We start from the raw sequence: 57,671 nt of genomic DNA on the forward strand, positions 1-57,671 counted from the left end.
TAGAAGGTTGTTACTGAATAGGACAAAGGTACATGTAATCCAGGACTTTTAGTCTCTATGACGTATTTTAGTGGAAAAAGTATCACTAATCCGGCCTAACTGGCCCCTGGGGCACTTTTAGTGGGAAAAAGTATCACTAATCCGGTCATAAACGTCCGGATGGGATGAAACAGCTTGAATTAAGTGTACAAAATCCCACTAAAACCCGTTTCCGTCAGATTTCCGGCGAATTAGTTTTACTTTTTCCACTTAACACTCTGCCACCAGCTCCGTCCACCAGCCGCCAGCCCCACCAGCCCGTCCACCCGCCAGCCCCACCAGCCCCGGCCGTTTGCCGGCTCCCAGGGCGGAAGTTTACTTCTCCCCATGCCTTGCCGTAGCAATACGGTAAGCGGTGGGGGATTGCGCGCAGAAGCGTTTGAACTGCCGGGAGAAGTACAGGGCATCCGTCAGCCCGACGGATGCCGCTACCTGCTCGACGGACAGCTCCGGGCGCTCCCGCAGCAGCAGCCGGGATTTCTCGATACGCAGCTTCAGCAGGTAAGTCACGGGCGACAGGCCCGTTTCCTGCTTGAAGATGCGTGACAGATAAGCGCGGTTGTAGCCAAGGCTGGCGCACATCTGCTCAATGGAGACGGGATGGGCGTACTGTGCCGACATGTAGTGGATCATTTGCTTCACGGTGCGCTTAACCTGGGATTCCGCGCCGGGCAGCCGGGAAGAGGCGAGAAGCAGCTCGGCTGCTTCGCCGACGAGCAGATAGAGATAGCCCAGCGAGGTGAGATGGGCGCTCTCCTTGCCCGTATAGAAGGCACGCATCATCCCGGCCAGGGCGCCGGGGAAGACGCTGCCTTCGGCGGTGGACAGAACCGGCTTCTGCGGAGTGAAGCCGGTCTGCAGCACGAGCGCGTCCGCGTCCGTGCCGGTGAAGGCCGCCCAGCGGTAGCGCCAGGGCTGCCCCTGGTCCGAGACATAGCTGACCAGCTGTCCGGGATGAATCAGGAAGCAGTCACCCGGCCCAAGCTCGTACTTCCGCTCTTCGGTGCGGAAGGTTCCGGAGCCGGATTCAATGAAGTGCATGAGGTAGTAATCGTAGATCTTGGGACCGGCCTGATGCAGCGGCAGAGTCTGGCTCTCGCCGGCAAAAAGCACATGCAAATGCTGCCGGTCATAAACCACGGGATTTGATCCTACGGAATAAGTATGTTCCATGCTGATGCCGCCTTTCCCCAGTTAGTGCTGCTATAACCGTGCAGACAGGTGAATGTGCTGAAGGAACCTGCTCCTGATTATATCCCTTCTTTTCCGGAAAGTCACATTTGTCCATACATTACGCACATGATTGCATTATCAGGGCAAGTCTGATTTTATTATAATGTAAGCATAAACGAACAATATGATTTCCAAAGTTCAAGCGAGAAGCAGCGAAAGGATGGAGTGGCATTAATGAGCGTACAGGATCTGAAGGGCAAATTTATCGGGAAATACGGAGAAAGCACAGAAGAGGCACGTGTATTCTATGCTCCGGGGCGGGTGAATCTCATCGGAGAGCATTTGGATTACAACGGAGGATACGTGTTTCCGGCAGCGCTGGATTTCGGAACTACACTGATCGTGCGGCCGCGCAGCGACGGCAAGGTTCAGTTCGCATCGACGAATTTTCCATATGAAGCTTCTATTGACTACAGTGAAATCGGCAAAGCCAAAACCGGGGAATGGGTGGACTATCCGGTAGGGGTGATGGTGGAACTGGCCAAAAAAGATCTTCCGGTCTCTGCAGGCTTTGATCTTCTGTTCCATGGCGAGATTCCGAACGGCTCGGGCTTGTCCTCTTCGGCTTCCATCGAAGTGGTCACCGGCTTCGCCTTCCTGACGCTGCTCGGCGGAGATACGGATACTGTGGAAATCGCTTTGCTGTCGCAGCGTGCAGAGAACCAGTACGTGGGCGTAAACTCCGGGATAATGGACCAGTTCGCCGTGGCCAACGGCAAGCGCGACCAGGCCATCCTGCTGATGTGCGACACGCTGGAGTACAGCCTGATTCCTTTTGTGACAGGCTCTTACAAGCTGGTAATCAGCAACACGAATAAGAAGAGAGGTCTGGTGGACTCCAAATACAATGAGCGCCGCAGCCAATGCGAGGAGGCCCTGGCGGTTTTGAAGCAGGAGGTTCCGGGCTTGTCTTACCTGGCAGAGCTTACGCCTGAGCAATTTGAAGCCCACAAGGACAAAATCACTGACGAAGCTGTACAGCGCCGCGCCCGCCATGTAGTGGAAGAGAACCAGCGTGTGCTCGACTCTGTGGAAGTGCTGAAGCAGAACGACCTGAAGCAGTTCGGCCTGTATATGAATGATTCCCATATCTCGCTGCGCGACCTCTATGAAGTCAGCTGTGAAGAACTGGATGTCATGGTGGAAGAAGCACAGAAAATTCCCGGCACGCTCGGCTCCCGTATGACCGGCGCAGGGTTCGGCGGCTGTACTGTATCGCTGGTGCATGAGAATGACGTGGAACGCTTTATTCGTGAAGTAGGGGAAGCCTACAGAACCAGAACCGGTTTAATCGGCGAGTTCTATGTATGCGGGATTGGCAATGGAGTAGAAGAACTGAAGGGAGTGGAGTAAGATGGCGATTCTAGTAACAGGTGGAGCAGGGTATATCGGTTCCCATACCGTAGCGGAGCTGCTGGAGCGGGGCGAAGAGGTGGTGGTGATCGACAATCTGCTGACAGGACACCGCGAGGCGCTGCTGGGCGGCAGGCTGTATGAGGGGGATCTGCGTGACAAGGTAACGCTCAATAAGCTTTTTTCAGAAAATAAAATCGACGCTGTCATCCACTTTGCCGCAAGCTCACTGGTTGGCGAGAGCATGAAGGACCCGGTCAAATACTACGACAACAACGTCTATGGCACTCAATGCCTATTGGAAGCCATGCAGCAGGCCGGTGTGGACAAAATTGTCTTCTCCTCCACAGCCGCAACCTACGGCGAACCGGAGAAGGTGCCGATTGAGGAAACCGACCGCACAGAGCCGGCCAATGTGTACGGTGAAACCAAGCTGACCATGGAACGGATGATGGCCTGGTTCGACAAGGTGCTGGGCATCAAATATGTGGCGCTGCGCTACTTCAACGCCGCAGGTGCTCATAGAAGCGGCAAAATCGGAGAAGACCACCGACCGGAGAGCCATCTGATTCCGCTGGTGCTGCAGACCGCGCTGAAGCAGCGCGAGAGCATTGCGGTTTTCGGTGACGATTACCCGACAGAAGACGGCACCTGTGTGCGCGACTATATCCATGTCAGCGATTTGGCGGATGCCCATGTGCGGGCAGTAAACTACCTGCGCAGCGGCAGTGCCAGCAACATTTTCAACCTGGGCAACGGGCTGGGCTTCTCCGTCAAGCAGGTCATAGAAACGGCGAAGAAGGTAACCGGTCTGGATATTCCGGTAGTGATTCAGGAACGCCGTGCGGGAGATCCGGCTGTTCTGGTCGCTTCCTCGGATAAAGCCCGGTCTGTCCTTGGCTGGAATCCGCAGCACGCCGATGTCGAAGGCATTATCCAAAGCGCCTGGAATTGGCATTCGGCCAATCCGCAGGGCTATGGGGAATAGATATCCGGGACGGAGCGAATATCTACACCATTAGGGTAAGCACAGCAGATGAAGGAGTAATGAAATGGACAACGAAAAGAATGCCGCTCCCGCCGCACAGAAGGCGCTGCATGCGATCGAACAGCTGGTGCTGTTTGCCAGCCACTGGGAGCTGATTCAGCCTGCAGATATCGATTACAGCCGCAATGAGCTGCTGGACCAGTTCGGCTTCAGCGAGCCGTATGCTGCAGAATTCACAGAGACTCCGCTTGAGAGCCCGCAGGCTCCGCTGGATGTTCTGATTGACTACGGCTTTGCAACCGGTCTGATTCCCGAGAATACAGATACGTACCGCGACCTGCTGGATGCCAGAATCATGGGCCTTCTCATGGCCCGGCCTTCCGAGGTCAATGCCGAGTTCTACAGGCTTTCCGCGGAGAAGGGCATTGAGGCGGCAACCGACCGCTTTTATAAGCTGAGCATTGATTCCAATTATATCCGTATGGATCGTATCTCCAAAAATGTGTTCTGGCTGCAGGATTCTCCGTACGGCGATATTGAGATGACGATCAATCTGTCCAAGCCGGAGAAAAATCCGAAGGAAATCGCCATGGCCCGGCTGCTTCCGCCGCCCGTGTATCCGAAATGCCTGCTCTGCCGCGAGAATGTAGGTTATGCCGGAAGGCTCAATCACCCGCCGCGGCAGAATCTGCGTGTCATTCCGTTGAAGCTGAACAATGAGAATTGGTTTCTCCAGTATTCTCCTTACGTCTACTACAATGAGCACTGCATTGTGTTCCACCACGATCATGTGCCGATGAAGCTGACGAAGGATTCGCTGAAGCGCCTGTTGAGCTTTGTGGAGACTTTTCCGCATTACTTCATTGGCTCCAATGCCGATCTGCCAATCGTTGGCGGCTCGATTCTGACCCATGACCATTTCCAGGGCGGGCGCCACACCTTCCCGATCCAGAAAGCGCCGAAGGAAGTGACCTTCACCCACGATGCTTACCCGGGCGTCAGCCTCAGCATCGTGAAGTGGCCAATGTCGGTGCTGCGTCTGAGTGGTGCAGACCCGGCAGTGCTGCTGGAATGCGGCAATGAAATCTATGAAGCCTGGAAAGTCTACAGTGATCCTGAAGCCGAAGTCCTGGCCGCAAGTGAGGTGGACGGGGAGCAGACGCGGCATAATACCGTAACTCCTATCGTACGCCGGTCGGAAGACGGAGGATTCGAAATGGATCTGGTGCTGCGTAACAACCGGACCAGCGGGGAGCATCCCGAAGGGATTTTCCACCCGCACCGGGAGATGCACCATATCAAGAAAGAAAATATCGGCCTGATTGAAGTGATGGGCTTGGCCATTCTGCCGGGACGCCTGAAGGATGAGCTGGATGCCATCGCCGGTATTCTCGCCGGAGACACGGCACTGCTGGAAGCCGTACAGTCCCAGGCAGATCACGCGCTGGCCCAGCATGCTTCCTGGATTCAGGAGCTGGCAGGACGCTTTGGCACAGCTATGGAGCGTGAAGAAGCAGTCAGGGCCGTACAGAATGAGGCCGGCATCAAGTTCACCCATATTCTGGAGCATGCCGGTGTCTACAAGCGGACACCGGAAGGCCAGGCGGCTTTCCGCCGTTTTGCCCACAGCCTGGGCTTCCGCTGAGCTGACATCCGGATGGCTTCCGGTGGACTGATTACTGCGCAGTTAACGGTGGAAATCCGCGGCTACCGCTAAAGTCCGTACACCTTTTGCAATCGTATAGTGTTACCTTATGAAATGTCCCCGGCCATTACGGTGCGGGGACATTCTTTTGCGTTTCTTTTTGCTCAGCTGCTGTTTAGATGAGCTGATTTGAATGCTGCGGGCGAGAGGTCTATAATAAATTATTGCATCACATTCCAGAAATAATGGAGGGTTCTTCCTTATGCGCAAGTTTGAATTTTATAATCCTACCAAGTTGATTTTTGGACAAGGTACCCTAAGCGCGCTTCAGACTGAAGTGCCGAAATACGGCACAAATGTACTGCTTATGTACGGCGGCGGCAGCATCAAGCGCAGCGGTCTGTATGATAATGTAATTAAAGAGCTGAAGGCCATCGGTGCTGTGGTTACAGAATTGTCCGGCGTAGAACCGAATCCGCGCCTGTCCACCGTACATAGAGGGGTAGCCCTGTGCCGTGAGAATGGCATTGAACTGATTCTCGCCGTAGGCGGCGGGAGTGTGCTGGACTGCGCCAAGGCGGTTGCGGTTGGTGCGAAATATGACGGAGACATGTGGGACTTCGTAGAGCGCAAGGCAGCTCCGCAGGGAGCTTTGCCGCTGGGGACAGTGCTGACTATGGCGGCTACAGGTTCTGAAATGAACAACGGCTCCGTAATTACCAATGAAGTCACCAAAGAAAAAATGGGCTGGGGCAGTGTTCATGCCTTCCCGGTCTTTTCGATCCTTGATCCGGAGAATACTTTCTCGCTTCCGCGTGACCAGACCGTGTACGGAATGGTAGATATTATGTCCCACGTGCTGGAGCATTATTTCCATACCGACGGCAATACTCCGGTCCAGGACGGGTTCTGTGAGACGCTGCTGCGCACGGTGATTGAAACAGCGCCGAAGCTGATTGAAGACCTGAACAACTACGAGCTGCGTGAAACGATCATGTACTGCGGTACAATGGCGCTCAACGGCATGGTCAGCATGGGCTTTGCCGGTGACTGGGCCACCCACAATATTGAGCATGCCGTATCGGCGGTTTACGATATTCCGCACGGCGGCGGGCTGGCAATTCTCTTCCCGCACTGGATGAAATACAACCTCAGCACGAATCCTGCCCGTTTCCGCCAGCTGGCTGTGAACGTATTCGGCATTGATGCTGCCGGCAGATCCGATGAAGAGGTTGGTCTTGAGGGCATTGAAGCGCTGCGCCGCTTCTGGGATTCCATCGGTGCGCCAAAATCGCTGGGCGACTATGATATCGACAGCAGTGAAATCGGCAGCATGGCTGACAAAGCTGTCCGCTTTGGACCATTCGGCAATTTCCGCAAGCTGCAGCGTGAAGACGTTGTGGAAATTTATACAATGGCATTGTAACAGCACCCGGCAGCCTGCTGCCGCTTCAGTGGATAAGAAGAATAAGCTGCCCCTTTTGGGGCGGCTTTTTTTATGGAGCAGCCTATGTGGGAAAAAGTACCACTATTTCGGCTCAACTGTCACCCGGGGCGTTTTTAGTGGGAAAAAGTACCACGATTCTGTCCATAAACGGCCGAATGGGATGAAACAGCTTGAATTAGGTATACCAAATCCAACTAAAGCCTGTTGCAGCCCGATTTTCAGCTCATTAGGTTTACTTTTTCCCACTTAGCTTTCGTTCCAGATTAACTTCTCCTGCAGCATTGCCCTTTGTCCCACACATTTTTGAGATAAATACCCAGGATTGTGAAACCAAGGACATGGTTTATACGTTTAAGCTATTATGACAGTCCGGAAGTAAAGACGGGAGGAGAACGACATGGAAACGCTGTATTTGGGCTGTTTGGCGCTTGGCGTCATTTTTGCCGTAGTCAGCGTGCTTTTGGGAGATCTGATCGGCAGTGCTTTGGACGGAATTTTTGATGTGGTTTCCTTTCATTTTATCAGCCCTGCAGTTCTGGCCGGAGGCATCACCGTATTCGGGGGAGCAGGCATTCTGCTGACCCGCTACAGCAGTCTGGACAATGGGCCGATTCTGGCATTGTCTCTCTTGACGGCAGCGTTTATGGGCGTTGTCATGTATCTGGGCGTAGTGAAACCTGTGAACAAGAGCGAAATGTCCAGCGGGTTTTCCATGAATGAACTGCCCGGCAAAATCGGGGAGATTACAGTCCCTGTTCCGGCACAAGGCTACGGCGAGATTATGGTGAAGTTCGGTGCAGGCAACAGTCTGCATACGGCGGCTAGCTTTGATCATCATCCTCTTCCTGCCGGAATTAAGGTTGTAGTGGTTGAGGTTGAAGATGGTGTTGCGCTTGTGTCTGAATTCGAACAGCGAAGAGGAGTGGATGCGTAATGTTTGGTTTGCCTGATTTTTTGTTTATTCCAGCTGTGGTAGTTGCTGTGCTCCTTGTGCTTGGGATTGCCTTCTGGGCGCGGTACAAGACGGTAGGCCCTGATGAAGGGATGATCGTTACCGGTTCATTCCTTGGCAGCAATCATATATCCGATGACGGCTCCGGCCGCAAAATCAAGATTGTCCGCGGTGGCGGGGCATTCATCCTGCCGGTCTTCCAGAAGGCGGAATTTATGTCGCTGCTCTCCCACAAGCTCGATGTGACAACACCGGAGGTGTACACAGAGCAAGGGGTGCCTGTGATTGCAGACGGGGTGGCAATTATCAAGGTGGGCAGCTCCACCGAGGATGTGGCTACTGCAGCCGAGCAGTTCATGGGCAAGCCGATTGAAGCGCTGAAGAGCGAAGCCCAGGAGGTACTGGAGGGTCATCTGCGGGCAATTCTCGGCTCGATGACCGTGGAGGAGGTCTACCGCAACCGTGACCGTTTTGCCCAGGAGGTTCAGGGGGTAGCCGCACGTGATCTTAAGAAAATGGGGCTGCAGATCGTCTCCTTCACGATAAAGGATGTGCGCGACAAGCATGGATATCTGGAAGCGCTAGGGAAGCCGCGGATTGCAGCGGTTAAGCGGGATGCTGAGATTGCCGAAGCGGAAGCGCTGCGGGATGCGCGGATTCAAAAGGCCAATGCCGAAGAGCAGGGGCAGAAGGCCGAACTGCTGCGCGACACGAACATTGCCGAAGCCTCCAAGGATAACCAGCTCAAGGTTGCTGCGTTTAAGCGAGATCAGGATACTGCGAAGGCGGAAGCCGACCAGGCATATCACATTCAGGAGGCGCGTGCCAAACAGACAGTAGTTGAAGAGCAGATGAAGGTCGAATTGGTCCGCAAGGAACGTGAAATTGACCTCCAGGCTAAGGAAATCCAGGTCCGCGAGAAACAGTATGATGCTGAAGTGAAGAAAAAAGCCGAAGCCGACCGCTATGCGGTGGAACAAGCAGCGGAAGCCGACAAGGCGAAGAGAATGCGCGAAGCGGATGCCCTGCAGTACAGTATCGAAACTCAGGCCCGGGCAACTTCAGAGCAGAAACGTCTGGAAGGCCAGGCGGTAGCGGATGCCGAGCTGGCCAAAGGTAAGGCGGAATCCGAGGTAATCCGGCTGCGCGGTCTTGCGGAAGCAGAGGCCAAAGAGAAGCTGGCGGAAGCGTTCCAGAAATTCGGCGAGGCTGCTGTACTCGATATTATCGTCAAAATGCTGCCTGAGCTGGCCGGACGCATCGCTGAGCCGCTCGCTTCGATTGATAAGCTTACGGTGGTGGATACCGGCAACGGAGAGGGTGCAGCGCGGGTCAGCAACTATGTGACCCAGCTGATGTCCACGGCTCCTGAAATGCTGAAGAGTGTCTCCGGGATTGATGTGGAGGCGTTGATCAAGGGGCTGACCAAAGGGAAAACGCACGCGCCGGCATCTCCCGTTACGGCTGTAACCCAGCCTGCAGCTTCTGCTCCTGCAGCACTGGCTGAGAAACGCGAAGAATAGTAAAAAAGCACCAAGATCCAGGGGATGACCGGCTTCCGCCTGTCGTCCCTTTCTTTTTAAACATCCGAAGATATGAGAAGTGGAGGTGGCCCGGTTGCAACTGATCCTGGATAATATCCGCAAAAGCTTTGATAACAAAACAGTGCTAAAAGGCATCGACTTTACCTTTGAGCAAGGCAAAATCTACGGCTTGCTGGGGCGCAACGGAGCTGGGAAGACTTCGCTCTTCAACTGCCTGAGCGGAGAAACCCGTATGGACAGCGGGGGAGCTTTTTTACGGAGGAATGAAGTAAGCCTGCCGCTGCGGGAGGAGGAGATCGGGTATGTATTCTCCCTGCCGATCCTTCCCGAATTCCTGACAGGCTATGAATTTGTGAAGTTTTATATGGACATCAATCAGGATAAAATACAGTCTGGCAGAACCATTGACGACTATTTTGACATTATCCGGTTTGAGCAAGAGGACCGGCACCGGCTGATCAAGGGCTATTCCCACGGGATGAAGAACAAAATCCAAATGCTGTGCTTTATCATCACACGTCCGCCGCTGATCCTCCTGGATGAGCCGCTGACCTCGTTTGATGTCGTCGTTGCGCTGGAGATCAAGAAGCTGCTGCGTGAGATGAAACAGGATCATATTATTATTTTTTCGACCCATATTCTGCAGCTGGCCGCCGATCTGTGCGATGAACTGGTCATATTGAACAACGGTGTGCTTCAGGAGATTCCCGCTGATACCCTGCACAGTCCGGAATTCGAGGAACAGATTATCGCACTGCTGAAGGATGGCAGCCATGATTAGCACGCTAAATACCATAATGAAGATCCGCGGAGCCTCTGGGGCCAATCGTCTGCTGTACTATTTTGGACGGCTGCCTCTCATCGGTAAACGGATGAATGACAGCGTGTACTCCAAGGTATCCCTCAAAAAAACATTTACCATAGGAGCTCTTATCCTAAAAATTATCTGGGGGTTTTTGACCAAATTTGCCTATCTGGGGCTTGTGGTATACCTGCCTGTCCAGCTGGCCGTCAAGGAGCTGCCGCTTGCTGATCAGTACGATCTGTATCTGTATGTGCTGGTTCTGCTAAGCTTTGGGGTGGGGACTGTGTCGAATGCTGTTATTTTGGAACCGAAGCGGGATAAATATATCTGCGTCAAACTGATGAGACTGCCTGCCGATAAATACATGCATGCTGTCCTGTCCCTCAGGGCGCTGACCTTTTTTATATACTTTGTTCCCGCAATGCTGGTATTTGCCCAGATCTATGGTGCACCACTCTGGCAAGGTCTGCTGTTGTCCCTGCTGCTGTCCTTATGGCGTATAGCTGGTGAAGCGCTGCATTTGTGGATTTTTGACCGGCAGGAAATTGTTCTGGTGAAAAAAACTGGCTTCGTCTGGACTGTCATAGGTGCAGGCTATCTGCTGGCCTTTGCCCCATTGTACATGGGAAGCCCTGTGCCTGATATGGATAGCGTACTGTTTAGCCTTCCCTTGAGTCTCGCGCTTGTGGTTCTGGGGGCTGTTTCCGCTGTATATATTGCAAGGTATGCCGGCTACCGGAACGCAGTGGATGCGGTCACCAAAATAGATGATCCGCTGCTGGACATGGGAAGAATGATGAAAGAGGCAAACATGAAGCAGGTCGAGACTAAGGAGAAGGACTTTGCGGCGGAGGAGCTGCGGCCAGGCCAATTTGCGGGGAAAAGCGGCTTTGCCTACTTGAACGCGATTTTTTTCTCCCGGCATAAGCGTTTCCTGGTTCAGCCCATTCAGCGGCGGCTGGTGATCATTAGCGCACTTTCTGCTGCCGGGGTGCTTGCGCTGTTTGCCGCACCGGACACCTTCTCGAAGCTGGCCCGGTATTTAATCAGCAGTCTGCCTGTCCTGGTCATTGCCATGAATTTCACCTCTATCGGGGAACGGGTCTGCAAAGCGATGTTCTTCAACTGTGACCTGAGTCTGCTGCGGTATGGCTTTTACCGTGAACGCTCGGCGATTCTAAGCAATTTCCGCACCCGCCTGCTCCGCATCAGCGGGCTTAATCTGATTCCGGCCGCAGCCATTTGTGTTGCAGTGAATCTGCTTCTTTTCCTGTCCGGGGAGCGTTGGGGGGTCGGAGAAGCATTGTCCGTCAGTGGCGCGGTTCTGGGGTTATCGCTGTTTTTCTCAGTGCATCATTTGTTTATGTATTATATCTTCCAGCCTTACAGCACGGAGCTGAATGTGAAGAATCCCTTTTTCAGCATCGTGAACAGTATTGTTCTGGCTGCGGGTGTTGTCTGCATGCAGTTTCAGAGCACACCGGCCCGGTTTGCTATAGTGGTGGTGCTTGCGGCGGCGGCCTACATGCTGATTGCCTTGTTTTTGGTATACAGATATTCGGACAGAACCTTCCGCGTAAAATGATGTCTCCTTCCAGCCCCTTCTAAAATGGAATTCTTGATGTTATGATGGTAGCTCAAGAATAATCCACAGATGCTGCTATGTTAACGGGTTGCTTTAAAAAGAAAGGGTATTCAGAAGTAAAAGAGGTGTCGGAAGTGAGCAGCATAACAGTAGCTAAGGTACTGAACAATAACGTGATTATAGCCCAGCATCCCCAATATGCCGAGGTAGTTGTCATTGGCAAGGGCATCGGGTTCAACCGTAAAGTACGCGATCTGATCAATCTGTCCTCCGTGGAGAAGATGTTTATTCTCCGCAACCAGGAAGAGCAGGAACAATATAAGCAGCTCGTTCCCCAGGTGGACGAGAAGCTGATTGAGGTTGTGCAGGAGATTGTGCTGCATATTCTGCAGAGCAGCCGCCAGCCGCTGAATGAGCATATTCATATTGCGTTAACCGACCACATCTCATTCGCCATCCGCCGCAACGAGCAGAATATTGCCATACATAATCCGTTTCTGTACGAAACCAAAGAAATCTATCCAGAAGAGTACAGCCTGGCGGAGTATGCGGTAGGGAGGATTAACGAGGCGATGGGGGTAAGACTGCCTCCGGACGAAATTGGTTTTGTCGCCCTGCATATTGTCAGCGCACTCAGCAACCGGCATATTTCCGAGGTCAAGGAGCATTCGCTGCTGATTGGGGACTTGGTGAATCTGGTGGAGGATCATCTGGAATATCATATTCCGCGCGATTCCCTGGATTACTCCCGGCTGGTGACTCACCTGCGCTTCGTGCTGGAGCGGCTGCGCCGGGGCGAAACGGTCCGGGAAACCTCCTCGCTTGACGGGTTGATGAAACGGGAATATCCGGAGATGTATATGCTGGCCTGGAAGCTGACCAAAGTTATCGAGAAGCGGGTGCGTATTCCTGTATATGCGGCAGAGGTAAGCTACCTGACGATTCATCTGCAGCGGCTTGCCCAGAAAAAAGAGGATGAGGCGGGTATGCAGCAGCCGGATTAGCCGCTACAAAGAAGAGCCGGATGTGCTCTCCGCTAAAAAAGCGGTTTCGTATGCATTCTTATATTTGGAGCCAAGCTTCACGTTCCGGTTTTTTTTAGCTTGCATGTTCAAATAAACGGTGCTACAATGTTCCCTGGTAAAACAAAACAGAATTCAAAGCGTGTAACTGATTCGATCAGGCATGAGTGATTTACAGTATTTTGGTTGTTCAGCCCCAAGTCGGGGTAATCTAACCTTGTGTTAGAGGAACAACCTGTATGCTGTGTTGCTCATGCCTTTTTTGGCTTCTGTTTGAACGAAATAAACTAAAAAGGAAGTGAACTCCATGTTCAAAAAGTTGTTTGGCGTGCTGCAGAGGGTTGGTAAGGCGCTTATGCTGCCTGTTGCCATTCTGCCTGCCGCGGGTCTGCTTCTTGGGATTGGCAACATGCTGGTTAACCCCGACTTCCTTCAATACGTTCCGGCACTGGAAAATGATGTAGTTCAAGCCATTGCCACCGTATTGATGAATTCCGGGCAAATTGTTTTTGACAATCTGTCGCTGCTGTTCGCGGTTGGTGTGGCCATCGGTCTGGCCGGAGGCGAAGGCGTGGCCGGTCTGGCCGCCATCATCGGTTTCCTCGTTATGAACGTAACGATGGGAACGGTCGTCGGCGTGAATGCTTACGTGCTAACCTGGAAGGATTTTGCCTACTCCAGTGTGCTCGGCATTCCTACATTGCAGACTGGTGTCTTCGGCGGTATTCTGGTAGGTATTCTAGCCTCTGCAATGTATAAACGGTTTTTCCGCATAGAGCTGCCGTCCTATCTCGGTTTCTTTGCGGGTAAACGTTTCGTGCCGATTATGACCGCAGTAACCTCACTGTTGCTAGGTCTCCTGCTTACACTGGTCTGGCCGCCGATTCAGCACGGCCTGAACTATGTATCGCAGAGTATGATCAACACGAACCTGACGCTGTCGGCGTTCATCTTTGGGGTCATCGAGCGTTCACTGATTCCCTTTGGCCTGCATCACATCTTCTATTCGCCATTCTGGTATGAATTTGGAAGCTATGTGGATAAAGCGGGCGAGCTGATTCGCGGGGACCAGCGGATCTTCATGCAGCAGCTCCGTGATGGTGTTGATTTTACAGCGGGTACCTTTACAACCGGTAAATATCCATTCATGATGTTCGGTCTGCCGGCTGCGGCGCTGGCGATCTATCATGAAGCCAGACCCGAGAACAAACGGGTGGTCGGCAGCTTGATGATCTCTGCGGCCCTGACTTCTTTCCTGACCGGGATTACCGAGCCGCTGGAATTCTCGTTCCTGTTCGTGGCCCCGCTGCTGTTCGCAGTACATGCCGTATTCGCAGGCCTGTCGTTCATGACCATGCACATTCTGAATGTCAAAATCGGGATGACCTTCTCCGGCGGGTTCATCGACTATATGCTCTTCGGGGTTATCCCAAACCGTACAGCATGGTGGCTGGTTATCCCGGTAGGGCTTGTGCTTGCGGTCATCTACTACTTCGGATTCCGCTTCGTAATCCGGAAGTTCAACCTTAGAACACCGGGGCGTGAAGATCCGGCCGATGATGTTGAAGAGACTAACACAGAGAATGTATCCAGGAGCGGCGACGATCTGCCGCGCAACATCTTGTCCGCACTCGGCGGCAAAGAAAACATTACCCACCTCGATGCTTGTATTACACGCCTTCGTGTAGAGGTTAAAGATAAAGCCGGTGTTGACAAGAACCGCCTGAAGAAGCTGGGCGCATCCGGTGTGCTTGAAGTCGGCAACAACGTGCAGGCGATCTTCGGAACCCGGTCCGATACGATCAAATCGCAGATCCAGGATGTCATGGACGGCAGAACGCCTGCCGCTGCACCTGCCGCAGCCGCTCCGCAGCCTGACCTTGAGAAGCAGGCAGGTGAAGAAGGCGCGGCCATTATCCCTGAAGATATCGTGTCTCCGGTCAACGGGGAACTGCTCGATATCACTCAGGTTCCGGATGCAGTCTTCTCACAGAAGATGACCGGTGACGGGTTTGCATTCCTGTCGGATGACGGCAAGATTGCCTCGCCGGTATACGGCAAAGTGTTCAACGTCTTCCCGAGCAAGCATGCGGTCGGCATTATGTCGGATGGCGGCAAGGAAGTGCTGGTTCATATCGGCGTCAACACGGTTAAGCTCAAAGGGAAGGGCTTTACGGTCCTGGTTGAAGAAGGCGATCTGGTTGCCGCAGGACAGCCGATTATGGAGGTTGATCTGGAGTACGTCAAGGCAAATGCGCCTTCCGTAATCTCACCAGTGATTTTCTCCAATCTGCCCGAAGGTTCCACGGTGACTTTGAAGAAGCCGGGTAAAGTGGTTACCGGCGACAAAGATATCATCAGCATCCAGTAAAATGTGCAATGGCGCAGCGCTTCCTTTATAATCAAAGGGAGCGCGGCCTTCACCATATAATACAAAACCTATATGAACAGAAAGCGAGTTGGATATTATCATGCAAAAAACATTCAGAATTATTGACGAAGACGGAATCCACGCACGCCCGGCAACAGCGCTGGTAAATACAGCAACTAAATTTAAAGGCACAGAAGCTTTTGCAGAAGCTAAAGGTAAAAAAGTCACACTTAAATCCATTCTCGGCGTATTGTCTTTGGGTCTTGAAGCCGGCGACACGTTGACTCTGATTACAGAAGGCAGTGAAGAAGCTGAAGCGCTAAGCGCTCTTCAGGAAGTTATGGTTAAAGAAGGGCTGGGAGAACTGCATGAGTAAAATTTCAGGAATCGCGGCTTCAGCAGGCATTGCCGTAGCCCGTGCCTTTATCCTGGAACATCCGGACTATACCATTACAAAAACGGCTGCCGCCGACGTGGAAGCAGAGGTTGCTAAACTGACAGACGCGCTGGAGAAATCCAAAGCCGAGCTGCAGAGCATCAAGGAGCGCACACTCGCTGAGCTGGGGGAGAAGAAAGCGGAGATTTTTGAATCCCATCTGCTGATTCTGGATGATCCCGAGCTGATCAGCCCGGTAATGGACAAAATCCGCGAGGAAATGGTTAATGCGGACTACGCCTTAAATGAAGTGGCCACACAATTTATTGAAATGTTCGAAAATATGAAAAGTGCTTACCTGCAGGAACGTGCAGCTGATATGCGTGATGTGACCAAACGCGTGCTGAACCACCTGCTCGGTATTCATTATGTCAGTCCTGCCGAGATCAGCGAGGAAGTCATCGTGATCGCACAGGATTTGACGCCTTCCGATACAGCACAGCTGAACCGCAACTTCGTCAAGGGCTTCACTACGAATATCGGCGGACGCACTTCACACTCGGCCATCATGGCCCGGTCCCTGGAAATCCCGGCGGTTGTCGGCACCAAGAATGTACTGTCTGAAGTCAAGGCAGGAGATTTGGTAATTGTCGACGGCCTGAACGGTGATGTGCTGATCAATCCGAGCGATGCCGAAGTGGCCGAGTACAAAGCCAAGCAAGCCGCTTATGATCTGCAAATCGCTGAGTGGAAAAAGCTCCGCGACGAGCCGACGGTATCGGCAGACGGCAAGCATGTGGAGCTGGCGGCCAACATCGGCACACCTAACGATGTGAACGGTGTGATCGATAACGGCGGCGAAGGAGTGGGCCTGTACCGCACCGAGTTCCTGTACATGGGCCGCGACAAGCTGCCTTCGGAGGAAATCCAGTACAACGCTTACCGCACCGTACTGGAGAACATGAAGGGCAAGCCGGTTGTGGTGCGCACGCTGGATATCGGCGGCGACAAGGAGCTGCCTTACCTGGATCTGCCGAAGGAAATGAACCCGTTCCTCGGTTTCCGGGCAATCCGCCTCTGTCTGGACCGTCAGGATATTTTCCGCACCCAGCTTCGTGCCTTGCTCAGAGCAAGCGCCCACGGTGATCTGCGGATTATGTTCCCGATGATCGCCACGCTTGGCGAATTCCGTGCAGCCCGTGATTTGCTGCTGGAAGAGAAGGCCAAGCTGCGTGAAGAAGGCAAGGAAGTATCGGACAACATTCAGTTGGGTATCATGGTGGAGATTCCTTCCACAGCTGTCCTGGCTGACCAGTTCGCCAAAGAAGTAGATTTCTTCAGTATCGGAACCAATGACCTTATCCAATATACAATGGCTGCTGACCGTATGAATGAACGGGTATCGTACCTGTATCAGCCATACAACCCGGCCATTCTGCGCCTGGTCAAAATTGTGATTGACGCCGCCCATTCGCAAGGCAAATGGACGGGAATGTGCGGTGAAATGGCTGGCGACAGCACAGCTATTCCGCTGCTGCTTGGCCTTGGCCTTGATGAATTCAGCATGAGCGCCACTTCCATCCTGCCGGCACGCAGCCAGATCTCCAAGCTGTCTGCTGCAGAGATGAAGGAAATGGCTGCTAAGGCGCTGCAGCTCGGCACCGCCGAGGAAGTTGCTGCCCTGGTGCAGAGCAGTGTCAAATAATTACGGCTTCAGGAATTACTCCGTTTGACCGCAAGTCACTTTTCCAACTACTCTATGCCGGCCTCCTTTGGGAGGCCGGTTTTTTTTGCAGTCTAACATCAATTTACAGTAGCTATCCAAACCATAGAAGGTTATACTTCCGGTAGACTAGCTGTTTTCGCTGGATAAGCTTAAGCGGGAGGCCATAGCAGCCGATATAGGATTGTAGACAGCAGAATAGGTTCTTGGACCCAAACTTGTGAACATAGTGTTACATATAATAAGTTGAGCCAAGTACGTAATGGTTGGAATGGAACAAGATCCTCAAGGCCCTGCTTGCAAAGCCGTGCAAGTATTATTGCTCATCCATGCGGAAAGAGTTGGATAATAATAGCGGAAAATTTGTTTTCCGGCAGCTATGCGGAGAACATGGGATGGTGATTAAGATGAACAGTAATTATATAAATACAGAAAAAGAAATAGAAATCTATACGGGCAAAGATCTGGGTTTGACCTATACTGCCGAGTACAGCCTGTTCAAGGTATGGGTACCCACAGCATTTACAGTGTCGCTGGTGCTGTATCAGACCGGCGGGAACAATAGAGAAAGCGCGGTTTCCGGTGATAGGGACAGCGGCCGGATCGTGAATATGCAGCGCCAGGAGGGAGGAATCTGGACAGCCCGTCTCCCGGAGGATCTGAAGGGCATGTATTACATGTATCGTGCCGTATTTGAAGACGGCACGCTTAATGAAGCTGCCGATCCTTATGCCAAGGCGGTGTCGGCAAACGGTGTGCGTTCGGCCATTGTGGACCTGCAGGATACCGACCCCGAAGGCTGGGACCGGGATGTGTCCCCGGCTTTGCCTCATCCTGCCGATGCTGTGATTTATGAGCTGCATGTGCGGGACTTCTCGTCTGCTGCCGATTCAGGCATGCGGCATAAGGGCAAATTCAAGGCTTTTACTGAATTCGGGCTGAAGGATTCCGCAGGGCATGCCATTGGTGTAGATCATTTGGCTGACCTGGGCATCACGCATGTGCATCTGATGCCGGTAGCTGATTTTCAGACCGTAAACGAACTTGGAACGATTGTTGAACCGTCTGCTGAGCCTCATTTCAGCGAATATAACTGGGGATATGATCCGCAGCACTATAACGTGCCGGAGGGGTCTTACAGCACCAATCCGGCTGATCCGGGCACCCGTATCCGCGAAATGAAGGAAATGGTGCAGGCCCTGCACAGCAAGGGGATAGCCGTGATTATGGATGTCGTATACAATCATACCTATTCTGTGGAAAAAGGGCCTTTTCAGCCGTTGGTGCCGGATTATTTCTACCGGCATGATTATGCTGGCCGGCTCTCCGACGGCTCCGGCGTGGGCAATGAGCTGGCCACGGAACGTCCAATGGTCCGCAAATATATCAAGGATTCTTTGGCCTACTGGGCTTCCGAATATCACATCGACGGTTTCCGTTTTGATCTTATGGGTCTGATGGACAGTGTAACCATGCGTGAAATTACGGAAGAGCTGCGGCTTGCGGTTAAACCTGATCTTCTGCTCTATGGTGAACCGTGGACCGGAGGCGACTCTCCGCTAGCCACCAAAACGCTTAAGGGTGTGCAGAAGGGCAAGGGATATGCCGTCTTCAATGACCATTTCCGTTCTGCGATCAAAGGCGACAGCGACGGCTGGGGCAAAGGCTTTGCAACCGGAGAGTATGGCAAGGAAGGTGCAGTTGCATCCGGAATCAAGGGAGCCATTCATGAATTCACCGACTCCCCGGTGGAGGCGGTGAATTATGTCACCGCCCACGACAATTTGAATTTGTGGGATAAAGTGCTTGCGGTGCAAGGTTTGCGCCAAGCAGCAAGGCTGCCGGAGCTGGAAAACGGGCGGCTGAAGTACGGGGGTTCTGTGGAAGCGGCGGTTGCCGCAGCCGATCCATACATTGGGATTGATCCGGATGACATTCTCGGCAATGAAACGGTGCGCCGGACACTGCTGGCGAACGGGATGATCCTGACCTCACAGGGGATTCCTTTTCTGCAGGCCGGTGATGAGCTTCTGCGCAGCAAATACGGTGACCACAACAGCTACCGCAGTCCCGACGCGGTTAACGCCATCCGCTGGGAGAACAAAAGGAAGTTTCTCCCCGTTTTTGAATACTACAAAGGGTTGATTACGCTGCGCAGGGAGCATCCGGCCTTCCGGCTGCATGGACGCCAGGAGATTGAGCGGTCTCTGGAGTTCCTTCGCTGTGACGGTGGAGTAGTAGCTTATGTACTGAAGAATAACGCAGGCGGTGACGCCTGGAATAATATCGTGGTGATTTTTAATGCCAATCCCGGACCCGTCAGCCAAAGGCTTCCTGAAACGGACAGCTGCTGGAATATTGTTGTTGACCATACTGCTGCCGGGGCCGATGCCTTCCGCAGTGTCCAGGACCCGGAGGTACAGCTTGAAGGCTTGTCCATGATGGTACTCTACGATAAATACGGCCAGCCCGAGCCAAGGTCCAAGATGATCGAAATCCGTTATGAACGACCGGATGGCGATTACCGGGGCTGGAATCTATGGGTATGGGGTACAGGCATTCAGGATGGACAGCATGATTTCCGGCAGATGGAAGACGGTTATGCGGTGGCGCGGATCGAAGTGCTCCCGGAGACTTCTTCGGTAGGCTACATTCTCAGACTGAATGACTGGGAAGAAAAAGACGGCGCCGGAGACCGTTTCATCGACTGTTCCGGCAGCAGGGAACGGGTTAAAGTGACGATCCGTGACCGTGAACAGGAGAACAGCGGCGATAAGAATGATCCGCTGCAGATGACCAGTTAGCAAACTAATTAAGGAGCTGCTCTGTTCGGCTTCCCTCTTAGAGGGTTGCCGGCAGAACAGCTCCTTTTTCTAATAATTTAGGGCTCCCTCACGCAAAGTACTGAGCCGACTTAAGTTAAGGCCCACTATGAAGGGAATTTTATTTAGGCTGGTCCTTATATTCTTCATCCACAAGCTCACTGTAGAGATTGGCTTCGTTGCCGCCGTGTTTCTTGGAGCGGTACATCGCCAGATCGGCGGCGCGAAGAAGCTCATTGATGCTGCTGCCGTGCTGCGGATACAGCGCGACCCCGATGCTGGCTGATGTATGGAAGCTGGAGCCTTTGTTGATCGACCAGGACTTATTGAAAAGCTGCAGCAGCCGGTCCAGGATTTCATCCAGCATCTCGGGACTGGTAAAGCGGTGAAGCACGACGGCGAATTCATCCCCTCCGATCCGGAAGGCCTGGCCGGAACCCTTCACGGTCTGCTGCAGCTCCCGTGAGAGCAGCTGCAGGAATTCATCCCCGGCAAGATGGCCGAGGGTGTCATTGAGCTGCTTGAACCGGTCGCAATCGAGCAGGGCAAGCGCAATTTCCTGCTTACGTTCCTCCGGCTGGCTGATCAGATTCTCCATGTACATTTTGAAATGGGCTCTGTTGGGGATGGCGGTGAGATGATCATAGAAGGCCAGCTTATGCAGGCGTTCTTCGTATTGCTTCCGCTCGGTGATCTCGCGGGATACCAGCATGAACTGCGCAGGAACAGCACCACCCCCCTTAATGGGGGTAACCTTGGTTTCCAGCCATACCCAGTGGCCATCCGCTGCACGCATGCGCAGCTCTGAAATCCGGGGCGTGGACTGGACTACACTTTTGAGCTTCGCCCAGGTGAATTCCGCTTCACGGATATAATTGGAGAGCGGAGTCCCCCTGCCGGGAAGATAGCCTAGCAAGCTGGAATGGGAGGGGGAAGCATACATAATCTGTCCGTCTGAGTCGGTCAAAATAATAAAGTCGGACATCGTCTCTCCGATTAACTGATACAGCGACTTCTCCTCAAGCATTTCGTTCTGGAGGTCAATCAGCTTGCGGCAAAGATAGATAATGATAAGTACCAGTAAGAATAGGAAGAGTGAATACAGCGCAAACAGTGAGCTTTTTTGGTCCCGGAAATCCTGTGTAACCTGACGGGCGTAACCGTCAATTAACTGCTCGGACTTATCGAGAGGATCCCGCACATTTTGCAGAAGGATATTGGCATCCGGGGCAGAGTAGGATTCGGGCTTCCAGCCGCTCCGGGCCAGCTGAGTCATAAGATTCGTGCCTGTATCCTTCCAGATTTGAAAGGGGGCATCCATTCCGTCCAGTACCTCCCTCAGCTCGGTTAGCAGCAGTTCGCTCTGCTTCATTCCGCTGAACGGGTTCTTCACGGAGTTAATGTTATCGCGGGCCATACGGAGACGCTGTTCCGCCTGGGCATTGTTCTCTTGGAAATCCTGGGACAATTGACTGTACTCCCCGCTGGCCAGATTTCCGTTCATCGCCGTATGGAAGGCCAGGGATGCCTGATACAGGTCACGGTCGGCGTTCAGGATAAGCTGGGAATTCTGATAGACATCGCTATATAAGGAGTCGGACAATTTGTTCATCGTATGATTCAGATATAAAAGGGAAGCAATACTGATGCCGACCAGCAGAACGGAGATAGCGGTGAATAAAAGGATTAATCTGCGTGTGTTTTTGATCTCGGGAAAACCTGCCACTTCATCCACCCCCTGCAATAACAATTAAGTGTTCTCTATTGCTGTGTACATGAACACGCGAAGTATATCCATATTGGGGACCAATTGCTGTGTGCAGGGCATTGAAGAGATAACGATCCAAGCGAGTCATACAGAGCTGGAAAAGGAGGAGGTGGCAGAAATGGGATCTCCCGGTATGATCGAAGTTTCTTCTCATCAGTATATAGGAAGCACTCATGCAGGGCAATTGTCTGGAAAATAATGGATACTACGTAATAATCTTAGAGACTTCCGCTGTCTCGGATCAAGAATAGGTCTTATGTATAACCTGCTACCTTATGAGTATTTTCCAACCCTTGAGTCCTATTACCCAACTTTGCTGCAAACGATACCCTCCCCGGAATAATCCGCAGATATCGGTCCCGGGTTGCCTAGGCATATGGCAGCAGTCTGGATAGAAATAAACCGCAAGCCCCAGGAAAAAGCAGCTTGCGGTTCAATTGGCTGCAGGAATTCAAAAGGTATAGTTGCCGGCTGCCCGGCAGATACTGAGTCCCAAGCCGCCACTAAAAAAAGATAAAGGTTAGACTAAAGTTGGCCCACTTGCCAAAGTGGCTGATTTTGCATATAATAAATGGACATATCTTCTTAAACAGAAGATGCCATTGATTTAGCAGCATCCAAATGAAATGCAGTGATGGAGAAGAGTACGCAGTGCCTGGCTTACAGGGAGGAGACGCCGCAGATTGAGAGCGTTTCTAGGAGAGCAGAGCTGCCGAAGTTCACTCCGGAGCAGTTCCCTGAATTTTTTTCCACTCCTAATGGAAGGAAAGCGTAGGGGAAACCGGCCGCAGACCGTTATTTCTGCTAAAGTGAGACAGGTCTCTGTCATGCCATTAGGGGAATCGATTTCTCTTGAGGGGTGCGGCTCAGGACGGTCTAACAAGGGTGGTACCACGGTCTTTTCGTCCCTTACCGGGAGGAAAGGCCTTTTTTTGTTGGAAATATAAGAATTTATAGGCTTCGCGCTATAAGTTATCCTTATATTTCTCGCTGAAACGGATACCGTCCCTAAAAGGGCGGTGTAGCCGTTTACACTTGATAACACCATGATAAGGGGGCAGTACACGGCCATGAAAGAGAAGCTTGAAGCATTGAAGGTCGAAGCATTGGCGAAACTGCAGGAAGTTACCGATCCGCAGGTTCTGAATGATTTACGCGTGAAGTATCTGGGCAAAAAAGGTGAACTTACAGAGGTCCTGCGCGGTATGGGCGGACTCAGCGCAGAGGAGCGCCCGGTGATCGGCCAGGTGGCCAATCTGGTGCGGGGCGCCATTGAGGAGATTATTGGTGCAAAGCAGGAGGCCTTCCAGCAGCAGGAGACGCTAAACCGCCTGAACGCGGAGAAGGTAGACGTTACCCTGCCGGGCCGCAGGCTGCCGCAAGGAGGCATACACCCTATAAGCCGGGTAGTGCAGGAGATTGAGGATATTTTCATCGGCATGGGCTATCGGGTGGCGGAAGGCCCTGAAGTCGAAACGGATTACTACAACTTTGAAGCACTCAACCTGCCGAAGAACCATCCGGCCCGCGATATGCAGGATTCCTTCTATTTGACAGAAGACATCCTGATGCGCACACAGACCTCGCCGGTGCAGATCCGCACCATGCAGGCGATGAAGGGGGAGACGCCGGTCAAAATCATCTGTCCGGGCAAGGTGTTCCGCCGCGATGACGACGATGCGACCCACTCCTTCCAGTTCCACCAGATCGAAGGGCTTGTAATCGGCCCCAACATCCGCATGAGCGATCTGAAGGGCACGCTGCAGCAGTTTGTGCAGGAAATGTTCGGACCGAACACGGGCATCCGCCTGCGTCCCAGCTTCTTCCCGTTCACCGAACCTAGTGTTGAGGTGGACGTGAGCTGCTTCAAATGCGGCGGCCATGGCTGCCGTCTCTGCAAGCAGAGCGGCTGGCTGGAAATCCTCGGCGCCGGCATGGTTCACCCGAACGTGCTGGAAATAGGCGGCTATGATCCTGCCGAGTACAGCGGCTTCGCTTTCGGTATGGGCGCGGAGCGGATTGCGATGCTGAAATACGGCATTGATGACATCCGCTATTTCTACACGAATGATATGGCTTTTGTGAAACAGTTCAAGGGGATTTAGATTTTTGGCGGGTGTGCGTGGGGGAGCGGGACTGGATACTGCAAGCCCGATGGATGACGGCTGTTCTAATTAAATGACTGTAATCAAAGGGCCGGAGGGGAATTTTGGAACTGTAGGAGCGATAGCGACCGCCTTTGTCACCGGATTTCCACCGCCAACAGCGGGTTAAATCGAGAAATCTGGGGACAACAGCGGCCGGAAGTCCAAACATTCTCTGCAGGAACACTGCCATACAGGAATTTCTATAGGACGAAGTTGGCACCACGGCTTGTTCTATCCCTCTTTTTCGCTCGCCAAGCACAGACGGCACGTAGATAAATACATCTGATACAAAAAGGAAGTGTGCGAACATGAAAGTATCAACCTCCTGGCTCACGGATTACATCTCGCTTGAGGGCGTGACCGCACTTGAGCTGGCAGACCGGATCACCACCGCCGGCATCGAGATCGACGGTGTGGAGCCCCGCAATAAAGGCCTTTCCGGCATTGTTGTCGGCTATGTGAAATCGAAAGAAAAGCACCCTGACGCCGACAAGCTGAATGTGTGCATCGTGGACGCCGGACAAGGCGAGGATCTGCAGATTGTCTGCGGAGCCAAGAATGTAGCCGCAGGCCAAAAGGTTCCGGTTGCCCTGGTGGGCGCCAAGCTGCCGGGCCTGGATATCAAGAAGGCCAAGCTTCGCGGTGTATTGTCGCAGGGCATGATCTGCTCCGCAAAGGAGCTGGGCCTTAATGACAAGCTGCTCCCTAAGGAACTGCAGGAGGGCATTCTGGTTCTGCCCGAGAACACAGAAATCGGCCAGGATATTCTGAAGGTGCTGGGTCTGAACGATGAAATCCTGGATTTCGATCTGACCCCGAACCGTTCCGACTGTCTCAGCATGATCGGGGCGGCTTATGAAGTGAGTGCGATTCTGGGCCGTGACCTCAAGCTGCCAGACCCGGCAGCGGACTTGGTGGAGGCAGGCGGTTTGGCTTCCGGCTCCATCTCGGTCAAGATAGAGAATGAAGAGTACTGCAAGCATTACGCAGTTCGCTACATTTCCGGGGTGAAGCCTGCCCCGTCACCGCTCTGGATTCAGAACCGCCTCATGGCGGCGGGTGTGCGTCCAATCAACAACATCGTGGACATTACCAACTATGTGATGCTGGAGTATGGACAGCCGCTGCATGCATTCGACGGCGACAAAGTGGAAGGCGGTGTGCTGGGTGTGCGGTTTGCCCGCGAAGGCGAGCTGCTGACCACACTTGACGGACAGGAACGCAAGCTGGAGCCGCAGATGCTGGTTATTGCTGATGGTGCCAAGGCTGTGGCCCTGGCCGGAGTCATGGGCGGCCTGGAGACAGAAGTTACGGCGGATACCGTGAACATTGTTCTGGAATCTGCCAAGTTCGACGGAGGAACCGTCCGTAAAACCTCGCGCCAGCTGGGTCTGCGCTCTGAAGCTTCCCTTCGCTTCGAGAAGGAAGTTGATCCGGATGCCGTGATCCCCGCATTGAACCGTGCCGCTGCCCTGATTGCCCGTTATGCCGGAGGCACTGTGCATGAAGGTATAGTGCAGGCCGGAAACGGAACGGTGGATGAGAAGGTGCTGACTTTATCCCTGGAGAAGCTGAACCGTTATCTTGGTACAGACCTGTCGCTGCTGGAAGTGAAAACTTTGTTCAGCCGTCTGCATTTCAAGTGCGGTGATGCGGATCAAGGGCTCGTAGAGGTGCAGGTGCCGGCAAGACGCGGTGATATCAGCTATGATGTTGATCTGATCGAAGAAGTCGCCCGTTTATACGGCTATGACAATATTCCTACAACCCTGATTGAGGGTGTGACTACACCGGGAGCCTTGACCAGACGGCAGTTTCAGCGCCGTGAATTGCGGCGCCTGCTGGCAGACGGGGGCTACCAGGAGGTTATGGGGTATTCCTTCATTCAGCCGGAACAGAGTAAATTATTCCCGGCCCTTGCCGATGGTCTTCTATCTGTGAAGCTGGCGATGCCGATGAGCGAGGAGCGCAGCGTTCTGCGCACCAGTCTGATTCCCCAGCTGCTGGACATTGCCCGCTACAATACGAACCGCCGCCAAAGTGATCTGGCGCTGTTCGAGATCGGGAATGTCTTCTTCACGGACGAAGAGCAGCTGACCCGCCAGCCGCGTGAACAGGCGGTGCTGGGCCTCCTGCTGAGCGGCAGCCGGGCAGCCAAGCAATGGAATGTGGAAGAGCAGCCTGTGGATTTCTTCGACCTCAAGGGTGCGCTGGAAACTGTGTTTAACTATCTGGGCCTTGCGGACCGCGTGAGCTATGAAGGCGATGCGCCGGAGAATTACCACCCGGGCCGCTCTGCCTCCATCTATTTGCAGGGCACTGAAGGGCGTGTGAAGCTGGGAACCCTCGGCCAGCTCCATCCGGAACTGCAGCGTGGGCTGGACCTGGAAGATACCTACGTGGCCGAGCTGCTGCTTCAGCCGCTCTACAGCGCCGCCCGCACCAGTCTGCAGTACACTGAACTGCAGCGCTTCCCGGGAATGGAGCGGGATATCGCTGTTGTGGTGGATTCCGCAGTGCCTGCCGGGCACCTGCTGGCTTCCATCCGTGAGAACGGCGGAACTCTGCTGCAGAACGTTCAGGTATTTGATGTGTACACAGGCGGCAAGATGGAGAGCGGCAAGAAAAGCATAGCCATTTCGCTGCTGTACCGTCATACCGACCATACACTGACCGACGAAGAGGTTGTAGAGGTGCATGACAAGGTTGTTTCCGCGCTTCAGCAAACTTTTGGCGCAGAATTAAGAAAGTAGCAGGAATTGTGCAAAGCCGCAGCGAATCCATTTACAAACGGAATTCGCTGCGGCTTTTTCTCACTTTTTTTTGAGCTGCGGCGGTTACCGGAAATCTATGAAATCAGCGCCTTTTGGCAAAAGAGAATGAATCACGCTACAATAGGAGCAGAGAGACCAGCTTAGAATCCGCACACATACAAAGGAGGGCACAACTGTGGCTATGGACCGGACTCGTGTCGCCGTGGAGATATATGGAACTTCTTATAAACTTGTCGGAAGCAGCACTGAATATATGAAACAGGTTGCCCGTTATGTAGACGAGCATATGCGGGCCATTTCCAAATCACATACCAGACTGGATACCCCGCGGATTGCAGTGCTTGCTGCCGTACATATGGCGGAACAGGCTATTCAGGTACAGGACTTTAAGAACGAGCTGAACATGCTGACCGGAGAGCGCACGGAGCTGCGTGTAGAAGTTGCACGTCTTACGGAGGCCCAGAAGGAACGGCAGGAAGAATATGAACGGCTGGAAGCGGCAGCCCGAGAGGAAGCATCCCGTCTGGCCGCTGAAGCCGAAGAGGAGCGCAGGCGGCACCTGGAGATTCAGGAGCAGGAACGGAAGCTTCACGCTGAGGCACTGCTGGAAGCGGAGAGGGCAGCGGCTGCGGCCCGTGAGCAGCTGGCTGAAGAGCTGAAGGCGCGTGAAGCGGAGCTGAAATCGCTCAGAGAGCGTTATGAGCGGGAGCAGGCAGCGGGGCGTGAGAGCCACCGGCAGGAGCTGGCTGCAACTGAGGCGGCCCGTCTGCAGCAGCTTGAAGAGCTGAAAGCTGCACATCTGCAGGAACTGGAGCAGCTGCGTGAAACGCTGGACAAGGAAAAAGCAGAGTCGCTGTCCCGGCTTGAGCAGGAACTTGCCCAGACCCGCGAGTCTCTTGGAGGGGAGATTGTGGAGATCCGCTCATCGCTCAGCAAGGAACTGGCGGATACCAAGTCCACGCTTGAGAAGGAGCTTGCGGAGGAGCACGAGGCGCGGCAGAAGGAGCTTGCCAAGAACAAGGAGCTGCGGCAGTCGCAGGGCACGCAGGAGCATCGCCATAAGCAGCAGCTCCAGGAGATGGAGAAGCAGCTTGGCGAGCTGCGCGGCGGCACCGGACAGCTGCAATCCAGGCTGCGTGCGGCTGAAGCTGGTCTTAAGAGCGAGCGCGAGGGCCGTTTGACGCTGCTGGCCCAGTACGAAGCCGTGCTGAAGCGGGAAGAGCAGCTGACGGAAGAGCTTCGTGCTGCTGCCGAGCAGGGAGCGCTGCAGCAGGAAGAGCTTGAGGCCCTGCGCCAGCGTTATGAGGCTGTGCAGCAGGAGGCTGACGGGCTTAAGGAATCGCTGCAGGAAACCGCAGAGAGCCTGAGCCGGGTAAAGGCTGAGCTGCACTCTGCCAATGAGCTTGGAGATCTTCTTAGCGATGAGCTGGAGGAATTGCGCCAGCGCCATGACAGGAAGCAGGAGGAAGCTGCTGTGCTTCACCAATCATTGGAAGAAACCAAGAGCAGCCTGCATCAGCTGGAAGGTGAGCTCACCCAGGCCGCTTCGGAAGCAGCAACCTGGCAGGAGCTGGCCGGTAAGCACATGGAGGATATCGGAGAACTGGAAATGAAGCTGCTGGAAGCGGAGGAAAAGTCTTCGGCGCTGCAGAAGGAGATTGAGACGCTGCGCGGACAGGCGGACGGCATGGTCCAGCAGCTTGACCGTGAATCCGGCCTGCGGGCTGAAGCGGAAGCCGAGAGCCGGCAGTATCGGGCGGAGGCGGAAGCCGCCCGCAAGGAGCTGGCTGCACTGCGCGGCCGTTACGAAGAGCTTATCGCACAGTATGACGAGGTGCTGCAGGATGGCGAGCAGCTGAAGGAAAGATATGAGCTGCTCGAGGCGGAAGGCGAAGAAACGGCCCGCCGCCTGGAAGAGCTGTACGAGGCTGGGCGTGAAGCTGCCGCTGCGGCGGCAGAGCAGCAGGAGGCGCTGCGGGAAACCCGCGAGATCGAAGCTTCCTGGAAGCGGAAATACGAGGAACTCCTGCAGAGCCAGCAGGAGTGGAGCGAGACGGAAGCGCAGCTCCGCGAGGAAATCGAGATTTGGGAGCAGGAAGCCAGCAAGGCGGAAGCGGAAGCCGAATCCATGAACCGGGAGCACACTCAGGTGCAGCAGCAGCTTGACGAGATCGGCGAGAGCTATGAGCTGGTTCAGGGCCAGCTGCGCCTGATGCAGGCGCAGTCTGAGATGCGGCAGGGCGAGCTGGAGAAGCTGTCCCAGGAGCACCAGAGCCTGCAGGCGGAATATGCCAAGCTGCAGCGTGAATATAATGAATGGATTCAACTGATCGAACAGGACAGTTGAATGGCGGACGCATGAGAGAAGGGCCCCAGGCAGTTCCTACTGCCTGGGGCCCGCCTTATTTGTTCTTTTTTTTGAAATTACTGGTTGCCTGCATCTATGAAAATAATGTGCATAAGGTTGCGGGTAAGTAGACGTACGTGAATTGGCGGCGCATTTGGGTGGAAAATCAGCCAGCTTCGATAGCCCTTTTCCAACTCAAGCTGTCGATTCAACAGGTGGAACAACCGCTGGTTGGAAAAAGGGAACTTATTTCCCCTCCAAATCAACAAATGAGGGATTTAGGTGGAGAAAGGGAACCTAATGGGGCAATTGTACTCCTTCAGGAACGAGATGAGCTGAAATAGTGAACCTTTTTCCACTTAAGCTGCGGAGATCGGTGTGCTGGGGCAAATTAGTGATCCTTTTTCCACTTGGAATGGCCGCCTGACTCATGAAGACTCTCTATGCCGTTGCCCTACTCGACAATTACCTTGGCGCTCATGCCGCTGTGGCCTGAGCCGCACATGATCGCACAGGTCATTTCGAACGTTCCGGCTTCCTCTGGAACTATGACGCGCGAGGACTCTTTTCCGTCCAGCCGCAGGTCCAGCTCCGGAACAAGGATGCCATGATTGCCGCTTTCATTTTTAAACACAATATTGACGGGAACCCCTTTTTTCAAATGATATTCGTTTTGATCGAAGCTGTAATTGGTTGCCGAAATAATGAGTTCCTCTTCTGCGGTGATGCCGGCAGCGGCTGCTCCATCCTCGTTGTTTGCAGTGCCGGTGTTATTGCCTGTCCCGCCGCAAGCCGCAAGAATAAGCAGGAAACCGACGGACAGCAGCATGGCAAATCTTCGGATCATCTTCATCCTCCTCCTGGAATCATATTGAGCCTTGCGTGACCCTAGCATAACTTAATTTGCCTAAGAAGTCTTGGGAAATTGAAGGAGGTTTTTCTGCTGTCGAAGAGACTCCAAAGTTTGTCGAAATATGCAAAAATATGATGCAAAATTCATTAAAATTCATTATAATTAGTGCTATATATTACTAGGCTAAGAAGTAGGGGATCCATATTAATATCGCCGAATATTCGCTGAATACAGACAAATGGCACCGTAAAATATTGACCGGTTACTGGATCGTAGTGTTTTGCATGCTGGTGGCACAGCTTCTGTTTGTTATGTCGAATCATGTCATTGAGATCGAATCTATCCTGCTTCCCAGTAAAGGACACTTGTTCATCGGCTGCAATCTGATGATTGTTATAGCCATGATCACGGCCGAAATGTGGCTGCGGTCGACCTCGCAGTATCATAAGCAGGCGGTTGTGGGATGCGGATTTGTGGTTTCTTATCTGATGTATTTTGTGCTTGAGCCATTTGTCGACGGTGCGCAGATGACTCTTATGATGCCTATAATGATTTCCCTTGTCTACTTTGACCAGCGGCTGCTTTATGCGCTGGGAGCCTTCAGCCTGCTGTTTTATGCCGCCATCTATTTGGGGCTGGAGCAGAGGCTGCTGGACAAGCCGCTGCTGGAGTTTTTGATGATGGAATGTGTGTTTATTGTGTTCGTTGTAATGGCCCAGGCGGTCATTATCCGTGCCCGTGAGGTGCGCGAGCATCTGGAGCAGCTGACCAAGTCCGAGCAGGGGCTGATGGTGGAGCGGGCGATTTCCGACAAGCTCCTGAAGATTGACGCGCTGACCGGACTGTACAACCATAAGACCTTTCATGAATATCTGGTTTCGCTGCTGGAGCAGTGTGAGAGCAATGGTCTAAGGTTACAGCTCGCATTATTCGATATCGATAACTTCAAGCGGGTGAATGATACCTACGGCCACTGGGTTGGCGACCTTGTTCTGAAGGAGGTTGCAGCCAAGGTAGGCGGATTGATTGGATTAAATGATTTTGCGGCCAGATATGGCGGGGAGGAATTTGCGGTTATTTTTACGGATAAAAGTGTTCACGATGCCTATGCCGCTGCCGAGGAACTTCGTCTGAACATTGCGGCCATGGAGCATCCCTATGCCGGGGGGAAGCCGATTACCGTCAGCATCGGGTTATGTGACTACCAGCTCGGGGACGGCAAGGAGAAGCTGTTCCGCAAAACGGACCATGCCTTGTATGCCGCCAAACATTCCGGAAAGAATGCCGTAGTTACTGCGTCCACCCACGAAGATGACAATATTCTCTCCTATGCCTAAAAGAATACAACAAACCCCCTAATTCCGTTAAATTCCGGAGCAGGGGGTTTTGTGTCTGCAAATGCTGTGCAGTTGCTTTTATTTCCCGGCTTCAAACGGCGTGGATACCGGCAGGAACAAGTCGATAATCCCAATGACCAGTGCTGCCAGAAGTGCTCCCAGAACGGTGACGCTGACACCGCTCACGATGAACTGGGCAATCCAAATGACCAGGGCGCTGACAAGGAAGCCAACGATGCCCCGGCCGAAGGGCGTTGTTTTTTTGCCGAAGATGCCCTCAATCACCCAGCCGAGAAGTGCAATGACCAGGGCGAGAATAAGCGCGCTCCAGAAACCGCCAACCGTAAACTGGGGAACAATCCAGCCAACCACCATCAGCACAATCGCTGCCACGATAAAACGGATCACATGACCTAAAAATCTCACTGAACTAACCTCCTTTGGCCTTCGCATAAGGATATGTGCAGTTGTTATTGTGGCCTGCGGCAAAATTTCTATTCCCTGAAAACATACCCAAATAGCGAAACCCGGCTGAATTAGGTATAATGTAACCATCTATGAAGGGAGCTGTGACTGTAATTGGACGACAAGATTTTGCATACGCTTGAATATCGCAAGATTTTAAATAAATTGACGCAATATACGCAGACCCCGATGGGGCGGCTGGAGGCGGAAAGCCTGAAGCCATCCGGTGATTTTGAAGGCGTGAAAAAGCTGCTGCAGGCTACGGATGAGGCGGCGAACGTCGACCGGCTGAAAGGCATCCCTTCCTTTGGCGGCGTAACGGACATCAAGATGGCCCTGAAGCGGGCTTCCATTGGAGGGCTGCTGGGGACCAGCGAGCTGCTGTCCGTGGGGAATACGATCGGCGGCGCGCGCAGGGTCAAGCGGTTTTTGGCGGCGATGCATGAAGATGAGAATATCCCGCTTCTGTTCGCGCAGAGCGATCTGCTGTCGGAGCAGAAGCATGTGGAGGATGCCATCCGCGCCTGCATTGACGAGAACGCTGAGGTGCTGGACACGGCAAGCCCTGAGCTGGCGGCCATCCGCCGCGAGCTGCGCGGAGGCGAGACGCGTATCCGGGAGAAGCTGGATTCCATGATCCGTTCTTCCTCTGTAGCCAAAATGCTGCAGGACCAGCTTGTGACCATTCGCGGTGACCGCTTCGTCATTCCGGTCAAGGCGGAATACCGCGCCCATTTCGGCGGGATTGTCCATGACCAGTCGGGTTCAGGTGCCACACTCTTTATTGAGCCGGAATCGATTGTGGCCATGAACAACAAGCTCCGCGAGACCCGGCTGCGCGAGGAGCGGGAGATTGAAATCATCCTGCACCGGTTAACCGCGCTTGTTGGCGACATTGCCGAGGAAATGGCTTATGATGTGGATATCCTGGGCGAGCTTGACTTCATCTTCGCCAAAGCACGTCTGGCCCGTGACATGAAGGCGACCCAGCCGCGGATGAATGACCGGGGATACCTCAAGCTGCGCAAAGGACGGCATCCGCTGATTCCGGCGGAGCAGGTCGTGCCGCTGGATGTGGAGCTTGGCAACCAGTACAGCTCCATCATCGTAACCGGACCGAATACGGGCGGGAAGACGGTCACGCTGAAGACCATTGGCCTGCTGAGCCTGATGTCGATGTCGGGATTGTTCATCCCGGCGGAAGAAGGCAGCCAGATGTGTGTATTTGACGCGATTTATGCCGATATTGGCGATGAACAGAGTATCGAGCAGAGCCTCAGTACCTTTTCCAGCCATATGACTAATATTATCTCCATTCTGCACAGAATGACTCCGAAGAGTCTGATTCTCCTGGATGAGGTAGGCGCAGGAACCGATCCCGCTGAAGGCTCCGCTCTGGCGATTGCGATTCTGGAGAATATTCACCGGACGGAGTGCCGGATGGTGGCCACCACCCATTACAGTGAGCTGAAAGCCTATGCTTATGAACGCAAAGGCGTCATCAATGCCAGCATGGAATTTGATGTACAGACTCTAAGTCCCACCTACCGGCTGCTGATCGGTGTGCCGGGACGAAGCAATGCATTTGCTATTGCTGAGCGTCTGGGCCTGCCGAATGCGATACTGGAACACGCGCGCGGAGAGGTCAAGGAAGAGGACCTGCGCGTCGAGCACATGATTGCCTCGCTGGAAGAAAACCGCCTGGGTGCGGAGAACGAGCGTGAACGTGCCGAAGTGATCCGCCGTGAAGCGGAGGAATTCCGCAAGCGGCAGCAGCTGGAGCTGGAGAAGCTGGAGAGCCAGCGTGACAAGCGGCTGGAGAAGGCCGAGAAGGATGCCAGCGCGATTCTTGACAAGGCGCGCAAGGAAGCGGAGCAGATTATCAGCGACCTGCGCCGCCTGGCTCTGGAGGAAGGGGCTTCCGTCAAAGAGCATAAACTGATTGAAGCGCGCCGCCGGCTGGATGAAGCGGAGCCCGCACCCCGCAAGAAGACTGTGGCCCGCAGCAGCGTCAAGGCGCCGCGGAAGATTCAGCCCGGCGATGAGGTGAAGGTGCAGAATGTGAACCAGAAAGGCTATGTTGTGGAGCTTAGCGGTCCCAAAGAAGCCATTGTGCAGTTTGGCATTATGAAGATGAAGGTCAATCTGGAGGATTTGGAATTTCTGGCCTCCGCACCGGATTCACCGCCTCCTGCACTCCGCCGGGCAACTACGGTAAAACGCACCCGTGATGAGAATATCCGCAGTGAGCTGGACCTGCGCGGGACGAATCTGGAGGAAGCCATAATGGAAACAGACCGCTTCATTGACGAGGCTTTTCTGGGCAATTTGGGGCAAATCTCCATCATTCACGGCAAGGGGACCGGAGTGCTGCGCACCGGGATTCAGGAATATCTGCGCAAGCATAAGCATGTAAAGAGCTACCGGCTCGGGAATTATAATGAAGGCGGCGCGGGAGTCACCGTGGCTGAACTGCAATAGCGGCTGGAGTCCAGCAGAAAGAGGGAGAAGGATGCAAGAAAATATTGATCTTTTGCTGGATCATCCGCTGGGTGCGCTGCTCGGTTATTTCACTGTGGCCATACTTGGCCTGGTGGTATTCCTTTCCTTTTTTGAAATGGTGACCAAATATAACTGCTGGGAAGAAATACGCAAGGGGAACGTGGCGGTCGCTATGGCAACCGGAGGCAAAATTTTCGGCATTTGCAATATTCTCCGCTTCAGCATTTCAGCAGGCGTCTCGATCTACGAAACGATGAAATGGTCGGTTGTGGGGTTTTTGCTGCTGATTCTGGCGTATTTCCTGTTCGAGTTTCTGACTCCGGTTTTTTCCATTGACGATGAGATCGCCAAAGATAACCGGGCTGTGGGCTTGACCGCCATGATCATTTCCGTGTCCCTTTCGTACGTTATTGGTGCTGCTATTTTCTGATACGGGGGTAGAATACATGAAGATGTTGGTTCGGGTTCTGTTTTTTTCTGCCCTCGCTTTTATAGCGGCCGGTATAATATATCTAATGATCAACTGAATTCAAATGTGAGGTAAGAAGGAGATAGTTCAGATGGAAACAACAGTTTGTCCTTGGTGTCATACAGAGATTGTATGGGACGAGGAGTTCGGGCCGGAGGATACCTGTCCCCATTGCAACAATGAGCTTAGCGGCTACCGTACGGTGACCCTGGGGATCGATGACCTGGAAGATGAAGATGAACCGGAAGGGGCCGGGGAGCCGGACCAAGATTCGGTTAGTGACGATGATTTATGGGATGATGAGGATAAGGAAAGTGTAGTGCCGATCTTCAATACGCTGGTTCAATTCGGTGAAGATTACGATTTGAAGCACTACGAGTCCAAAGTGGCGGCTATTCTGGCGGCTCAGCTGGAGGCGCCTGAATGTCCGCAGTGCCATGAGCTGATGCTGCTGTCCGGCACGCAGAAGGTAGAGGGTTTTGAGCCGTCATCCCCTGAAGCTCTGGGCGGGCCGGTGCTGAAACCGCCATTCTCGCTTAATCTCTTCGTCTGCCCCTCTTGCTTCCATGTGCAGCACAGCCTGGCCCAGGAAGACCGCATTCAGCTGGTGCGCAATCTCAGCATAGGGGTCAAGTAATCCAAGTATGCAGGTTATGCTTTCTCCTTGAGCTGGGCATGTTAAAGCAAACACGTCCAGTTGGCAAGGAGGAGCAGTATGAAGGATTCAGCGCATAAACAGGAGGTACTGCTGCTTGCAGTCAATGGGTTATGTTCACTTGCAAGCGTGCTGGCAGGAACCTTCTTGAACGTTTATTTATGGAAAAACCAGCAGAATTTTGCCATGATCGGCTGGTTTACGGTAGCTCAGCAAATAGCCGTGGGGTTAAGCTTCTGGCTGGGCGGCAAATGGGTCAAGGAACATAACAAGATGAACGCCCTGCGGCTGGGCCTGGCCGTTTCGGGCCTTTTTTATTTGCTCGTACTGTGGCTTGGTAATCGGGCGGTTCATTACATTTGGCCGCTTGGTTTGGTTTTGGGCATAGCTATCGGTTTATTCTGGCTAGCGTATAATATTGTTTATTTTGAAATTACGGATGCCGGGAACCGGGATTTTTTCAATGGCTGGATGGGGCTGCTGGGTTCATTTACCGGCATATTGGGCCCTTGGGTATCGGGCTGGATCATTTCTGCCCTGCATGGAGAGCGCGGGTATCGCCTGGTCTTCCTTTTGTCCCTCTCCATTTATGGAATTGCTGTAGTCTTAAGCTTTTTCCTTAAGAAACGCAAGAGTGAAGGGGCGTACTTATGGATGGAGCCTTGGAGGGAGCTGCACCGCAAAGGCAGTGCCTGGAGGCCGGCAGCGGCAGCCTTGGTGTTTCAGGGGTTAAGGGAGGGGGTGTTTTCCTTTCTGATCGGTCTTCTTGTGTACATAGCCGCTAAGCAAGAAAGCAAGCTGGGGCAATTTGCACTGATTACTTCAGCGGTTGCCCTGGTCAGCTACTGGGCTGCGGGCAAATGGTTCACACCGAAACTCCGCTCGGGAGGAATGCTTGTTGGCGGTATTCTGCTGGTTGCGGTTATCACACCGCTTCTCTGGAACGTCAGCTACGGCACCTTGCTGATTATGGGCATAGGCACCTCACTTTTTCTTCCATTATATATGCTGCCAATGACCTCAAGTGTCTTTGACCTTATGGGAGAGTCGAAAGAAAGCGCGGGGAAAAGGGTGGAGCTTGTAGTTCTGCGGGAGCTTTGCTTGATGTGCGGCCGCATGCTGGGCGTCTTTGTGTTCATTGCCGTACTTTCGGTGAACGATTCGCCGCGTGTTATTACCTGGTTGATGCTGCTCCTGGGGGCGGCTCCGCTGGGAAGCTGGATTACACTGCACCATCTGCTGAAGCGAAAGGCCGATGCCTCCCTCTTGCAATGATTTAAAGAATGGACAGGGGGAAAAGAGTATTGGTCAAAACAAAGGATTACGGTCTGAGGACAAAGGTTACCATCATGGTCTCCGCCGTGGTGATGCTGGTCATGGTGGTGCTCTACATTATTTTCAGAAATCAGATTATTCCCCAGACCAGACATGCCCTGGAGGACAAGGCAACGGCCATCGCCCGGACCATTGCCCTGATTCCCCTGGTGTCAGAAGGGCTTAATGAAGGACGCAGTAAAGAGATCCAGGCCTATACCTCCAAAATCACCCGCCGCAATGATATTATGTTTGTAGTCGTGATCGACATGCACAGCATCCGTTATTCACATCCCGATCCGTCGCGGATCGGCAAGCCCTTTGTCGGGGGAGGGCAAAAGGCTGCGCTGCACGGTGAAGAAAGCATTTCAGAAGGTGAGGGGCTGCTCGGGAAGTCCCTGCGGGCCTTTGTGCCTGTGTATAATAACAGAGGTTCCCAGGTAGGTGTAGTAGTTGTAGGCCTCTCTATGGAACGAATTCACCTGCTCATCCGGCAGAATGAATGGACCATTATCGTGATTCTGCTATCCGGTGCCGTACTTGGAGCGGCAGGAGCGATGGTCCTGGCCCGGAAAATCAAGCAGATGATGTTCGGCATGGAGCCATCGGATATCTCCAAGCTGCTCCAAGAACGCAGTGCCATGCTGCAGTCCACGCGCGAGGGGATTATTGCGGTCGATCATGCAGCCCGGATCAGCATGATCAACAGGGAAGCGGAGAGGCTGCTGGGCACTGCCGGGATTACAGGCAATGGAATGACCCGGCATATCGCCGATTATTGGCCGGAGCTGCGCCTGGAGCAGGTGCTGTCCAGCGGCGAGTCCAGGCAGGACCAGGAGCTGGAGCTGAACGGGGTCACTTTGCTGGTGAGCAGTGTGCCCATTCAGGTGAATGGGCGGATTGCGGGGGCCATCGCTACCTTTCGGGACAAGACAGAGCTTGCTGTACTGGCGGAGCGGCTGTCCGGCATATCCGTCTATGCGGACGCCCTGCGGGCAGGGGCACATGAATATATGAATAAGCTGCATGTGATTATGGGCATGACGCATATGGGCCTCTACGATGAGCTGCAGCAATATATTTCGGGAACCGTGAGCAACTATCAGAATGAGATCGGTTCGATCACCAGGTCAATCAAGGACCCGGTTATGGCCGGCTTTCTGCTTGGGAAGCTTAGCAGAGCCCGTGAAGCTGGAATTGAGCTGCTGCTTACAGAAGACAGCTACCTCCCGGAATCTGCCGATCCGCAGGTGATTCATCAGCTGATTACCATCGTAGGCAATCTGCTCGACAACGCTATGGAGGTGTTGGAAGGGCAGCGCCTGAAGGAAATCGGGCTTTCTTTTCAATATGAACGGGGACGTCTGATCTGTACAGTGCGGGACAATGGTCCGGGAATCCCCGAGACTTTGCGGGAACAGATATTTGTCCAGGGGTTTTCCACCAAGGGAGAGCAGCGGGGGATGGGCCTATACCTGGTTCGTAAAAGTGTGGAGAAGCTCCAGGGCCAGCTTCAGATAATACCCGGCCCGGAGCCGGGAACGACATTTATGGCCGATGTGCCATATGCAGTAAAGGGTGAGGAGACCAATGACCATTAAGGTGCTGATCGTTGAAGATGATCCGATGGTGGCGAAGTTCAATCGGCACTATTTGGAGCAGGTTCAGGGCTTCGAGTTCGCCGGCTGGGCCGCTTCGGTCGATGAGGCCAGGATGCTGCTTGCTGAGCTGAAGGTGGATCTCATTCTGCTGGATATCTATATGCCGCGTACCAGCGGGCTGCAGCTGCTGTCCTCTTTGCGTGAGCAGGGCAGTGTAGTCGATATTATCGTCATTTCTGCAGCCAGCGACAATGCCAGTATCCGCAAGGCCCTCCAGCTGGGGGCCGTCGATTATTTGATCAAACCGTTCGAGTTCGCCCGCTTTCAGGCTGCATTGTCCGCCTATCGGGAGGATTACATGCTGATGAAACACAGGGAGCATCTCAGCCAGGAGCAGCTGGACAAGCTGCTGCGCCATTCCATGGGAACGGAGGAGGAAAAGAGCGGCACGCTGCCCAAGGGTCTTACCGAAGGGACGCTGGAGAGCATATGGCGCACCATTCAGAAGCTGGAGAGTCCGGTGTTTTCCACCGAGGAAATCACGGCAGGGGCTCCGATTTCGCGGATCTCCGTACGCAAATACCTGGCTTTTCTCACAGAGGCCGGTGTGCTGGAGATGGAGATCAGCTACGGTGCGGTGGGCAGGCCGGTATATATGTATACCGTGACCGCTTCAGGACATGAAATTATAGCTGCATATATTTAATCGGGCTGGCCGCGAACAGGGGACCTTTGGGTCCTTTTTTTGTAAATATTTGTTTGGCTGAAATGCCATCTGAAAGCGAGTAGCCTGATAGTGTTTGATTAATTTATATTATCATTTGTTTTACCAAGTTATAGAAGGTGAGTGCATGTACAAAAAAATTGAATGGCAATCTGAATACAGTCCTGCCGATATAAATTCAATAAGAACTGTAGAGAATAACTTTGGAATTGTATTTCCCAAGGACTATCTTGAAGTAGCCCAAAAATACCAAGGAGGAGAGCCTTCTTCAAAAACTATCTTTATAAACGATAAGAAAGTTATGTTTGGGTATTTATTGACATTTCTAGCATTTGATGAACTTGATATTTTGGACAAATACAACTCGGAAAGAAATTGTTTGCCTAAAAAGCATTTTCCTTTTGCAATTGATGAATATGGTAATATGTTTTGTTTTGATTTCACTAACAGCAATGCTCCTAATATTGTTTTCGTTGAAAAAGGGAACACGGCTACAGCTAGTTTTGTTGCTCAAAACTTTCTAGATTTCGTTCATTTATTTGGTTAGTAATTTTTGGTTATAATTACCCCAAATAACACACTTTCGTTACATCGAACAGGTCGATTATGGTCTACCACCATAATTGACCTGTTTTTATTATTTCTGTTAATTACGTTTTTTAAATTCATTCACACAAGTGTTCATCCTGTTCCCCCGCCCCCCACCCCCGCTTACTTTAATTACTAAACTATTTTTTTAATTACGTAAGCTTCCAAGAACCGCACCTTTGCCGCTATGATTATTGTGAAAATATGCACAAGGGGGCAATAACACCATGAAAAAGAAAGCAGCAGCTGCTCTTATTCTCATTCTCTCGGTCATGCTCGTTATCGCAGGATGCGGCAACAATGGCAGCAGTAACAGCACTGGGAACAAGAGTAAGGACAATGAGGCCAAAAAAGAAACGACTGAAGCAGTTTCGGGGGCATCGGAAGCAAGCTATACACCGTACGATCAATTAAAAGATAAATATGATATCATCATCGTTGGTGCGGGTGGTGCCGGGATGTCGGCAGCGCTTGAGGCTAAAGCGAAAGGCTTGAATCCGGTGATTCTGGAGAAAATGCCGGTAGCGGGCGGAAATACGTCCAAATCCTCTTCGGGGATGAACGCTTCGCAGACGAAGTTCCAGAAAGAGCAAGGCATTGAAGACAGCAATGATTTATTTTATGAAGAAACGCTAAAAGGCGGCCATGATACCAATGATAAAGAGCTGCTCCGTTTCTTCGTGGACAATTCAGCGAGTGCCATCGACTGGCTGGATTCCATCGGAATCCGCCTGAACAATATCACCATTACCGGCGGGATGAAGGAAAAACGCACACACCGTCCTGAAGACGGCTCTGCGGTAGGGCAGTATCTTGTCAAGGGATTAGTGAAAAACGTGCAAGAGCAAGGCATTCCACTATTTGTGAACGCTGATGTCAAAGAAATTACCGAAAAAGACGGTAAGGTAACCGGCGTTAAAGTCCTGTTCAACCAGGCAGACGAAAAAACAATTACAGGTTCTGCTGTCATTGTCACCACCGGAGGTTTCGGCGCCAATAAGGAAATGATTGCCGAGGTTAGACCTGATCTGGAAGGGCTGGTAACCACCAACCAGATTGGCAGTACCGGTGACGGCATCAAAATGATTGAGAAGCTCGGCGGCACCACCGTCGATATGGATCAAATCCAGGTTCACCCGACCGTGCAGCAGGAGAAATCCTATCTGATCGGGGAAGCCGTTCGCGGTGAAGGCGCAATCCTCGTATCCAGTGAAGGCAAACGGTTCACCAATGAAATGGATACACGTGACCATGTCACTGCAGCCATTAATAAGCTTCCAGAGAAAGCCGCGATCCTTGTTTTTGATTCCGGCGTGAAATCCCGTGTCAAAGCGATTGAGCAGTATGAGAAAATGGGATTTGTTCTGACCTCGGATTCGATTGAAGGCCTGGCTAAAGAAATGAAGGTTCCGGCAGACCAGCTGCAAAAGACAATGGATACCTGGAACAGCGCAGTGAAGAATAAGAAGGATGCTGAATTCGGCAGAACGACAGGGATGGATAACGACTTGTCCGGCGCGCCATTCTACGCGATCAAAATCGGGCCTGGGATTCACTACACCATGGGCGGTGTAAAAATCAACACCAACACAGAAGTATTAAATAAAGAAGGCCAACCGATTACAGGTCTGTTCGCTGCTGGTGAAGTAGTAGGCGGACTGCACGGCCAAAACCGGATCGGCGGCAACTCTGTTGCGGAAATTATTATCTTTGGCCGTCAAGCAGGAATTAAATCGGCTGAATTTGTAAAAGCACAATAAATTACACAATGCTATTAATATAGAAGGGTTGTCCCTCAGTAGATTATTTCTACTGTTGGGACAACCCTTCTTTTTTGAGCGTGGAACAGCTTCTAAGTTTTGAATGGTCGCGGAGAAGGAGGAGAAGGTCTGGACGTCCGGGTCAGCGAAAAGAGTTCAAGCTCCGGCCGGGAAATGCCGGCCAGGGTATCGGCCAGGAGCTCTGCTGCGATCATGCTGTAGACGGTTCCATTGCCGCCATAGCCTTCTATGAAGTAACAATGAGGATAATCCGGATGTGGGCCTATAAAAGGCAAGCCGTCGTGAGAGAATCCAAATACACCGCCCCAGGCGAACTCTGCAGATAACCCCTTAATCCCGGGGAAGAGCGCTTCCAGCTCTTCAAGCAGCCGCTGGCTCTGAGACCGGACCCTGGCCTCGCGTTGCCCAGGATCAGTTAGCTGCTCATCCTTGCCCCCGGCAATGATACGTCCGTCATTCGTTGTGCGGAAATACAAATAAGGCCGGGCCGTTTCCCAGATCAAGCTTTGTTCATGCCAGTGGGGGAGGTTCTTCAAGGGCTGGGTCATAATTGCGTAGGTATGAATCAGCTCGGCCCCCCGGTCCTTTTTCATCTCCTGCGTTTCATAACCCATGGCAAATATTACCTGGTTGGCAAAGATGCGGCCAGTCTCTGTGTAACAGGTAACCCCTTGCGGCCCAAATTCAAAATGACTGGCCTTCGTATGTTCATATACGCGGACACCACTTGCGCATGCCTTATGAATGAGACTGTGCAGCATCCGGAACGGGTTCGTTTCCGCATCCCCTCTGGAGTAGATGGCCGCTGGTTTGGCGAAGGAGTAATGGGCCCTGATTTTGTCTTCCTCCCAGAATTCTGTGTCAAAACCATGGGCGGCCAGATGGTCATGCTCCAGCTTCAGAGCGGAAACATCCTCTGGAAAGCTTGCATAGAGCAGGCTGCTTCGGGGTATAATGTGCGGATCAATATCCAGTGTGCCCGGCAGCTTCAGAATATCCCCTATAGCCTTACGGCATAGTTTGTAGAATAATAGGCCGTTGTCTGCTCCAAAAGTATTCATGCAGGAGGTAAGGGATTTGTCGTTGGCAACTTGGAGCAGTCCGGTGTTGGCAGAGGTGCTGCCTTTTCCCACTGCATGTTTATCAATCAATACGGTATTGGCTCCGCTTGAGGACAAGCGGTAAGAAGCCATCGCCCCTCCCATACCTCCGCCTACAATCAGACAATCGCAGGTGATATCCCCATCCAGCACAGGATATACAGGGAAATGAGGAAGGGTTCTCTCCCAGGGCACCAGCCCGCTGATTAATTTCATCTGTTGATCTCCCCCTAAATGAGATTCGGATAAGGTAGTATTGGTCGCTGTACTGACTCTCATACATCTGCTTTCTTCATAGGTAAGGAGTTGTGCATATAAGCACATATTTAGCCTTCATGCACCGCATACTAAAGCTGCTTGAACCATTTTGAAGGAGGGAACAGTGAATATGCAATCTACGCAAATGCAACCACTTACCGGAAAAGAACTGGAATATATTTCCGATTCCATCTCCAATGAGGATCTGCTGATTAAGCAGTTGGCGGCTACCGCCGGCAGCACCCAGAACTCCACAGTTAACCAAATCTGCAATCAGCAGATCCAGAGCCATACCCACCATTTGGGAATGCTCGTTCAGCTTCTGCAGCAGCACCAGCAATATGCACCTACGCAACCCCAGCAGTAAGTGAGTTTTCAGCATGCTGAATCTAATGAATATTCAAGGAGGTTATTAAGTGAACACACAAAACGGAACGCAATTTATGGCGGATGAAGATCTGTTGACTATGATTTTGGATGACCTGAAACGGACAGTACGCGAATACACGACAGCGGCGACAGAATCAAACTGTCAAACTGTGCGCCGGGTCTTCAATGACCTGACCATGGATACTCTGCGGATTCAAGGAGATCTGTACTACCAGATGTCTCAGATGGGAATGTACCAGGCACCAGACAAAGCCCTTCGGCAAGCCGTGGACAAGCAGATTCAAAGCGCACAGCAGACCCAGCAGAAAAGCCAGCAATTTGTACAGCAAAAAATGAATGGAACCGGTCAGTTCAGACAGGCTCCAAATGTGCCGCAGCATCAGCCTAACGTGCACAGTTCCTATTATATGTAACCCAACTGCCTTCCGCCCGACGCAGCAGAGCTAATCTCTCCGGTCCCTGGCGGAAGCGGCTGCTAAGAACAATGCACTGTGTTAACCCCGCGCCTGCGGGGTTATTTTGTTTGCAGAAGTGCCATTTTCATGTCATATTAGTATTAAACTCTTTTCGCAGGAGGGAAGGCATGAAGGAAATGAATGAACTAAAGAGGAAAGTGCTGGAACTGCTCAAGGAGGACGCGCGCAGCTCTACGGCGCTGATGGCGACATTGCTTGGAGCGGATGAAGAGAATGTCAAACAGGCGATTGAAGAAATGGAAAGAGACCATGTCATCGTAAAATATGCGACAGTCGTGAATTGGGATAAGGTCAGCGATGAACGGGTAACCGCACTCATTGAGGTACAGATTACACCGGAGCGGGGCCGCGGCTTTGAAGGCATTGCCGAACGGATCTATTTATATCCGCAGGTGAAATCGGTCTATCTGATGTCAGGCGCCTATGATCTCTTGGTAGAAGTCGAAGGCCGGAATCTGCGGGAGGTAGCGAACTTTGTCTCCGAGAAGCTGTCGCCGATTGATGCAGTGCTCTCTACCAAAACCAATTTTACGCTTAAAAAATACAAACAGGATGGTATCATCTTTGAAGAGCATGAGGAAGACAACCGTCTCATGATATCTCCGTAAAGGAAGTAATCATATGATCACGAATAACAGTCAGCAAACCGGAGATACAGGCAAATCCATGCATTCCTATTTGGCCCCGCTGGTCCAGCAGATTCAGCCTTCGGGCATCCGCAAGTTTTTTGATCTGGCGGCAGGCAGCAAAGATATTATCTCCCTTGGGGTCGGGGAGCCGGACTTCAAGACGCCTTGGCATGTCAGGGAAGCCTGCGTTTATTCGCTGGAGAGAGGCTTCACCGGCTATACCTCGAATGCGGGCATGCCTGAGCTGCGGGAAGGCATCTCCGAATACCTGCACACCCGCTTCGCCGTAGAATATAATCCGGCCAATGAGATCATTGCCACAGTAGGCGGGAGTGAAGCGATTGATCTGGCGCTGCGCGCCTTGATCTCGCCCGGAGATGAGATTCTTATTCCGGAGCCTTGTTATATTTCCTACTCGCCGATTACAGCAATAGGCGGAGGGATTCCTGTAGGCATTGAGACGTTCGGGGAGAACAACTTCAAGCTGACCGCCGAGGGGCTGGAAGCCAAGATTACCCCGCGTTCCAAAATCCTTATTCTCTGTTATCCCAGCAATCCGACAGGAGCGATCATGAGCCGTGAGGATTGGGAGCCGATTGCCAAGGTTGTGGAGAAACATGATCTCATCGTGATTTCGGATGAAATCTATGCCGAGCTGACGTACGGCAGTGCTCATGTCAGCTTCGCTTCCCTGCCGGGCATGAAGGACCGGACCATTCTGGTCAGCGGTTTCTCCAAGGCGTTCGCCATGACGGGCTGGCGGATGGGTTATGCCTGCGGCCACCCGGATTTGATCTCCGCGATGCTGAAGATTCACCAGTATACGGTCATGTGCGCGCCTTCCATGGGACAGGTGGCCGCGCTGGAGGCACTGACCAACGGCATGGAGGAGAAGGACCGGATGGTTGATTCGTATAACCAGCGCCGCCGCCTGATTGTCAAAGGCTTGCGCGATGCCGGTCTGGATTGCCATGAACCGCAGGGCGCATTTTACGCGTTTCCGAGCATTCGCCGGACCGGACTGACCTCTGATGAGTTCGCCCAGCGCCTGCTGCTTGAATACAAGGTGGCTGCCGTTCCAGGCAGTGTTTTCGGATTAGGGGGCGAAGGGTATCTGCGCTGCTCCTACGCCACTTCCGTCTCCCAGCTCAATGAAGCTGTTGAACGGATAGGGGCATTCGTCTTACAGCTTGAACGCGAACGAACCGAGTAATGCAGCCAAAATGAAGTAAATCGGACTATGGCGGATATTCCTGTTCTATGGTATTATTTTACTCTGGGAACAAGAAACACCTGTATATGCATTTACAAGGATTTTCTTTTCTGAATAATACTTTTAGGAGGGATGATTGTGCTCAGCGCCGATTATTACTTGCCTTCCTTCGGCGGCGAATGTTTGACCGGAAGCGGCAAACGGCCCCCCAAAGGTGATATTAACGCACGAAGACTCTCCCTGGAAGATGAGATCCGCACACTCCGCAGCAGAATGGAACAGCTTTTTGTACAGGAGAATTCATTCACTTCGGCGAAGGTGATTGAAATCAGCAGCCTGCTGGACCTGAAAATAAATGAATACATGAAGGGGCATTCCCGCCGGCGCTAAGGCTGGGGGTTGCTTTTGATCAGGGACCTTCGGGTCCCTTTTTTGTGTCCGTATCACTCATGTGAAATTTTGATTGATTTTTACCAGCAGATCTTTGAGGAGCTTCTGCTCATCGTTGGAAAGGGATTGAACGATTTCAGCCTCTACCTGTTGAAAAGACCTTTTGAACTCTTCGATTAATTCAACTCCTTTGGGCAGTACAAAAATATTTTTTTGCCGCTCGTTATGGGCTGGGATTTTGCGTTCGATGTATCCTTTTTTTTCAAGACCCTGAAGTATGCTCGTAATGCTTGCCCCGCGGGCATGGAACCGGTCCGAGAGATCCCTCTGAATTATCCCCTTCTCTTGATGCTTATGAATATATTCGATCATTTTTCCTTGCTGGGCATTTAATCCTAATTCTCTAATGCTCTCATCAGCCCGCCTTTTCAACTTCAGCCCGATGAGCTGCAGTAATTCCAGATAGGGTGTATTCTGCTGAGTATTCATTAACATTTTTCCTCCTTACTCATGGACTATTAAAGTTCTAATTATCAATAAGGAAACTTTATTAGGATTGAAAAGAATTGTCAACATAATATTCGTATATTGACAATTAGAATTCTAATAATTAAAATACAATCAATCGGTTCGTCGTTAAGACGACCTGAACAAACTGAGGAGGTAATAAAATGAGCAGCGGCGAACAAAGATATCCAATGGCAGGGGTAACGGCTATTACGAATGCCCGTATTTTTGATGGGGAGAAGGTTATCGGAGCAAGACATATTTTGATTCAAGGAGGCACGATCATCGCTGTTGGGGGAGAGATTCCGGCACATGCGGCCGTTATTAATGCGGATAATGCGATGTTAATGCCTGGTCTTATGGATGCACATGTTCATACCTCCATTGGCGGCTTGCGGGATGCTTTGAAATTCGGCGTCACGACTGAACTTGAGATGAATGGCGGTTTTACGAAAAAAGGGCGTGAAATTCAGTTACAGAATTTAAGTGACGTCGCGGACGTCCGTTCAGCCGGTATGGCTGTCACTGCTCCAGGCGGTCATCCCGACGAATTATTGCCGGATCATGATGGTGGGATTCCTGATTTTGTGCTTAAAGAATTAGAGAAGTTAACGGAGAAAGAACGAAATGCGATGCTCGAAGCTTTTGCCCATGATCATGATGAGGCCCCTCAAGTGACGACCATAGAAGAAGCGGTCAAACATGTTCATACTCAAGTGGAGAACGGCGCCGATTATATTAAAATCATGATTGAAGAAGGAACGGTCATGGGGGTGCCGGGACTCCCAGTTTTAAGCGAAGACATTCTAAAAGCGGCTGTGAGAGAAGCGCATAAGCTGAATAAAATCGTCCTGGCGCACGTATTGACAGCTGACTCTTCGCTATCTGCCATCCAAATGGGTGTTGACGGCCTAGCCCACTTATTTATCGACCGGCCTGAATCAACGTCCGAAGTAGTGGCAGCTATTAAAGATTCCGGTGCGTTTGTTACCCCTTGTTTGGTATTGAACGCGTCGATCATCGGAAATCCGGCGTCCGAACTGGCTGGCGATCCGCGGGTGAACTCGAAATTAAGCCCGGAATGGATCGATATCTTGAATTCCAGCTTTAATACTTATCCGCAAGGGAGCCTGGAAAACAGCTTCAAAAGTGTCATGGATCTTCACAAGGCCGGAGTTGATATTCTCGTCGGGACTGACGTCTCTCCCGTTCCGCTCCACAACCTCGGAGGCCTTGCTCATGGGGCCAGTGTTCATCATGAGATGCAATTGCTGGTGAAGGCGGGCTTCACTCCTGTAGAAGCCCTTCAGTCAGCTACCTCCAAGCCGGCCCGCCGCTTCGGTCTCCAGGACCGGGGGCGCATTGCCGAAGGCATGCGTGCGGATCTGGTGCTGGTAGAAGGTGACCCGACAACTAACATTTCAGACAGCCTATCCATCCAAGCAGTGTGGTTAAAAGGAGCGGGGCAGCAGATTCATTAGAAATCGTATATAAAGTTGTTGGCGGACTGCACTCCCCTGCCGGGCAAGGCAGGGGAGTGTCTTTTAACAGTCAAAAGTGAAGCAGGCAAGGAAGCCGTACTGCATTTTTACAACATTCTTACAACAGAATGAAAGCGATTGCAGTCTAAGAGAAACTTTATTTTTTAATAGGAGAATAGAAGCTGGACCGCAAGCGGGAATTCATCAGGCTGCTGACAGACGGGTGATTCCGCTATCAGTCATACCGGGGGCCGGATTAAGCGGAGCGTCCCTTCTACGTCCACAGGCGGAAATGAGAAGCAGGCGGCAGCCCGATGGCGGGGTCCGGCAATAGGCATATAATGATCTCATGTGAGTAGACAAGGATGCGGCTGTGCTGCACAAGAAAGAGGATGAGAATCATGTTAAAGGCTGAAATGCTGCGGGACCCGGGTACTTTTGACAGATTGGAGCTAACGCCTGCTGGGGCCGTGAACCCGGTAAATGGACAATGTTATCCGTGGGAGCACGGATTTTATGCTTTTCTGAATGAGGCTGATACGGAAGGCAGCAACAAAAAGTATCTGGAAATGTACAATAAAATCGCCCGTTTTTACCGGCTGAGCAACAAAGCCTATTTCGCACTTAAATTTGGCGGGGAACGGAACTATAGACGACAGTTTCTCTCCGTGCTTGAGCTGCGGGACGGCGATCGTGTGCTGGAGACCTCAGTGGGCAGCGCAGATAATTTCCCCTATATTGATGCAAAGGCTGAGTTCTATGGATTGGATATCTCCAGCGGGATGCTGAAGCAGGCGGTCCGCAATCTGCGGCGCTGGAAGCTCAAGGCTGAGTTGTTTCAGGGGCAAGCAGAGCATCTGCCTTTTCAGGACAAGATGTTCGACTGTGTGTATCATGTAGGGGGCATCAATTATTTCAGTGATCCGGGCCGTGCGGTGCTGGAGATGATCCGGGTGGCGAAAAGCGGCACCAGGCTGATGATTGCCGATGAGACGGAGAAGCTGGTCAAAGGAACTTATGTGAAGGTGCCGGTGGTCAAGGGTTATTTTGAAAAGGGGAAGGATTTGCCGGGTATTCTGGGCCTGGTTCCGGAGAATATGCTGGAGATAGAGTACAGAGAAGTCTGCAAAGGTATGATGTACTGCATTACGTTTAGAAAACCGTAAATGCAGCAGAATAGCTGCTGCTCATCCCGGCTCAGGATTTTGCATATCAGAAATTCCGGTCTTTGTTTGCCTAATGTATATAGGAACGTATAAACTAATTACATGTGACTTATTAGACAGGGGGACAAACAATGGCGATCTATACACGTACAGGTGACAAAGGGGAAACCTCGGTTATTGGCGGCAGAGTGGGCAAGGATGATGTGCGCGTGGAGGCCTATGGCACGATTGATGAGCTGAACAGCTTTGTCGGCCAGGCGCGCAGCCTGATGGAGGACGCGAAGTTCGCAGATGTCCGGGAGCAGCTGCTGGAGATCCAGCATGAGCTGTTCGATTGCGGCTCAGATCTGGCTTTTGTGAAGCTTAGCGAGAACAAATATAAGGTGAAAAGCGGGATGGCAGAACGCCTCGAAGGCTGGATCGATGCCCTGCAGGCGGAGAATCCGGTGCTGGAGCGTTTCATTCTGCCGGGGGGGAGCCAGCTCTCTTCTGTGCTGCATGTCTGCCGCACCGTCTGCAGGCGCGCGGAACGGCGTGCGGTGACGCTGGGACGGAGTGCAGAGATCAACCAGGAGGCTGTGATTTATCTGAACCGGCTGTCGGATTATTTTTTTGCGCTGGCCCGCGCGGCCAATACACGGCTAGGGATTGCTGATGTAGAATATGTGCGCAGCAAAAAGGTGTTCCGCAACTAAGATGACGATGAGCTATTATTCACCGATTACCTATCAAGTGCCGCCGTCCGAGGACGGCTGGCTGCTGAAGACCATCCTGCAGAAGCGGATGGACGTTTCCCGCAAGCTGCTGTCCCGGCTCAAAATGACGGAGCAGGGCATCATGCTGAATGGCGAACGGGTTTACATAAGCGTCCGGGTCTACGCAGGAGATACTGTACAGATCCGTATGGAGCAGGAGACCTCGGAGGATATTTTGCCGCAGCCGCTTCCTTTTGAGATCCTCTATGAGGATGAACATCTGCTGGTCGTCAACAAGGCGGCAGGAATGATTGTGCATCCGACCCACGGGCATTACACGGATACATTGGCGAACGGAGTCGTCTATTACTGGGCGCAAAAGGGCGAGCAGTTCCGCTTCCGTCCCGTCCACCGGCTGGATCAGGAGACTTCCGGCGTGCTGGTCATTGCGAAGAATCCATACAGCCACCAGCATATTTCCGAGCAGATGATTGCCGGAACAGTGGACAAGCGTTATCACGCTTGGGTCCACGGTGTTCCTGCTGCGCTGAGCGGCGATATTGACGGCCCGATCGACCGCGATCCGGCGGAGCCGCACCGGCGGATCGTGACGCCGGACGGCTATCCTTCCTTGACCCGGTACGAGGTCAAGGAGGTGTATTCCGGCGCAGCAAAAGTCGAGCTGAAGCTGGAGAGCGGCCGCACCCATCAGATCCGGGTGCATATGGGCTCCATCGGCTGCCCGCTGATCGGTGACGGCATGTACCGCCACCCGCTATACAGCAAAGCGGGCCTGTCGGCTGAGGAGCCGGGGGATCCGGTCCCGGTGAAGCCGGCGCAGCTGCGTCGGACAGCGGAGCTGGAAGCCGGAGAGCGGGCGCAGCTGGAGCGGATAGCAGAGCTGGGAGCCGGAGAGCGGGCGCAGCTGGAGCGGATAGCGGAGCTGGATGCGTCCATTCCGCGCCAGGCGCTGCACGCGGTGCGGCTGTCCTTCCAGCATCCGGTGCTGCGCACGGAGCTGGTGTTTGAAGCTCCGCTGCCGCCGGATCTGGCGCTGCTGCAGGCTAAGCTGCAGCGGGAGACAGCGGCAGCGGAACTGCCCGGCAGTGATCGAAATCAGAGGTAAAAATACCTCTGATTTGTCCCAAGTGAGCTAGAAAGGGAAATGAGAGGTAAAAGTACCTTTAATTTGGCCACAAGTGAGCTATAAAAGGAAATGAGAGGTAAAAGTGCCTTTGATTTTGTCCCAAGTGAGCTATAGGAGGAAATGAGAGGTAAAAATACCTCTGATTTGTCCCAAGTAAGCTATAGGAGGAAATGAGAGGAGAAAGTGCCTTTGAATTTGTCACAAGTGAGCTATAGAAGGAAATGAGAGGTAAAAGTACCTTTGCTTTAAACTCTACTATTTACTTTAACTTACACAACCTATCATTCTCAATATACACTGAAGGAGCAGCCGATGAGTCATTTAAAAGTCTATCAATATCCCAAATGCAGCACGTGCCGCAGTGCGGTAAAGTGGTTAAAGGAAGCAGGCCATGAGCTGGAGCTGCAGCATATCGCTGAGCAGCCGCCTACCGCCCAAGAACTGCGCGTGCTGGTGGCGAACAGCGGGCTTGAGCTGAAGAAGTTTTTTAATACAAGCGGTGAGGTGTATAAGAACCTTGGGCTGAAGGACAAGCTTCCGCATCTCAGTGAGGAGGAGCAGCTGGAGCTGCTGTCCAAGCACGGCATGCTGATCAAACGTCCGGTTGTCACTGACGGCAAGAAGGTTACCGTGGGCTTTAAGGAAGAGGCGTTCAGCGAATCCTGGTCTATGTAGCATCCGGGTTTCCCTGCTGCGGAAGGGCGTCCAAGCTTTTCTGCTATTCCAGTGCGCCGAATCGGGCTGTACCTCCGGGACAGCGTTCTGAATTGACATTAGCTTAACCCGGCGTTGATACTGTGATGATTCTTCCGCTTTAAAGTAAACCTGAGAGCGCCAACTTAAAGCCGCAGGGTAGGAGACGAGGAGAAAACCCTCTATGCGTCAGAGTGAATACAGGCCCATTCCGGGTCTGATTACACTTTGACGGATTGTAGGGTTTTTTGTGCTGCTCAGATTTCACTACGAACATTTGGGAGGGTACAGTCACAGATGCAAAAAGTGCAAAAAGTGCAAAAAGTGAGAACAGCAAAAAAGCTGGTGAACCTGGTGGCGATTGCAGCTATATTGACCGGCTTACTGGATACGTCATTATTGTCCGCAACCGCTTCGGCTGCCGTGTTCTCAACAGCGGCGCCTGAAATGTCATCACCAGCAACAGCAGAGTCACCGGAACCGGAAAATGTTCTACTGGAACCTACAGCACCGACACTTGCAGCACCGATACCTACAGCACCGGTATCTGCAGGGTCAGCAGCTGCCGAGCCTGGTAGAGCGGAAGCTGAGGTCAGACGAACACTGACCGCTCCGCTGATTGACGGCAAACTGGACGAAAGCTTCTGGAGTCTTGACGAGTCATTAAGCGTGCGGACCGGGGAGCCGGCAGGGGAGAAAAGCAGCTTCGGGCTGCTGTGGGACAGCACTTATTTATACATCGCCGTTGATGCGCCTGACAGCACACCGATCCACAACGGTACGGGGTATTGGTTCGATCAGGACAATCTGAATCTGTTTCTCGACCCGACGCTGCACCGCTCATCCCCTTTTGCGAAGGAGGATATGCAGATCGGCATCCTCTATCAGCCGGGCAGCAGCACGCCTGAATTCCGCTTCGGTGCGGCGCTGAACAATCATCAGGGCAAGGATGAGAAGCAGGTGCTGCGTGCTATCCAACAGACCGGGCAGGGCTGGAGCGCGGAAATGGCTGTACCTTGGGAGATGCTGGGCCTGGACCCGCATCTGAAGAAGCAATTGGGGCTGGAGCTGAGTGTGACTGACCGGCTGGAGAAATCTGACGCCACAGCGCAGCGCACGGGGTACTGGAGCGCCTACAATTCCTCCAGCTTCTGGAATGATACTTCCGGCTATGGAGTCATTACGTTGAGTGACGAACAACCGGCCAGCGGGGAGATGAATCCAATACTGCTGGAGGAAAATTTTGACGGTTACGCGGATGGAGCCATACCCGAAGACTGGATTGCCGACGGGAGTGCAGGCAGCAGCCCGTTTGCGGTAGTGCGGGAGCCGAGTGCGGTGACGGAAGCAACATACAACTCAGGCCAAGACATTACCAGTGTTATGGAAGCAACCTACGACCCAGACCAAGGCCAAAACAATAACAGTGTTACGGAAGCCGTCTACAGCAATGGCAGATTGCGGTTTGACGGCAATGCCGCCGGACGGCAGGGCCGGATTGTGGCCCCGGTGCAGGCGGATCATTATGTGATTGAAGCGGATGTCCGCTTCGAAAGTGTGCTGAACAGTGCCCGCTGGGCAGCGCTTATGTTCCGCGTCCCGGCCAACGGCAAACTGCCGTATTACCAGATGGCGGTGCGCCAGAACGGGAAATACGAGCTGGCCTACCGGAAGCCGGACGGTGCCTGGAATGTGACGTCGGACGGAAACGGTGCACCGCTTCCCTTGAACAAGGATTATTCAATGAAGGTCCGTGTCTTCGGCGACAACGTCAAGGAATACATCAAGGCCAAGGATGAGGCGGATTATACGCTGCTGCTGGACAAACCGCTTGAGAACGGGCTGCTGGATAAAGGCAAGGTGGGCTTCCAGGCTGACCAGTCAGCGGTTTCATTTGACAACCTGAAGGTGACTCGGCTTACAGCCGACCGTCTGGAGCTGGATCTGCCGCAGCAAGCGGAGGCACTGGCGGGACCGCTTACGGTAACAGCTTCGGTGTATTATTCTGACGGGCTGACAGAGCCGGTGCAGGCCAACGGCTTAAAGCTGTACTCTTCCGACGAAAGCATTGTGCGGATTGTCAACAATCAGCCAGTGCCGGTCAAAGAAGGGCAGGCTACGGTCACAGCCGTCTACTATCAGGCGGAGGCCAGCCGTCTGCTGACCGTTACGCCTTCCAAGACAGGGGCAAAGGTGCTGAGCCTCAGTCACGAAACCGGCTATGTGCTGGCGCAGACCGGCCGGGAGCTGGCATTAGACGCGCTGGCGTTCCACGCAGAATCCAGTGACTACAGCACGGGAGAACTGAAGGGGGATGCGCTGGAATGGAGCACAGACAGCAAGGGGGTCATTCTCGGCAAAGACGGGATAACTGTCGAGACCGAAGGCATACACCAGCTGACCGGGCGGAAGGATGATGCTGTTATCAGATTAATTCTGGTGGCCAAAAAACCGGAAGCCAAGGAATACGTGTTGTTCGAGGATAACTTTGACAGCACACCGGAGGGGACGCTTCCTGACGGCTGGAAAAAGGTGCAGGGCATGACAGCCGGCAAAGCTGCCGTGAAGGGTGGAGCGCTGGAGCTGAACGCCACCGCGGCCCCGGACAATCCATTACGCTTAATGCTGCCGGATTATCTAAGCCTGTTTGGCAACTATGTGATTGAAGGTGATATCACCCACACGGACGCGCTGAATGCCTCGCGCTGGAATTCGGTGATGTTCCGGGTCCAGCAGGGCGATTATCCGTATTACCAGATGGCGGTGCGCAAAGATCCTTCCGCTGCCAATGGTGTGGAATTCGCCGAGCGGACGGCGGCCAATCAATGGAATGTAATGGAGAGAGGCTCTTATACGGAGCCTCTGGCCGAAGGTGTACCGCTGCATTATACGATCAAGGCTTACGGAAACCAGGTTCAGGAGTGGATTAACAATCAGCTGATTATCGAGACGCTTCGGGCGAACCGTTATGCCAAAGGCGGGATTGGCCTGCAGGCGGACAGCAGCAGGATGCGGGTCGATAACCTTCGGGTGACCTTGCTGGAGGAACCGCTGCCGGCACCTGTGATCGAGCCCTTCATTAAAGTGGCAGAGCCGCAAACGCAAATTGCGCTCGCCCCGACGATTGTTACAGAGATCAAGCAGTCAAGCGACCTTGGCAAGCTGGCCGCAGATCAGCTTCCGGCTACGGCAATCCTGCATCTGAACCCGGAGCTGATGGTGATTGAACCGGGAACCGGAGCCGAAATTGCCGCTCTGCCTGAGGTGCTGGCGGCAGCCGGGGACCGGGTAATCCCTGCTTTTTATGTGCATGATGCGCTGGCTGTAGACCGGCTGGTGCAGGTGCTGCGGGAACGCGGGTTGGAGGACGTGTTCGTGGTCTCGGAGCAAGGGGAGCTGATTAAGCGGGCCAGGGCGGCTTACCCGATGGCCCGCGGCATTCTCGACTTCACCGCTGCCGGGAATCCGGGGCCGGAGGAGCTGCTGGAGATGCGCCGTGCCACAACGGCCAGCGGAGCGAGAGTAGCGCTGCTGGCTGGGAATGCTGCGACCCGCGAGAATACGGCGTATCTGCAGAAGCTGGCGGTAATGGTCTGGAGTGAGGCGAAGGCGCCTGCACCTTCCGGCATGACAGCCGGATTGCATCAATTGATCACAGCCGGCGTGAACGGTCTGGTCATTGATTTGCCCTCTGCGGCCCATGCCGCACTGGCGCTGTACAACCGCGATACCACGCTGATCCGCAAGGTGCATATCATTGGACACCGCGGAATGCCTTCCGTGTCGCCGGAGAATACGATCGAAAGCAACGTTTTGGCACTGGATGCCGGAGCGGATTTTATTGAAAATGACATGTTTCTGACTACGGACGGGCATCTGATCATCACGCACTCCCCGGTATTGGAAACCACAACGGACGGCAGCGGACCGGTGGAGAATTATTCACTGGAGCAGCTCAAAACCTACAATGCCAACAAGACTTACCCGGAGGGCTTCCCGCTCGTGAGAATGCCGACCCTGGATGAGCAGCTGGAGCTGGCGCGTTCGCGCGGCAAGCTGGTGTATGCCGAGATCAAGACGCAGACGCCGGAGGCGGTGGATGCTTTTGTCCGCACAGTGAAGGCGCATCATGCAGAGGACATTGTAAATGTGATGTCTTTCCATTCAGCCCAGCTGGAGCGGTTGAATAAACTGATGCCGGAGATTCCCGCCGGACTGCTGACCGGTTATATTGCCAGCGAAAATAACGTGGAAGGCTCGCTTCGGGATACGCTGAAGACGGTGTCGAAGCTTAATCTGACCTTCAATACGGATTACAGCGGGCTTGGACCGGAGTTCATGGAGGCGGCGGTACACCGTGGCCTGCTGATCTCACCCTGGACGCTTAACAAACGCGAGGATGTGATCCGCTTTCTGAAGCTTGGAGCGTTCGGCATCACTACGGACTATGCTTACTGGGCCTCCGATTGGGCAGCATCACTGAGTGCGAAAACTGCCAAGATTGAACTGAATCCAGGAGAGGAACGGGAGCTGGAAGCCTTCGTTGAGACCTATAAGGGCGAGCACAAGGAGATCACGCCTGAGCTTGTATTCCTGGATGGGCAGGAGCTGCTGCAGGGGGATGGAAGCCGGGTGAATGCCCGGAAACCGGGAACCGCCCATGTGCTGCTGCGTTATTCAGCTTCCATTGAGAATGGAGGCACGTATGATCTTTATTCGCAGCCGGTGGAAATTACGGTGAAAAGTGCTGCGGGTCCGACATCCGCCCCAACGCCGACAATAACACCGACGGCAACTCCAACTGCAACTCCAACGGTTACGCCATCGCCGGCGCCTGCAGCCACTTTGGCACCAAGTTCGGGAGCTGGAGGCTATACATTTCCTAGTGCAGCGCCTGGAGCCGGATATACCAGTGTGCCTGGAACAGTTGGCGCGCCCCCTTCCCCGGCATTGCCTGTACTTGAAGCGGCGGATGGCACAGTAGAGGCGGCTGTTCTGGAAAAAGCGTTCCGTACCTCCGCGCAGGCGGCAGTCAACTTCACCGGCGATGCCCTGGAGCTTCCGGCAGCTGTATTGCAGAACGCCGCGCACAGCGGTGCCCTGCTGAAGGTGACCCATACTGAAGCGAAGGCCGGATACATGCTCCCGCTGGAGCAGCTGCAGCTTGAACAGCAGGCTGCCGCGCTGGGCACAGGCTTGCAGGAGATGAAGCTTAAGGTTACCATCCGCAGGCTGGATGGAGCAGCGGCGGCGGCAGTAACCCGCGCGGTGGAGCTGGCCGGTGGCCGGCAAATGTCCGCTGCGGTAGAGTTTAATCTTGAAGTGCTGTCAGACGGGCGATCAATTCCGGTCACGTCCGGTTCCCGTTATCTCACGCGTTCGCTGGTCCTGGACTCGCCGGCTGGCAGCACGGCAACTGGAGTCATGTTCTCGCCGGAGAAGGGAACCCTGTCCTTCGTGCCCGCCAATTTTACCGGCGATGGAACGGAGGGAATGCTGCGCCAGATCCAGAGCGGCAGCAGCATCCTGAGCGTCATGACGCTGGATACATCATTTAGTGACCTGAATGGGCACTGGGCTGAACGGCAGGCGAAGCAGCTGGCAGACAAATTGCTGCTGAACGGAACCGGCGGCGGGCGTTTTGAACCGGACCGCGCGGTAACCCGGGCGGAATTCGCCGCCATGCTGGCCCGCGCGCTGGCCCTGCCAGCCGGTCAAGGCAGCGGGAAGAAGGCAGCCTGGCCGGATGTTCAGCCTGCGGACTGGTTCGCGGGCGACGTAAACGCCGCCGCTGCTGCCGGCTTGATCAGCGGTTTCGGCGACGGAACTCTCCGTCCGGATGCCAAGGTGACCCGCAGTGAGCAAGCGGTGATGCTGGCCCGGGCCCTGCGCTACATCGGGCAGGACAGCGCCGCTGGCAGCGCAGCTGCGGAATCACCGCCAGCCCTGGAGCTGTTCAAGGATGCGGCAGGCATCTCATGGGCGCGCGGGGAATGGAACATCGTCATTCAAGCCGGATTAATGAACGGTGTATCGAAAGAGCTGCTGATGCCGGAAATGAGCGCAACCCGCGCCCAATCGGCCGTGCTGCTGCAGCGGTTCCTGAGCTTGGCGGGCTTCATCCAATGACGTGGTGGCGGGACTGCGGTCCCGCCGTTAATACCGCGCTGACAAACGGCTGTTACAATGGTCAATATTCACTGGCACAGAAGGGGGATAACAGGTGAAGAACGGACTGTTTGCGGGAAGCGGCAACCACAGGATTATACCGGCAGTGCGCAAGGCTGAAGACCTGC

General features: G+C 53.1%; 43 protein-coding genes (1 of these 43 running past the window's edge). 37 read left to right on the plus strand and 6 right to left on the minus strand.

Annotated elements, in window-relative coordinates; genetic code table 11:
- Positions 1-354: 354 nt before the first annotated feature.
- A complete protein-coding gene (locus PGRAT_RS09105) occupies positions 355-1,212 on the minus strand; it encodes an AraC family transcriptional regulator (RefSeq protein ID WP_042266438.1) in 858 nt (285 codons plus the stop codon).
- A 234-nt stretch (positions 1,213-1,446) separates the two neighbouring features.
- On the opposite strand from PGRAT_RS09105, the gene PGRAT_RS09110 reads away from it, so the two are divergent.
- The 13 genes from PGRAT_RS09110 to pulA all read left to right on the plus strand — a co-directional run bounded on the left by PGRAT_RS09110 (position 1,447) and on the right by pulA (position 19,887).
- Positions 1,447-2,625 carry a galactokinase gene (locus PGRAT_RS09110; protein WP_025704399.1) on the plus strand — a complete coding sequence of 393 codons (1,179 nt, stop codon included), beginning with the start codon at positions 1,447-1,449 and terminating at the stop codon, positions 2,623-2,625.
- Position 2,626: 1 nt separating this feature from the next.
- Positions 2,627-3,613: a UDP-glucose 4-epimerase GalE gene (gene galE / locus PGRAT_RS09115; RefSeq protein ID WP_025704398.1), complete on the plus strand. Its 987-nt coding sequence runs from the start codon at positions 2,627-2,629 to the stop codon at positions 3,611-3,613.
- A 64-nt stretch (positions 3,614-3,677) separates the two neighbouring features.
- Positions 3,678-5,258 carry a UDP-glucose--hexose-1-phosphate uridylyltransferase gene (locus PGRAT_RS09120; RefSeq protein ID WP_025704397.1) on the plus strand — a complete coding sequence of 527 codons (1,581 nt, stop codon included), beginning with the start codon at positions 3,678-3,680 and terminating at the stop codon, positions 5,256-5,258.
- Positions 5,259-5,520: 262 nt separating this feature from the next.
- Complete coding sequence (locus tag PGRAT_RS09125) at positions 5,521-6,684, plus strand: iron-containing alcohol dehydrogenase (RefSeq protein WP_025704396.1); 1,164 nt, start codon at positions 5,521-5,523, stop codon at positions 6,682-6,684.
- A 418-nt stretch (positions 6,685-7,102) separates the two neighbouring features.
- Positions 7,103-7,639 (plus strand): NfeD family membrane protein, encoded by a 537-nt coding sequence (locus PGRAT_RS09130; RefSeq protein ID WP_025704395.1) that lies wholly within the window; start codon positions 7,103-7,105, stop codon positions 7,637-7,639.
- Complete coding sequence (locus PGRAT_RS09135; protein ID WP_081954742.1) at positions 7,639-9,180, plus strand: flotillin lipid rafts scaffold protein FloT; 1,542 nt, start codon at positions 7,639-7,641, stop codon at positions 9,178-9,180. Before PGRAT_RS09130 ends, PGRAT_RS09135 begins: the two co-directional genes overlap by 1 nt.
- 85 nt (positions 9,181-9,265) lie before the next feature.
- Positions 9,266-9,982, plus strand: a complete 717-nt coding sequence (locus PGRAT_RS09140) for an ABC transporter ATP-binding protein (protein ID WP_233182405.1) — start codon at positions 9,266-9,268, stop codon at positions 9,980-9,982.
- Positions 9,975-11,591: a hypothetical protein gene (locus tag PGRAT_RS09145; protein ID WP_025705771.1), complete on the plus strand. Its 1,617-nt coding sequence runs from the start codon at positions 9,975-9,977 to the stop codon at positions 11,589-11,591. The genes PGRAT_RS09140 and PGRAT_RS09145 overlap by 8 nt, the downstream gene beginning before the upstream one ends.
- 134 nt (positions 11,592-11,725) lie before the next feature.
- Complete coding sequence (glcT, locus tag PGRAT_RS09150; RefSeq protein ID WP_025705770.1) at positions 11,726-12,595, plus strand: glucose PTS transporter transcription antiterminator GlcT; 870 nt, start codon at positions 11,726-11,728, stop codon at positions 12,593-12,595.
- A gap of 325 nt (positions 12,596-12,920) precedes the next feature.
- Positions 12,921-14,984 carry a glucose-specific PTS transporter subunit IIBC gene (gene ptsG / locus PGRAT_RS09155; RefSeq protein WP_025705769.1) on the plus strand — a complete coding sequence of 688 codons (2,064 nt, stop codon included), beginning with the start codon at positions 12,921-12,923 and terminating at the stop codon, positions 14,982-14,984.
- A 100-nt stretch (positions 14,985-15,084) separates the two neighbouring features.
- On the plus strand, positions 15,085-15,360 hold the full coding sequence (locus PGRAT_RS09160) for an HPr family phosphocarrier protein (RefSeq protein ID WP_025705768.1): 276 nt from the start codon (positions 15,085-15,087) through the stop codon (positions 15,358-15,360).
- On the plus strand, positions 15,353-17,065 hold the full coding sequence (ptsP, locus tag PGRAT_RS09165; protein ID WP_025705767.1) for a phosphoenolpyruvate--protein phosphotransferase: 1,713 nt from the start codon (positions 15,353-15,355) through the stop codon (positions 17,063-17,065). Before PGRAT_RS09160 ends, ptsP begins: the two co-directional genes overlap by 8 nt.
- A gap of 425 nt (positions 17,066-17,490) precedes the next feature.
- Complete coding sequence (gene pulA / locus PGRAT_RS09170) at positions 17,491-19,887, plus strand: type I pullulanase (protein ID WP_042267946.1); 2,397 nt, start codon at positions 17,491-17,493, stop codon at positions 19,885-19,887.
- Between the two features lie 139 nt (positions 19,888-20,026).
- On the opposite strand, the gene PGRAT_RS31530 is transcribed toward pulA, so the two are convergent.
- Positions 20,027-21,631, minus strand: coding sequence for a diguanylate cyclase domain-containing protein (locus PGRAT_RS31530; RefSeq protein ID WP_025707096.1), 1,605 nt, complete (start codon positions 21,629-21,631; stop codon positions 20,027-20,029).
- A 1,112-nt stretch (positions 21,632-22,743) separates the two neighbouring features.
- On the opposite strand from PGRAT_RS31530, the gene pheS reads away from it, so the two are divergent.
- The 3 genes from pheS to PGRAT_RS31535 all read left to right on the plus strand — a co-directional run bounded on the left by pheS (position 22,744) and on the right by PGRAT_RS31535 (position 28,941).
- Entirely contained in the window at positions 22,744-23,778 is a 1,035-nt protein-coding gene (gene pheS / locus PGRAT_RS09180; RefSeq protein WP_025707095.1) for a phenylalanine--tRNA ligase subunit alpha, read from the plus strand.
- Positions 23,779-24,128: 350 nt separating this feature from the next.
- On the plus strand, positions 24,129-26,573 hold the full coding sequence (gene pheT / locus PGRAT_RS09185) for a phenylalanine--tRNA ligase subunit beta (RefSeq protein WP_042266442.1): 2,445 nt from the start codon (positions 24,129-24,131) through the stop codon (positions 26,571-26,573).
- Between the two features lie 196 nt (positions 26,574-26,769).
- Positions 26,770-28,941 (plus strand): cell division protein ZapA, encoded by a 2,172-nt coding sequence (locus PGRAT_RS31535; RefSeq protein ID WP_052415705.1) that lies wholly within the window; start codon positions 26,770-26,772, stop codon positions 28,939-28,941.
- Between the two features lie 454 nt (positions 28,942-29,395).
- Here the strand turns inward: PGRAT_RS31535 and PGRAT_RS09200 are convergent, their stop codons facing one another.
- Complete coding sequence (locus tag PGRAT_RS09200) at positions 29,396-29,788, minus strand: cupredoxin domain-containing protein (protein WP_025707225.1); 393 nt, start codon at positions 29,786-29,788, stop codon at positions 29,396-29,398.
- 290 nt (positions 29,789-30,078) lie between these two features.
- Here PGRAT_RS09200 and PGRAT_RS09205 point away from each other — a divergent pair, with 290 nt between their 5' ends.
- Positions 30,079-31,131: a GGDEF domain-containing protein gene (locus PGRAT_RS09205; RefSeq protein ID WP_025707224.1), complete on the plus strand. Its 1,053-nt coding sequence runs from the start codon at positions 30,079-30,081 to the stop codon at positions 31,129-31,131.
- A 78-nt stretch (positions 31,132-31,209) separates the two neighbouring features.
- Here PGRAT_RS09205 and PGRAT_RS09210 read toward each other — a convergent pair whose 3' ends face one another.
- Positions 31,210-31,557, minus strand: coding sequence for a phage holin family protein (locus PGRAT_RS09210; protein WP_025707223.1), 348 nt, complete (start codon positions 31,555-31,557; stop codon positions 31,210-31,212).
- A gap of 153 nt (positions 31,558-31,710) precedes the next feature.
- On the opposite strand from PGRAT_RS09210, the gene PGRAT_RS09215 reads away from it, so the two are divergent.
- From PGRAT_RS09215 to PGRAT_RS09250, 8 genes are all read left to right on the plus strand, one after another.
- A complete protein-coding gene (locus PGRAT_RS09215) occupies positions 31,711-34,077 on the plus strand; it encodes an endonuclease MutS2 (RefSeq protein ID WP_042266446.1) in 2,367 nt (788 codons plus the stop codon).
- Between the two features lie 31 nt (positions 34,078-34,108).
- Positions 34,109-34,528, plus strand: coding sequence for a DUF350 domain-containing protein (locus PGRAT_RS09220; RefSeq protein ID WP_025708003.1), 420 nt, complete (start codon positions 34,109-34,111; stop codon positions 34,526-34,528).
- Between the two features lie 130 nt (positions 34,529-34,658).
- On the plus strand, positions 34,659-35,204 hold the full coding sequence (locus PGRAT_RS09225) for a hypothetical protein (protein ID WP_025708002.1): 546 nt from the start codon (positions 34,659-34,661) through the stop codon (positions 35,202-35,204).
- Between the two features lie 78 nt (positions 35,205-35,282).
- Complete coding sequence (locus tag PGRAT_RS09230) at positions 35,283-36,497, plus strand: MFS transporter (RefSeq protein ID WP_025708001.1); 1,215 nt, start codon at positions 35,283-35,285, stop codon at positions 36,495-36,497.
- Positions 36,498-36,526: 29 nt separating this feature from the next.
- Positions 36,527-38,137 (plus strand): DcuS/MalK family sensor histidine kinase, encoded by a 1,611-nt coding sequence (gene dcuS, locus PGRAT_RS09235; RefSeq protein WP_155990515.1) that lies wholly within the window; start codon positions 36,527-36,529, stop codon positions 38,135-38,137.
- A complete protein-coding gene (locus PGRAT_RS09240; protein WP_025707999.1) occupies positions 38,127-38,843 on the plus strand; it encodes a response regulator in 717 nt (238 codons plus the stop codon). Before dcuS ends, PGRAT_RS09240 begins: the two co-directional genes overlap by 11 nt.
- Positions 38,844-38,988: 145 nt before the next feature.
- Positions 38,989-39,408, plus strand: a complete 420-nt coding sequence (locus tag PGRAT_RS09245; RefSeq protein WP_025707998.1) for an SMI1/KNR4 family protein — start codon at positions 38,989-38,991, stop codon at positions 39,406-39,408.
- 268 nt (positions 39,409-39,676) lie between these two features.
- A complete protein-coding gene (locus PGRAT_RS09250; protein ID WP_025707997.1) occupies positions 39,677-41,209 on the plus strand; it encodes a flavocytochrome c in 1,533 nt (510 codons plus the stop codon).
- A 92-nt stretch (positions 41,210-41,301) separates the two neighbouring features.
- Here the strand turns inward: PGRAT_RS09250 and PGRAT_RS09255 are convergent, their stop codons facing one another.
- On the minus strand, positions 41,302-42,546 hold the full coding sequence (locus PGRAT_RS09255) for an NAD(P)/FAD-dependent oxidoreductase (RefSeq protein WP_025707996.1): 1,245 nt from the start codon (positions 42,544-42,546) through the stop codon (positions 41,302-41,304).
- Positions 42,547-42,718: 172 nt separating this feature from the next.
- Between PGRAT_RS09255 and PGRAT_RS09260 the strand changes: the two genes are divergently transcribed.
- From PGRAT_RS09260 to PGRAT_RS09280, 5 genes are all read left to right on the plus strand, one after another.
- Complete coding sequence (locus PGRAT_RS09260) at positions 42,719-42,955, plus strand: hypothetical protein (protein ID WP_025707995.1); 237 nt, start codon at positions 42,719-42,721, stop codon at positions 42,953-42,955.
- A 76-nt stretch (positions 42,956-43,031) separates the two neighbouring features.
- Entirely contained in the window at positions 43,032-43,391 is a 360-nt protein-coding gene (locus PGRAT_RS09265) for a spore coat protein (protein ID WP_411830919.1), read from the plus strand.
- A 170-nt stretch (positions 43,392-43,561) separates the two neighbouring features.
- A complete protein-coding gene (locus PGRAT_RS09270) occupies positions 43,562-44,062 on the plus strand; it encodes an Lrp/AsnC family transcriptional regulator (RefSeq protein WP_025707993.1) in 501 nt (166 codons plus the stop codon).
- Positions 44,063-44,075: 13 nt separating this feature from the next.
- Positions 44,076-45,296, plus strand: a complete 1,221-nt coding sequence (locus PGRAT_RS09275) for an aminotransferase class I/II-fold pyridoxal phosphate-dependent enzyme (protein ID WP_025707992.1) — start codon at positions 44,076-44,078, stop codon at positions 45,294-45,296.
- Between the two features lie 183 nt (positions 45,297-45,479).
- Entirely contained in the window at positions 45,480-45,686 is a 207-nt protein-coding gene (locus PGRAT_RS09280) for an aspartyl-phosphate phosphatase Spo0E family protein (protein ID WP_042267953.1), read from the plus strand.
- Between the two features lie 57 nt (positions 45,687-45,743).
- Here PGRAT_RS09280 and PGRAT_RS09285 read toward each other — a convergent pair whose 3' ends face one another.
- Positions 45,744-46,175, minus strand: a complete 432-nt coding sequence (locus PGRAT_RS09285) for a MarR family winged helix-turn-helix transcriptional regulator (protein WP_025707990.1) — start codon at positions 46,173-46,175, stop codon at positions 45,744-45,746.
- A gap of 182 nt (positions 46,176-46,357) precedes the next feature.
- Here PGRAT_RS09285 and PGRAT_RS09290 point away from each other — a divergent pair, with 182 nt between their 5' ends.
- The 7 genes from PGRAT_RS09290 to PGRAT_RS09320 form a co-directional block, all read left to right on the plus strand.
- Positions 46,358-47,674: an amidohydrolase family protein gene (locus tag PGRAT_RS09290; protein WP_025707989.1), complete on the plus strand. Its 1,317-nt coding sequence runs from the start codon at positions 46,358-46,360 to the stop codon at positions 47,672-47,674.
- Positions 47,675-48,075: 401 nt separating this feature from the next.
- Complete coding sequence (locus PGRAT_RS09295; protein ID WP_025707988.1) at positions 48,076-48,840, plus strand: class I SAM-dependent methyltransferase; 765 nt, start codon at positions 48,076-48,078, stop codon at positions 48,838-48,840.
- Between the two features lie 131 nt (positions 48,841-48,971).
- The gene (locus tag PGRAT_RS09300; RefSeq protein ID WP_025707987.1) at positions 48,972-49,535 is read left to right on the plus strand and encodes a cob(I)yrinic acid a,c-diamide adenosyltransferase; all 564 of its coding nucleotides are present in this window, start codon (positions 48,972-48,974) and stop codon (positions 49,533-49,535) included.
- Between the two features lie 7 nt (positions 49,536-49,542).
- Entirely contained in the window at positions 49,543-50,661 is a 1,119-nt protein-coding gene (locus PGRAT_RS09305; protein ID WP_081954787.1) for an RluA family pseudouridine synthase, read from the plus strand.
- Positions 50,662-50,994: 333 nt separating this feature from the next.
- Positions 50,995-51,357 carry a Spx/MgsR family RNA polymerase-binding regulatory protein gene (locus tag PGRAT_RS09310; RefSeq protein ID WP_025708345.1) on the plus strand — a complete coding sequence of 121 codons (363 nt, stop codon included), beginning with the start codon at positions 50,995-50,997 and terminating at the stop codon, positions 51,355-51,357.
- 315 nt (positions 51,358-51,672) lie between these two features.
- Positions 51,673-57,504: a glycerophosphodiester phosphodiesterase family protein gene (locus PGRAT_RS31540; protein WP_244884056.1), complete on the plus strand. Its 5,832-nt coding sequence runs from the start codon at positions 51,673-51,675 to the stop codon at positions 57,502-57,504.
- Positions 57,505-57,598: 94 nt separating this feature from the next.
- A protein-coding gene (locus tag PGRAT_RS09320) for a glycerol-3-phosphate responsive antiterminator (protein ID WP_025707427.1) crosses the window boundary here: on the plus strand, positions 57,599-57,671 show its beginning. The gene runs 506 nt beyond the window's last position; 73 of the gene's 579 nt are visible here — the first part of the coding sequence; its start codon is at positions 57,599-57,601; its stop codon lies off the right edge, out of view.

This window comes from Paenibacillus graminis, assembly GCF_000758705.1.
Lineage (GTDB): Bacteria > Bacillota > Bacilli > Paenibacillales > Paenibacillaceae > Paenibacillus_AQ > Paenibacillus_AQ graminis.

Bases quoted from the DNA above. Each gene is read 5' to 3' on its own strand.
- PGRAT_RS09105 (WP_042266438.1), bottom strand. From the start codon at position 1,212: ATGGAACATACTTATTCCGTAGGATCAAATCCCGTGGTTTATGACCGG.
- PGRAT_RS09110 (WP_025704399.1), top strand. From the start codon at position 1,447: ATGAGCGTACAGGATCTGAAGGGCAAATTTATCGGGAAATACGGAGAA.
- galE (WP_025704398.1), top strand. From the start codon at position 2,627: ATGGCGATTCTAGTAACAGGTGGAGCAGGGTATATCGGTTCCCATACC.
- PGRAT_RS09120 (WP_025704397.1), top strand. From the start codon at position 3,678: ATGGACAACGAAAAGAATGCCGCTCCCGCCGCACAGAAGGCGCTGCAT.
- PGRAT_RS09125 (WP_025704396.1), top strand. From the start codon at position 5,521: ATGCGCAAGTTTGAATTTTATAATCCTACCAAGTTGATTTTTGGACAA.
- PGRAT_RS09130 (WP_025704395.1), top strand. From the start codon at position 7,103: ATGGAAACGCTGTATTTGGGCTGTTTGGCGCTTGGCGTCATTTTTGCC.
- PGRAT_RS09135 (WP_081954742.1), top strand. From the start codon at position 7,639: ATGTTTGGTTTGCCTGATTTTTTGTTTATTCCAGCTGTGGTAGTTGCT.
- PGRAT_RS09145 (WP_025705771.1), top strand. From the start codon at position 9,975: ATGATTAGCACGCTAAATACCATAATGAAGATCCGCGGAGCCTCTGGG.
- ptsG (WP_025705769.1), top strand. From the start codon at position 12,921: ATGTTCAAAAAGTTGTTTGGCGTGCTGCAGAGGGTTGGTAAGGCGCTT.
- PGRAT_RS09160 (WP_025705768.1), top strand. From the start codon at position 15,085: ATGCAAAAAACATTCAGAATTATTGACGAAGACGGAATCCACGCACGC.
- ptsP (WP_025705767.1), top strand. From the start codon at position 15,353: ATGAGTAAAATTTCAGGAATCGCGGCTTCAGCAGGCATTGCCGTAGCC.
- pulA (WP_042267946.1), top strand. From the start codon at position 17,491: ATGAACAGTAATTATATAAATACAGAAAAAGAAATAGAAATCTATACG.
- pheS (WP_025707095.1), top strand. From the start codon at position 22,744: ATGAAAGAGAAGCTTGAAGCATTGAAGGTCGAAGCATTGGCGAAACTG.
- pheT (WP_042266442.1), top strand. From the start codon at position 24,129: ATGAAAGTATCAACCTCCTGGCTCACGGATTACATCTCGCTTGAGGGC.
- PGRAT_RS09200 (WP_025707225.1), bottom strand. From the start codon at position 29,788: ATGATCCGAAGATTTGCCATGCTGCTGTCCGTCGGTTTCCTGCTTATT.
- PGRAT_RS09205 (WP_025707224.1), top strand. From the start codon at position 30,079: ATGCTGGTGGCACAGCTTCTGTTTGTTATGTCGAATCATGTCATTGAG.
- PGRAT_RS09220 (WP_025708003.1), top strand. From the start codon at position 34,109: ATGCAAGAAAATATTGATCTTTTGCTGGATCATCCGCTGGGTGCGCTG.
- PGRAT_RS09225 (WP_025708002.1), top strand. From the start codon at position 34,659: ATGGAAACAACAGTTTGTCCTTGGTGTCATACAGAGATTGTATGGGAC.
- PGRAT_RS09230 (WP_025708001.1), top strand. From the start codon at position 35,283: ATGAAGGATTCAGCGCATAAACAGGAGGTACTGCTGCTTGCAGTCAAT.
- PGRAT_RS09240 (WP_025707999.1), top strand. From the start codon at position 38,127: ATGACCATTAAGGTGCTGATCGTTGAAGATGATCCGATGGTGGCGAAG.
- PGRAT_RS09245 (WP_025707998.1), top strand. From the start codon at position 38,989: ATGTACAAAAAAATTGAATGGCAATCTGAATACAGTCCTGCCGATATA.
- PGRAT_RS09250 (WP_025707997.1), top strand. From the start codon at position 39,677: ATGAAAAAGAAAGCAGCAGCTGCTCTTATTCTCATTCTCTCGGTCATG.
- PGRAT_RS09255 (WP_025707996.1), bottom strand. From the start codon at position 42,546: ATGAAATTAATCAGCGGGCTGGTGCCCTGGGAGAGAACCCTTCCTCAT.
- PGRAT_RS09260 (WP_025707995.1), top strand. From the start codon at position 42,719: ATGCAATCTACGCAAATGCAACCACTTACCGGAAAAGAACTGGAATAT.
- PGRAT_RS09265 (WP_411830919.1), top strand. From the start codon at position 43,032: ATGGCGGATGAAGATCTGTTGACTATGATTTTGGATGACCTGAAACGG.
- PGRAT_RS09270 (WP_025707993.1), top strand. From the start codon at position 43,562: ATGAAGGAAATGAATGAACTAAAGAGGAAAGTGCTGGAACTGCTCAAG.
- PGRAT_RS09275 (WP_025707992.1), top strand. From the start codon at position 44,076: ATGATCACGAATAACAGTCAGCAAACCGGAGATACAGGCAAATCCATG.
- PGRAT_RS09285 (WP_025707990.1), bottom strand. From the start codon at position 46,175: ATGAATACTCAGCAGAATACACCCTATCTGGAATTACTGCAGCTCATC.
- PGRAT_RS09290 (WP_025707989.1), top strand. From the start codon at position 46,358: ATGAGCAGCGGCGAACAAAGATATCCAATGGCAGGGGTAACGGCTATT.
- PGRAT_RS09295 (WP_025707988.1), top strand. From the start codon at position 48,076: ATGTTAAAGGCTGAAATGCTGCGGGACCCGGGTACTTTTGACAGATTG.
- PGRAT_RS09300 (WP_025707987.1), top strand. From the start codon at position 48,972: ATGGCGATCTATACACGTACAGGTGACAAAGGGGAAACCTCGGTTATT.
- PGRAT_RS09305 (WP_081954787.1), top strand. From the start codon at position 49,543: ATGAGCTATTATTCACCGATTACCTATCAAGTGCCGCCGTCCGAGGAC.
- PGRAT_RS09310 (WP_025708345.1), top strand. From the start codon at position 50,995: ATGAGTCATTTAAAAGTCTATCAATATCCCAAATGCAGCACGTGCCGC.
- PGRAT_RS31540 (WP_244884056.1), top strand. From the start codon at position 51,673: ATGCAAAAAGTGCAAAAAGTGCAAAAAGTGAGAACAGCAAAAAAGCTG.